A 56,625-nucleotide genomic window follows, 5' to 3' on the forward strand; every position below is an offset into this window, starting at 1 on the left:
TCGACCTCAACCTCTGCAGACGATAAGTGACAAAACTGTTCGCGATGTCCTCGCACACCTGTTCGCGATGTCTCCGGTCCAAACAGGGGGGAGAGGTGGCTCGGCGAAGCCGAGACGGAGTGGGGGAAGTCGGTCCTCAATCGCGCGGCTTTGGTAACGCGATCAGCTATCCATTCAGACGCACACATTACCTGCATGGCACTGCTTGGCTTAGAAAAACGCCTGCATCCCCGTCTGTGCCCGTCCCAGGATCAGCGCGTGCACGTCGTGCGTGCCTTCATAGGTGTTGACGGTCTCCAGGTTCTGCGCGTGGCGCATGACGTGGTAGCCGATCTGGATGCCGTTGCCGCCATGCATGTCGCGGGCCTGGCGCGCGATATCGAGAGCCTTGCCGCAATTGTTGCGCTTGACGATCGAGATCATTTCCGGCGCCATCTTGCCTTCATCCAGCAACCGCCCGACGCGCAAGGACGCCTGCAGCCCAAGCGCGATCTCGGTCTGCATATCCGCCAGCTTCTTCTGGTAAAGCTGCGTTCCGGCCAGCGGCTTGCCGAACTGCCTGCGGTCGAGACCGTATTGGCGGGCGCGGTGCCAGCAATCCTCGGCGGCGCCCATCGAGCCCCAGGAAATGCCGAAGCGAGCCCGGTTGAGGCATCCGAACGGTCCGCCGAGGCCTTTTGCGTTGGGCAGCAGCGCATCTTCGCCGACTTCGACGCCTTCCATCACCACTTCGCCGGTGATCGACGCCCGCAGCGAAAGCTTGCCGCCGATCTTCGGCGCCGAAAGCCCTTTCATGCCCTTTTCCAGCACGAAGCCACGGATCTCGTCCTTGCCGTTCTCGCCCTTCAGCTTCGCCCAGACGACGAACACATCGGCGACGGGCGCGTTGGAAATCCACATCTTCGAACCGGACAGCTTGTAGCCGTTGGCTGTCCTCTCGGCGCGTGTCTTCATGCCGCCCGGGTCGGAGCCGGCATCCGGCTCGGTCAGGCCGAAACAGCCGATCCACTCGCCGCTGGCAAGCTTGGACAGGTACTTCTTGCGCTGTTCGTCCGAGCCATAGGCGTAGATCGGATACATCACCAGCGACGACTGCACTGACATCATCGAGCGATAACCCGAGTCAACACGTTCGACTTCCCGCGCGACCAGCCCATAGGTGACGTAGTTCGCGCCAAGCCCGCCGAATTCCTCGGGGATGTTGATGCCGAGCAGGCCGGCCTCGCCCATTTCGCGAAAGATCGCGGTGTCGAATGTCTCGTTGAGGTAGGCGTCCTCGATCCGCGGCGCCAGTCTGTCGGCGGCGAAGGCCGCCGCACCGTCGCGCACCATGCGCTCGTCTTCCGAAAGCTGGCCCTCGATCAGGAACGGATCTTCCCAGACGAATGCGTTCTTGTCGGCGGCCATCGCGTTTCTCCCAAACAATGCATCTCGCTCAAAATGACGGCATGCATGAAGCAAAATCTTGGCCCGTTCTATCGGCCTGCGCCTCGAAAAAATCAAACGAAATTGATTCACCGATCAATGAGCGTTAGGAATGGATCATGAGTGTCCAGCGCCGCCTTTTGCCCAACATAAGCGCCCTTGCCGCCTTCGAGGCTGTGGCCCGGCTGGGCAGTTTCACCGCTGCCGCCCAGGAGCTCGATCTGACCCAAGGCGCGGTCAGCCGGCAGATCAGATCGCTTGAAGATCAATTCGGCCGCCGGCTGTTCGAACGCGACAGCCGCAATGTCAGGCTGTCGACATCGGGCGAAATCTACGCCGAGGCGGTGCGTTCAGCACTTGGCCAGTTGCGTGACGCAGCCCTTGGATTGATGAGCAATCGGCATAGCGGCATCCTGAACCTTGCCATATTGCCGACCTTCGGCACGCGCTGGCTGATGCCGATGATCCCCGATTTCGTCGAAAACAATCCCGATATCACCATCAATTTCGTCACCCGCGTCGGTCGCTTCGACTTCGCCAGGGAGAGGCTGGATGCCGCCATCCACTATGGCCTGCCGGACTGGCCTGAGGCCGACTCCACACTGCTGGTGCGCGAAACCGTGGCGCCGGTCGTGTCGCCCGAATTCCTCGCCGGCCGCGCCATCGCCTCCCCGGCCGATATCGGCCGCCTGCCGCTGCTGCATATGGCGACGCGTCCTGGCGCCTGGACCGAATGGTTCGAGCGTCAGGGCCTGAGCGCGCCGACCGGGCCCGGCATGCAGTTCGAGCAGTTCGGCACCGCCGCCCAGGCCTGCATGGCGGGGCTCGGCGTGGCGCTGCTGCCGCTGATCCTCATTGCAGGCGAATTGCAGCGCGGCCAGTTGGTGCCGGCGCCAGGCCAGCCCATGCAAAGCCGCAGCGCCTACTATCTCGTCATCCCACACGACAAGCGCGGCCATCCGCCGGTCGCCAGTTTTCGCGACTGGCTGCTGGGCCGGGTCGAGAAAGAGCCGGCCGTTCTGGCGTGGTAGCTACTTTCGCTTCAGCGCATCGGCCAGCGCAGCACCGAATGCGCCTTGCTGTGCCGGCCGCTCCGGCTGACGTTGCTGCGGCGTCGGCGAACGCGGTGCCGGCCTGCCGCCTCCGGTATCGCGCGGCCCACCTTTCGACGCGCCGCCTTCGCCACCATCCTTGCGCATGGATAGCGCGATGCGCTTGCGCTTGATGTCGACGTCGACGACCCGCACCTTGACCACGTCGCCGGCCTTGACCACCTCATGCGCGTCCTTGATGAACCGGTCGGCCAGTTGCGAGACATGCACCAGCCCGTCCTGATGCACTCCGATATCGACAAAGGCGCCGAAGGCGGCCACATTGGTGACCGTGCCTTCAAGCAGCATGCCGGGCTTCAGATCCTTGATGTCGTCGATGCCGTCGGCGAAGGTCGCCGTCTTGAAACCGGGGCGCGGGTCGCGGCCGGGCTTTTCCAGCTCCGCCAGGATGTCGCGCACCGTAGGCAGGCCGAAACGCTCGTCGACGAAGACGCGCGGGTCGAGTGCCTTCAGCGCGGCACTGTCGCCCATCAGCGAGCGGACATCGCGCCCGCAGGCAGCGACGATCTTCTTGGCCACGCCATAGGCTTCGGGATGCACCGACGAGGCATCGAGCGGCTCGCTGCCATTGGCAATGCGCAGGAAGCCGGCGGATTGTTCGAATGCGCGAGGTCCGAGCCGCGGCACCTTGAGCAGGTCTTTGCGGCTGGCGAAGGGGCCGGTCGCATCGCGATGCGCGACGATCGCGTCGGCCAGAGACGCGCCGAGACCTGAAACGCGCGCCAGCAGCGGCGCCGAGGCGGTGTTGAGATCGACGCCAACGGCGTTGACCGCGTCTTCCACCACCGCTTCCAGCGAGCGGCCGAGACGGTACTGGTCGACATCATGCTGGTACTGGCCGACGCCGATCGATTTGGGTTCGATCTTGACCAATTCGGCCAGCGGATCCTGCAGCCGCCGGGCAATCGACACAGCGCCGCGCAACGACACGTCGAGGCCAGGGAATTCCGCCGCCGCCGTCGCCGATGCCGAATAGACCGAGGCGCCGGCCTCGCTGACGATCACCTTCAGCGGCTTCGGCCCACCATCCGCCGGCATGTCGGACAGCATGTCGGCGACCAGCCTTTCCGTCTCGCGGCTACCAGTGCCGTTGCCGATCGAAATCAGCTCGACCTTGTGCAGGCGGATGAGCTTGGCGAGTTCCGCCTGCGTGCCACGCACATCGTTCCTGGGCGGAAATGGATAGACCGTCGTTGTTGTCAGCACCTTGCCGGTGCCGTCGACCACCGCCACCTTGACGCCGGTGCGGATGCCGGGGTCGAGCCCCATCGTCGCGCGCGAACCGGCGGGCGCCGCCAGCAGTAAATCCTTCAAATTGCGGGCGAAGACATGGATCGCCTCTTCCTCGGCCCGCTCGCGCAGGTCGCGCATCAAATCGAGTGTCAGGTGCAGCGACAGTTTTATGCGCCAGGTCCAGCCCGCCACCTCCATCAGCCATCTGTCACCCGGCAGGCTGCCGCCGATGGCATAGGCATTGGCGATCATCCTCTCGACCGGTTTCACCGGCGAGGTGTCATCGGCATCGACCTCGATGTCGAGCGACAGCACTTCCTCGTTGCGGCCGCGCAGCATCGCCAGCGCGCGGTGGCTCGGCACATTTGTCCAGCGCTCGACATGGTGGAAATAATCGGAGAACTTCGCGCCGGCCTCCTGCTTGCCGTCGACCACCCTGGCCCGCATGAAGGCGCGCTCCTTCATGTAGCTGCGCAATTTGCCGACCAGATCGGCATTTTCGGCGAATTGTTCCGACAGGATGTCGCGCGCCCCTTCGAGCGCCGCCTTGGTATCGGCCACCTCTTCGCTGACATAGGCCAGCGCCAGTTCGGCAGGCACCAATGAGCGGTTCGCCAAGATGGCTTCGGCCAGCGGCCCCAGCCCGCGTTCCCTGGCGATCTCCGCCTTGGTCCGGCGCTTGGGCTTGTAGGGCAGGTAGATATCTTCCAGCTCAGCCTTGGTGGTGGCGGCGACGATCTTGCCTTCAAGCTCCTCGGTCAGCTTGCCCTGGTCGCGGATCGAGCCAAGGATGGTGTCGCGGCGCGCGTCGAGCTCGCGCAGATAGGCAAGCCGTTCGGCAAGATCGCGCAATTGCGTGTCGTCCAGCCCGCCGGTGACTTCCTTGCGGTAGCGCGCCACGAACGGCACTGTCGCGCCCTCGTCCAGCAGCCCGATCGCCGCGGCCGCCTGTTCTGGCCGCGCGTTGATCTCGGCCGCGATGATGGCTGCGATGCGCTTGATGTCGGATGCCATGTCGTTCCTGCTCTCATCGAAAAGAGCGGCGACCATAGGCGCAGACGTCCGGCCCGCCAACCGCCGCGCTTTGATCAGCCCGGCGGGTCCACAGGAAAGCGTGCGCTAATGTGGCGGCTCGGGCCCAGTCTAGACCATGCGGCTCAGCGCCTCGAAGAAGGCGACGATCTCGACATCGAGCGGATCGTCGACCGGCTCCGGCTGCGACGACATCTTGGCGATCACCACTTCGGTCCTGGGATCGACATACAGCCACTGACCATGGATGCCGATGCCGCAATAGGCGCCGTTCTCGTGTCCAGTCTGGTACCATTTGTTGCGGTAACGGCCTTTGGGAAACAGTGGCAGCATCGCGCCGCGCTGCCAGGCGTCTGCACTGCCGCCAGTGCTGGTCGTGTCGCGTACCCACACCTCGGGCACGATGCGGCGGCCATTGGCCACCCCGCCTTGCCGCATCATCTCGCCGACACGCGCCAGGTCGCGCGGCGTCACCGAAATGCCGCCGGCAGTGCGCGCCGTGCCCTCCATGTCGACGCCGATCGAGGCTTCGCTGACAGCGCCGAGCGGCAGCCACAGCTTCTCGCGCATCAGGTCGGTGAACCGCTGGCCCGACGCACGCTCGAGCAGCAGGCCGAGCAGGTCGGAATTCGGCGAGCGGTAGCGGAAGGTCTGGCCATGCGGCTCTGCAAGGCGTTGCAGGGTCAGGATGAATTCGCGCAGGCTCTCCGTGCCGCCGCCCGGATTCCACAGCGTGGCGCGACGATAGCGGGCGAAAGCGCTCTCCGGATCAAGATAGGCTTCCTCGAAATCGAGGCTGACGCTCATGTCGAGCACATGCCGCACGCTCGCATCGCCATAGGCAGAGCCGGCGGCTTCAGGGATGTAGGCCGTCACCGGCGCTTCCGGGTCGAACACCCCCTCGCCTTGCAATATGCCGGCGATGATGGCTGTCACCGACTTGCTGATCGAGAAGATGATGTGGCGGGCGCCGAAATCCATATGCGGGGCGAACCAGTCGCCGACGATCTTGCCGCCTTTCATCACCGTCAGTGCGTCGGTGCTCGAACGTGCGAGAAATTCAGCCACCGTCTCCGGTGTGCCGGCGATCACGACCTTTTCGCCGAGTAGGCCGCCCATATCGCGCACGGGGGTTTCGACAACCCCCGACGCCGCCGCCACGCGGGCGGTCGGCACCAGTTCGCCGAGATTCTGGAACGACCACCGGTTGAACGGGTTCTCGCGCCAGTTGGCGAGCACCACCTGGTTGCGCCGGAAGCCATAGCGGGTCTCGAACACGGTCTTGCCGGTCATGGCGTTTCCTTCCGGGTCGTTTCTTCTTTGTGGGGCTCAGCGAAGTGCCGTGGCGATAGCGTGCAGGGCCTTCAGCGTCGCTATGGAATAGGCACCATTGGCGAAATCCGGCCAAGTCGAAAGCTTCACCACGACCATTCCGGTGTTCCAGTCGATATGGATCATCTGACCGAACACGCCGCGGCACATCAGTGCGCGCGAGCGCGGGTCCTCGATCCAGAACTGGTTGCGATAGCTGCCCTCCGGCAGGCTGGGGCTGAAGTCCGGCCCATGCCTGCCGTTGCGCGTCGCCTCGACCCAGCCGGCCGGCACGACGCCGCCACCATTGTCGAGGATCAGCTGGCCGAAGCGGCCATAGTCGCGCAGCGTCGCGTTGAAGCCGCCATCGGCCACCGCATAGCCGGCGCTGTCGACCGTGAAGCAGGCGCTTTCATCAGCGCCGAGCTTTTGCCAGAGTTCTTCCGAAACCAGCTGCGGAAGCCGTTTGCCCGTCACCCGTTCCATGATGAAGGCAAGCACGTCGGTCTCGATCGAGCGGTATTCGAATTGAGCCCCGTGCGGGCGGATCGTTTCCTTCAAGCCCAGGATCAGCTCGAACATGTGCGAGGGCCAGCGAAAGGCCGGATCGCTGCCCGGCGGCACCGGCTTCCAGCCGGTGGCGACATCGACCTGGCCAATGTCCGAATAGCGGTCGGTGTACTCCTCGGAGAAGCGGACGCCGCTGGTCATGTCCAGCACATGCTGCACACTGGCGCCGGCCCAGCCGGTGACGCCGAGCTCCGGCAGGTAGTCGGTTACCGGTCTGGCCGGACCGATCAGGCCGCGCCCAACCAGTATGCCGAACACCGAACCGGTAAGGGACTTCGCCATCGACTGCGACAGGTGCAGCGTGCGCTCATCCATGCCGTTGAAGTAGCGCTCATAGGCAACCTTGCCGTCCTTGAGCACCAGAAAGCCGTCCGTATAGGTCTCGTCGAGCAGGCCGGCGAGCGTTGTCGGCATGCCCTCGCTGTCCTCGACCTGCAGCCCGTCGAGATCGGCCTCGGCGCGCTCGAACCGGTGGCGATGGCCATTGCCGCGCCAGACTTCGGCGGTCGGCAGAATTTCACGGATGTGCTGGAACGCCCAGCGGTTCCACGGCGGCCGGTCCCAGTCGAGCTTCGGCGGTACCATGGCGGGCGGCGAGCCCTGCATGATCGGCGGCCGCGGATCGGAATTGCGATAGGAGTCCATGACGGCCGAGTCCCTTGAACATAAAAACGGACCCGGCGGCGTGTGCCGCCGGGTCCGTCGAACCAAGTTTACTTCTGCAACTCGGTCCAGATCTTGGTGTAAAGTTCCTGGGTTTCCGGCGAGCACATCTGCTGCAGCTCGCCAAGGGGCTTGTCCGCGGCCGGAATTATGACTTCCGGCGCGTCCTTCATGTCGGCAGGCATGTACTTGTCCGAACCGGTGATGCCATTGGCGTAGCGGTGGAAGGCCGAGAGACCTGCCGCGTTTTCCGGATCCATGATGAAGTTCTGGAAAAGTTTGGCGTTCTCGACGTTCTTGGCTTCCTTCAGAACGACGACGTTGTCGCTCCACAGGCCGAAGCCTTCTTTCGGATAGTTGTAGTGGATGGCCGGGTTGGCCAGCCGCTGGCGCAGCGCCGAGCCGTTCCAGTCGCTGGTCGCCTTGAAGTCGCCGGCGCCCATCTTCTCGATGGTGTTGTACTCCATCGCGATCCAGTTCGGCTTGGCCGCCACCAGCAGGTCGCGCACCTTCTTCAGCACCGCCTTGTCGTCGGTGCATTGCTGGCCACCGACATACTTGATCGCGGCGAACATCACATCGCCCATCTCCGGAACGACATTGACCTTGCCCTTGAGTTCGTCAGGCGTGTTGAAGATGATACCCCAGCTATCGGCCGGCCCCTTGTAGGCATCGGTGTTGACGACCACGCCGATCGTGCCCCACGCCCATGGAACACTGTATTTGCGACCCGGATCGAAATCGGGATTGGCCCATTCCGGCGCCACGTTCTTGAAGTTTTCCATCTTGCCAGGATCGGTCTCCTGGATGAGGCCTTCCTTGATCCAGATCGGCACGTAGGTCTGCGACGGCACCGCGATGTCGAAGCCGGTGCCACCCTGGCGAACCTTGGCCAGCGCGGTGTCGTTGGAATCGTAATCGGTGATGGTCACCTTGACGTTGTATTTGGCCTCGAACTTCTTGATCACATCGGGGCTGGTGTAGTTGCCCCAATTGTAGATGTTGAGCACGCCGTCGGCGCGGGCCAGGCCCGTCGAGGCGAGCAACGCCAACCCCATGGCGGTTGCTGTTGTCTTCCAGTTCATGGTTTTAACTCCCATTTTTCGGTTCAGTCTCGTTTCCTGCTGACGAAGAAAAACAACGTGACGATCGCGACCGAAAGCAGCAGGAAGGCGGTCGATATCGCGTTGATCTCGGGTGTGATGCCGCGGCGGATCTGGCCGAGCATGTAGGTGGGCAGCGTGTCCTGGCCGCCTGATTTGACGAACTCGGTGATGACGACGTCGTCGAGCGAGATGACGAAGGCCAGCATCAGCCCGGCCAGGATGCCGGGCCACAGAAGCGGCAGCGTGATGCGCCGGAAAGCCTTCCAGGGCGTCGCGTAGAGGTCGGCTGCGGCACGCTCCAGCGTCAGGTCCATATTCTCAAGCCGCGCCCGGATCGGCAAATAGGCAAAGGGAATGCAGAACGCCGTGTGCGCGGCGACCAGATAGCCGATGCCGGAATAGCCGGTGAAGATCTTGATGCGCGAGAAGAAGATCAGCAGCGCCACGCCGGTGACGATCTCGGGCACCATCAGCGGCTGGTTGATCGCCGCATATTTGAAGGTGAGGCCGGGATAGGACGCGGTGCGGGTGGTGGCGAGCGCCGCCATGGTGGCAAAGATCGTGGAGAGCACCGCCGCGATGGAGCCAATCTGGAAGGAACGCAGCGTGGCATCGACGACCTGCGTGTTCTGCCATGCCGACTGGAACCATTTCAGCGAAAAGCCGCCCCATTCGGAGGTCGAGCTCGCCGCGTTGAAGGCATAGATGACCAGCACGATGATCGGCAGATACAGCACGATAAAGCAGGTCGCGGCGATCGCGGTGAATCCTGGCTGGTGCTTGATGGAAAAGTTCTTAGCCATGACGCACCCCCGATCTTCCGGCATTGCGCACATAGGCAAGCAGCGCCACCATGACGATGATCATGACGGCGATCGACAGCGCCGAGCCGAGTGGCCAGTTGCGGCCCTGCCCGAACTGCAATTCGATCAGGTTGGACAGCATCATGTTCTTGCCGCCGCCAAGAACGCTCGGTGTCACATAGGCGCCAAGTGCTGGAATGAAGACCAGTATGGAGCCGGCGATGACGCCCGGTTTGACCAGCGGAAAGATGATCCGCCGCAGCACCTGGAAGCGCGACGCGTAAAGGTCGTACCCCGCCTCGACCAACCGGAAATCGAGCTTTTCCATGCTGGCATAGATCGGCAGCACCATCAGCGGCAGGTAGACATAGGCCATGCCGATCAGGATCGCCGTGTCGGTGTAAAGTATCTGGATGGGCGCCGAGATGATGCCGAGCTTGAGCAGGATCGTGTTGACGATGCCTTCGTTGCGGATGATCTGCAGCACCGCGAAGGTGCGGATCAAAAGGTTGGTCCAGAACGGAATGGTAATCAGGAACAGCCAGAGATCGCGGGTCTTTTCGCTCCGCGTCGCCATGAAATAGGCGGTCGGGAAACCAAGCACCAAAGTGGCGATCGTCGTCACCACCGAGAGCTTGATCGAGCGCAGGAAGATGGTGACGTGGGCGGCGGCGATCGAAAGCGTGTCGTCGAAGATATCGCGTTCCAGAAACACCGATGTCCAGGCTTCCGGCGAGAACTGCCACTTCACGTCGCCATAGGAGCCTGGCGTCAGGAACGAGTAGACGAGCACGATCAGCAAGGGGCCGGTCGCGGCGAGGAAAATGACCAGCAGCGCTGGCGCTGACAAAAGCCAGCGGTCACGGACATCGCGCCGCTCCGCTGCCTTGGCGACTTCTTCCGCGGTCGCCATCGTCAGTCCTTCAGGACCTGAGCGGCATCGCTGCCGATGAGGATACCGACCGCGTCGCCCTTCTCGAAACCGCAGCCCGCGCTGCGCGTGTTCTGCTGGCGTACGGTGAAGAGTTCGCCGCTGTCGAGATGAACATGGATGTGGGTGTCGGTGCCGAAATAGACGATGTTTTCGACCGTCCCCGACAGTTCGCCCTTGGCCTTGGTCAGCTTGGCGTGTTCGGGCCGAACCACCACCGTGGCGTTGGATTTGGGCTGGAAACCCTGGGCCACGGTCGCCTCGATGGTCGCACCGGATTTGAGCGTGGCGCGCGCCTTGCCGTTGGCCATCTCGCTGATGGCGGCGGTGAGGAAGTTGGTTTCACCGATGAAGTCGGCGACGAAGCGCTCCGCCGGCTTGTCGTAGATATCCCAGGGCGAACCGACCTGCAGGATCTTGCCCGATGACATCACCGCGATGCGGTCTGACATGGTCAGCGCTTCTTCCTGGTCGTGGGTGACGAAGATGAAGGTGATACCGGTCTCGTGCTGCAGCCGTTTCAACTCGATCTGCATCTCCTTGCGCAGCTTGTAGTCAAGCGCCGACAGCGGCTCATCGAGCAAAAGCACCTTCGGCTGCGGCGCCAAAGCGCGGGCCAAAGCCACGCGCTGCTGCTGGCCGCCGGAGATCTGGCTGGTGCGACGACCCGCGAGTGCCTCCATCTTGACCAGCTTCAGCATCTCGGCGACGCGCGCCTTGATCTCCGCCTTCGGCTTGCCCAGCATTTCCAGGCCAAAGCCGATATTGTCGGCGACCGTCATGTGCGGGAACAGCGCATAGGACTGGAAAACGGTGTTGACCGGCCGCTTGAAGGGCGGCAGCGGCGCGATGTCCTGGCCGTAGAGCAGGATTTCACCGGCGGTTGGAAAGTCGAAGCCGGCGATCAGCCTGAGCAACGTCGTCTTGCCGCAGCCGGATGGCCCCAGCAACGTGAAGAATTCGTTCTCGCGGATAGATACCGAGACCGTGTCGAGGGCAGCTACCTGCCCCTCACCTGATCCGAAAATTTTGCTGACGTTTACTACTTCAATCGCATTCCGATCCGGTTTGTCCGGCACGATTACGCCTCACTGTTGACCCCGCTCTTGCTGGCGGAGCTCTTCCCCTGTTCGATGTGACCACATGGCCGGTGGGTTGGCAAGCCCGGCATTGGGTCACAGTTCAATCAGTCATTAAGGCCTGCAAGCCCCATGCCATAGTCAGGCCTGATAGGTGACCTTGCCGCCGCAAATCGTCGTCACCGGCCGCACCTTGTGCAGGTCGGCCGGGGCGGTGTTCTCGATATCCATCGACAAAACCACCAGATCGGCCATGTAGCCTGATTTCAGCGTGCCCTTGCGGTGCTCGGCGAATTCGGCGTAGGCGCCCTCGATCGTGTAACCGGCGATCGCTTCATGCAGTGAGAAACTCTGGTCCGGGTCGCTTTCTGCCCACGGTTTGCGCAACACTGCCGCCTGAATGCCCAGGATCGGATCGATCGGCGACACCGGCCAATCGGATGCGAAGACGACATGCGCGCCGGCATCCTTCAAGGTCCGCCAGGCATAGCTCAGCGGCCAGCGCGCCGGCCCGATGCGCGATACCGTCGGCTCCAGCGGAAAATCCATTGCGCCGGGCGGATGCGGCGGTTGCATGGAGGCAATGACGCCGAGTTCGGCGAAACGCGGCACATCAGCGATGGTGGTGACCTCGATGTGCTCGACGCGGTGACGGCTGTCGCGCTTGCCGTTCGCCTTCTGCGCCGCCTCATAACCGTCGAGCACCGCGCGCACCGCGCCGTCGCCGATCGAGTGCACGGCAATCTGCAACCCGCGTCTGTCGACCGCGACGGCCAGATCGATGAATTGTTGCGGCGTGAACAGCGGCTCGCCAACCCAGTCCGGGCGGTCGGCATAGGGCTCGACCATGACAGCTGTCCAGGAATCGAGAACGCCGTCGTAGAACACCTTGACCATGCCCGACGACAGCCATTCGCTGTTGTAGCGTTCGGCCATATCGGATGCCTTGTCGAGCATGTCGAGCGTCATGAAATTCTTGTAGTGGAACGGGATCTTGACGCGGCAGGGCAAGCCTTCCTCGGCGTCGATCTCGGCCAGCAGCTCAAGCTGATAGAGATTGCCGTCCATGTTCTGGATCGAGGTGATGCCGTGGCGGGCGCACCAGGCGAGCCCGCGCCGCATGATGTCGCGGTCGGCGTCCCGCTCCGCCGCCGTCGGCATCGGGTCCGGCTCGCCGCCGGTCGACAGGCCCAGCCGAACCCGGCCTTCGCCGGCAAGATCGAGCACCGGACCAAAGGCCTCGCCTTCGCGCAATTCGCCGGCGGCCAGTCCATCGTCACCCATGACGATCTCATTGCCAGGGCCGAGCGTGCGCCCCTGCAGGATGCCGGCCATTTCCAGCGCCTTGGTGTTGGCCCACATGGTGTGATGGTCGGGCGCCGCCATGCAGAACGGGCGATCGGGCAAAATGGCGTCGAGGTGATGGCGCGTCACGCGCTCGCTGCCGAGCACGGTGTAGTCGACGCCTTGGCCGACCAGCATCGTCGCGTCGGGCCGGGTCGGCGCATAGTCGCGGATCGCCTTCTGCAGCGCCTCGAAGCCCTGAATACCGGTGAGTTGAAGGTGGGCAAGTTCAGCCCCGCCCGAAAACAAATGCATATGGGCTTCGATGAAACCCGGCACGACAGAACCGCCCTTGGCGTCGATCACCTTGGTGGCCGGTCCCTTGAACTCTTCGATGGAGGCGCGGCTGCCGATGGCGATGATGGCGCCGTCCTTGACGGCGACGGCCTCGGCGGCGGGATTGTCGTCGTCCATGGTCCGTACACGACCGTTGATGACGATCAGATCCGCATTGTGACCCGCACCTGTGACAGACATCGCGACTCCGCGCTTTTGACGACTGACTGGGACCGACAACCCCTCATGTCCAACGACCTGCCACTCCACCGGAGCGGCGCCATGGGACGAAAAAGAATGCCAGCGCGCTGTCTTGGAAATTCCCCTTGTCATCCCAAGAGGCAGCGTGGATAAAGAATGCGACTGATTATTCGCGTTTGTCAACATACCGAATCTGGAATGTATTGTGGACAGCAAGCTCCCACCATGTTGAGACCGGGCGGAGAACGAGGACATCAAGCCGTGAAGCGCAGTCTCGATCGCAAAACCAGGATAGCGCTCGAACCGCGCAAACAGCCGCGGCAACAACGCTCCAGCAAGGTAGTCGACCGGATTCTCGACGCAGCGCTGGTCTTGACGCGCGAGCAAGGAACCAAGACGCCGACGACGCTCGCCATTGCGCAGCGCGCAGGCTTGTCGGTTGGTTCGATCTACCAATACTTTCCCAACAAGGAAGCCATTCTTCTGGACCTCGCCCGGCGCTGGCTGTCATCCTTTCCCGAGGTGATCGCCAGACGTATCAAGGTCGCCCCGCCCACCAACCGTGAAGAGTTTCGGCGCGAAGTGCGCAGGCTCTTCACCGACACGTCCAGGCTCTACCTGGAAAACGCCACCCTGATGCCGGTGATCGAGGCCATTTCAGGCAACGCCGACCTCAGGCCGATCCAGAACGAATATGACGACCAGATCATCGCCCTCTACGCCGCATGGCTGCAGCATGTGAACCCGGCACTTGAAGACAAGATCGCCAGCCGGCTCGGTGTGCTGATGATGGAGGTCGGACACGTTTGCCGGCTTGTGGGGCTGAAAAAGGATCGCAGGACGTTCGACCTCATCGAGGACGATGTGGAAACCATGTGGCTCGCTCTGGTGAGCCCTTATCTCAATCTTGAATCTTGACTGATTTCACACTTCGAGAGGAATTTATGAAGACTGTTTTCTCCCCCCTGCACGCCGGCCATGCCGGCCAAATGGAACTGGTCACATCGGCCATCGTGCCGGGCTTCGAAAAGCCATCGAGGGCCGAATTCATCAAGGCACGGGTCGAAAGCGAGAAACTGGGTCCCATCATCGCGCCGCACGAACATGATCTCGCCGCCGCCAAGCGTATCCACAAATCAGACTATATCGACTTCCTCCCGACGGTCTGGCCGCAATGGCTGGAAGCAGGCCTCACGGGCACGGCGATGCCCTTCACCTGGCCGACGCGCGGCCTGCGCGGCGACGTGCCGCCAAAGCGCGTCGACGCGCTGTTGGGCTATTATTCCTTCGATGCCGGCGCCACCTTCGTCGAAGGTACCTGGGCGGCGATCAAGTCTTCGTACGATGTGGCGCTGACCGCCGCCGGCCTGGTCAAGGATGGCGAGGCTTCCGCCTTCGCGCTCTGCCGTCCGCCCGGCCACCATGCCGGGGCTGGCTTCATGGGCGGCTATTGCTACATCAACAACGCCGCCGTCGCCGCGCAATGGTTCCGCGACCAGGGCGCCAAACGCATCTCGATCCTCGATGTCGACTATCACCACGGCAACGGCACGCAGGAGATATTCTACGACCGTGCCGACGTGCAGGTGCTCAATCTGCATGGCGATCCGATGGTCGAGTACCCGTTCTTCCTCGGCCATGCCGACGAACGCGGCGCCGGCGAAGGCGAAGGCTTCAACATCAACTATCCGATGCCCTTCGGCACCGACTGGGATGCATGGAACGCCTCGCTCGAGGATGCCTGCGCCAGGCTCACCGCTTATGCACCGGATGTCGTCATCGTCTCGCTGGGTGTCGATACGTTCGAGAAGGACCCGATCAGCCAGTTCAAGCTGAAGACATCTGATTATCCCAAGATCGGCCGCCGCATCGCCAAGCTCGGCCTGCCGACGCTGTTCGTCATGGAAGGCGGCTATGCCGTCGAGGAGATCGGCATCAACGCGGTAGGCGTGCTGACCGGGTTCGAGGATCGGTAAATGCCTGTCGTTCAGGAGCATCTAGCGATTTTGGGACAACGACAGGCATAGCAAAGGACCACCGGGACCGGGCGACAACATCGCCCGGTTCCCACTACCGGGCCAAGGCACCAGCCTTCGGCACAGCAACCGGCGCGCCCATCTGTTCAATGCTCCCGAGCCTGACGAAATCGACCGGCCGCCGAAATGGCCGGCGAAGATTTTCGCGTCCCGGTCTTCTGTCCGAGGCGCGAAAACCGACCTCTGAGTCGCACGTGAGTCCATCGGATTCGATTTTGTCAAATCGCGTTTGATGTCAGATTCAACTGCGGGTAGATTAGACCCGAATCAGCCGGTCCTTGGGGGGCGCGGCGACCACCCAAAGTCTCTTGTTCCGGAGCTTTTCCGGCACCAGACGCGGACGGCTTCGCGTTCCCTGAATGGATTCGGATCTGGTTGGCGCAGCCCTGCGCCACGCGTGTGTCTTCGTCAAAGTAATGCGTATTCGGGTTCGGCGGCTGGCTTCCAGCATCCGGACAGCAGAAACGATTCCGGCCAAAAGCAACAAGAATGAGCAGTCCCGCCGCACTTCTTCAATCCGACACATTGGGCTCGCGCCTGACGTCGCGCGGCGATCTCACCAGCTTTTTCATGCAACTGACCGCCGAGATCGGCGCCGACAGCTACATGCTGGTCGCCATTGTCCACGACCAGGACCGCAACGATGCGCGCATCGTCTCCTCCAACTGGATTTTCGATGCCATCGAACTGATCGGCAAGCGGCTGATCGCCGGGCTTGCGCAAGGCGCGCTCACCGTCTCGCCAGGTATCCGCCCACAGCCGCTGATGGCATCCCGGGCACCAGAAGCAGACGGATTGGTCACCGGCGAGGAAGCCCGCCTTCTCGACGTGCTCGGCCATGCCGAAATCTATTCGCTGCGCCTCAATGTCGGTCGCCAGCGCCTGTTCGCCCTGTTCTCTGCGGCGACCGCCGGCAGCATCGACCAGCCGGCGTTGATGCGGGCGCAGCTGAAATGCTGCTACGCGCTCTCGCACATTCCGCAACTCATTGCCGCCGCCGCCATGCAGGATCCGTTGTCGGATCGCGAGCGCGAATGCCTGTTCTGGGTTTCCGAAGGCAAAACCACCGACGAGGTCGCCGTCATCCTTGGCGTCTCCTCCAACACCGTCAACAGCTACATCACCCACGCCATCCAGAAATTCGCGGCCAGCAACCGCGCGATGGCCATCGCCACGGCGATCAGGAGCGGCATCATTTGAAACACGCCGATATCAAGGAAACGGCCGAAGCCCTTTTCAACGAGCAGCGCAACCCGTTCGGAGCCTTCACCCTTGGCTCCGAAACCCATCACGCGGTCACCATTCCCGATGCCGTGCGCCGCTGCCGCTGGATCGCCGTTGACATGAATGCCTCGGCTTTCGGGCTCTTCTTCGTAAGCCCCTCGCCCGAGCGGGCGCGGCTCGTGCCATGCTTTGATTCCGACTATCCCGGCATTGCCGTGGCGACCAAGTTCATCTCAGGCGCCAACGGCGAGGAGATCGTGCGCCACACCCGCATCTCGACCGAACCGCGCTGGTGGACGGATGACGGCGCCCCTGCCATGGCGGAGCTGTTTGGCGATCTCGCCTGGACCGAGCAGATGGCGGCGCTGGTGCCCGGAACCAGCGGCATCGCTTTTCCCGTTCACGCTGACCGCGGCCAATGCGGCCTTGTCGTGTTCCTCGGCTCGGAGATGACCATGCAGCAGGATGCGCTCTACGAAATACACGCCCGCTGCTTTTCGCTGTTCGCCGCCGTCGCCCGCATCCGTCCGGGCGATACCGGCCGCATGCGCGCAATCTCCAAGCGCGAACTCGAATGCCTGAAGCTGACCGCCAACGGCAACACCAGCGAGGAGATCGCGCGGCTCCTGAAACTGTCGGTGCACACCGCCAACCAGTATCTGACCCAGTCGACCCAGAAGCTCAACGCCGTCAATCGCAACCAGGCCGTTGCCAAGGCGCTGCGGCTGGGCTTGATCGAATAGGGGAATTCGACAGCGCTTCGAAAGGCGACCGACGGTCAGCGATAGGCGAGCGGCTCGACCTTGCGGATACGCGCCTGTTCGATCACCGCCTCGAGCAGCGCCGTATTGTGCTCCGGGTCTTCGCCCGGCTTCTCGAACGACACGTAGTTGACCGCCACCGATGCGCCGAGCTCGCTCAGCGTCAGCTGGAAATAGACGGTGACGCCGGGCGGCCTCAGTTCCAGATCGAGCACGATGCGCGGGCTGCCGCTCCAGTCGACATGCGCCTCACCACCATGGCCGAGCCGTAGAGTGCCCGGCATGAAGAACAACTCAACCGCTGAATCGACCAGGTCCGACAGGCACGCGAAATGCTCCAGCCGGATAAAGGCGATGTAGTCGGCGACATCGATCAGCCTGAGTTCCCCCACCACCTGCTCGATGGCGCTGGCGACGATGATCTCGCGGGATTTTGCGTGCGGTTGCCGGTTCATGAAATCTGTCTGCGCTCAGCCTTTTTCGAGTAGACGATCCGCACCAGTTCGGCGACGGCCTGGTAGAATTGTGATGGGATTACACTATCGACCGAAACTTGCTTGTACATGGAGCGGGCGAGCGCCACGTCCTCGAAGACCGGGATGTTGTGTTCCCGCGCGATCTCTCGGATTTTCAGCGCCACCAGATCCTGGCCCTTGGCCAGCACCATGGGTGCCGAGTCCTCGTCGCGCACATATTTCAGCGCGATCGAGAAGTGCGTTGGGTTGGCGATGATCAGCGTTGCGCGCGGCACCGCCGTCATCATCCGCTTGCGCGCCCGGTCGCGCGCCAGCGAGCGCAGCCGCGACTTGACGATCGGGTCGCCCTCGGACTGTTTGAACTCGTCCTTGACCTCCTGCTTGCTCATGCGCAGATCCTGCTTCCAGTGGAAGCGCGACCAGACGATGTCGATTGCCGCGATCAGCCCCATGACGAAGACGATCGCCACCAGGATGTCGACGGCGATGCCGCGGATGACGAGACCGAAGGCGACCGGATTGGTGATCATCCCGGCGAGCAGCTTTCGGTGGTCTTCCGACAGGGTGAAGCTCAGCACGACGATGGCAAACCCGACCTTGCCGAGTGACTTCAGGAACTCGACCCAACCCTGGATGCCGAACAGCCTGTTCCACCCCTTGGCGATCGAAATGCGCGAGAGTTGCGGCCGGACCCGCTCGCCTACGAATTGCGGCATGTTCTGGAACACCGAGGCGCCGACGCCGGCGACGGTCAGCAGCACCATCAGGCTCAGGACGGCGCGGCCAACCTCGAGGAGGACGATTTTGTAGAGCGCGATGACGTCGGTCTCCGTGTCCATCGGCCAGGCTTCCGGCTTCTCCAGGAACATCGACAGGAACATGCCGAGATCGATGATCGCATCCTTGGCGTAGAAGACGGTGAACACCAGTATGGCAACGAACGAGGCAAAGAGCGCTGTCTCCCGCGAATGGGGCAGTTTGCCCTGTTCGATGGTGTCGCGGATCTTCTTTTCCGTCGCCTCTTCGGTTTTCGAATCCTTGTCGACCGCGTCAGCCATGGCGCGGTCTTAGGCGGCGTCTTGGGTCGAGGGTAGTTCGAAGGCACCTTCGCGCGACAGCCGGATCGTCGTCGTAACGATCGTCTTGCGCGCCGCCGTGATGTCGGCGAGAGGGACCCCGTCCGAGCCCTGTCCGAGTTCGGCTTCGATCATGCGCCGCGAGCGGGCGCCGATGGCTGACAGCACCGATTCTGCGAGTGCGGCCGAAGTGCCGCGCAGGGCCAGCGTGACCAACTCCGTCGACAGCCCGTCGAACAGCAGCACCCGCGCTTTCTGGGTGAGCAGCGGCAAATCGTCGAAAGCAAACAGGCGGGCCCTCACACCGTCGAGATCAGGCGTGCCGGCGGCTTCCAGATCCTGCATGACCTCCTCGAGCAGCGGCTTGTCGAGTTCGTTGAGAACGCTGGCGACACGCGCCTGCCCGGCCGAGGTGTCCTTGGTCGAGGTTTCCGCCAGCACGCTGGTACGCAGCCGGTTTTCGACGATCCTGGCGGCAGCGTCGGGAACATTGGCCATCGTCACCATGCGCTTGATGATTTCTCCACGCATCGGCTTGGTCAGTGTCAGCAGCACGTTGGCCGCCACCTGCGGTGCCAGCTTCGACAACACCATGGCCGCCGTCTGCGGATGCTCACCGGCCAGGAAGGCACCAAGCCGCGCCGGCTCGAGCTTTTCGAGCTCGGGCCAGATCGGCGGCGGGCCTTCCGGTGCGACCTCGAATTTCTTGTCGCCCATGATCGCGCTCATCTCTTCGGGCGAGAGCGATTCGTTGAGGATGGTGTCCATCCTGTCGGCGGAATCAAGCAATCCCGCCCCTTCGGTGAACTCGGCCTCGAACTCGGCGACGATACGTTCGAGATCGCTTTGCGGAATCGTCCGCAGCAGGCGGGCGCCCTCGATCAGGGCCTTCAGTTCTTCCTGCTTGAAGAATTTCAGCAGGCGGCTGGCCGACGGCTTGCCCATCGCCACAAGTATGGCGGCCGCCTTCTGCGCGCGGGTCAAGGTCACCGGCGTCGTCATGCCACTCGCCTCCGCTGCCACCGGCAAGCCCCGCAAACCATATCTAGGCGCCCTTCGTGCCGGCGATGATTTCGGTCAGCCTGATGCCGAAACGCGACGGATCGCTTTCCAGCACGGTGATCTCGCCGCGCGCGATCTTGCGGCCGTTGACCACGACGTCGACAGGTTCCCCGATGCGGCGATTGAGCGCCACGGTCGACCCTTTTTGCAGCGCCATCAGATCGGAGACCGGCATCTCCGTGCTGCCGAGGATGATCTGGACATCGACGGGGATGTTCATGATCACGCTCGAATTGGCTGATGAGGCCGCCCTGAACGCCGCATCGGGGCGCTGCTCCTCTTCATGCAGGACACCGCGCAACTCTTCGATGGCACGGTCGAGTTGCTCGTCCGGCTGGTCGAGGTCGGCTTCCGCCTTGGTTTTGGCCATGATCGTCTCCAAATTCTCAGGCGCGTCCGGCGGCTGCCGGCATCAGCCCGTCGATAAAGTCCTGTCCGGCGTCGTAAGGATGCCTGATCCGGACGGTGTAGTTCTGTCCCAGTTTGCCGAACTCGCATACGAACAGCGTCTTGCCCCGTGCGCTGAGACGCGCCTGGGACTGGGCCGTTTCCTCGAATTCGATGACGTCGCCAATTTGGAAACCGGCGAGCTCGCCGAGCGTCAGCCGCGCCAGCGGCATCGTGGCCTCGAGCGCCACGGTGGAGCGCATCACCTCTTCCGAAAAGCGGGCGCGCCAGCTGGGGCCGTGATCGTCGTCGCTGACAGGCACGGCTCCGTCGCGGCTGGCCAGCACGACGCGCTGCGGCATCGTCACCGTGACGGTGCCACTATCGGCCGGTGTCGAGATGCCAAGCACGATACGGATTGCCGCGCCATCGCGCAGCACATACCGCTTCGCCTCGGTGCCGGACATTGCTCGCGGCGCGGGCAGGCGCAGGTCGAGCGAGCGCTTTCCCGATCCGTTGAGGGCCTGCGCGACCTGCTGGAACACCATGGTCGAAACATCGATTTCGATCTGCGACAGATCGCGTTCGATCGGCGATGCCGGCAGATCCGGGTCGCCGCCGAACAGCGTGCAGACCATGATCGCGATCGCCGGAGCATCGATCACCAGGGTCATCGCATCGGAGGACGCCGACGAGCCGATCACGGTCATGGCAAACGTGTCGCCGGCACGCGAACGCGCCTCGGGAACGCGGCTGACCTCGATCGCTTTGAGTTCGACGACGACCGGAACGCCAAGCTCGTTGGTCAGGCTTTTCTGCAGTAGCGGTACGGCGCGTTCGGCCATGGCGCGGCCTGCATCGATGACCTGCGCGGCCTCGCCGCTGTCGCCGACCAGACGCTCGATGATCAGCGAACGCGCTTCCGCTGGACTGCCCAGGCTGGTCATGACAGTGCCGGGACCGATCTGTCGCGCATCGTTCAGGCGGCCTTCTTTTCGATGGTCCCGGTATTCATCGTGCTCTGCTCGACGGCGTCGATCGTCGGCCGTTCATAGGACGAGATGGTCTTGCGGCCGAACTCGATCGCCACCTGCGGCAGCGCGCCGTTCATGTAGGCCAGCAGCGTCTGCTTGACGATGATATAGAGGCGGTTCTTCTTCTCGCGCACTGTCTTGATCTTGGTGGCGACCGGCCCGACCACCGAATAGGACAGGAAGATGCCGAGGAACGTTCCAACAAGTGCGGCACCAATCAAACCGCCGAGGATTTCCGGCGACTGGTCGAGCGCGCCCATCGCCTTGACCACGCCGAGCACGGCGGCGACGATGCCGAGCGCCGGCAAGCCGTCGCCCACCGCCACCAGCGCGTGATAGGCCTTCATCTTGTCGGACTTGATGGTCTGGATTTCTTCGTCCATCAGAGCCTCGATCTCGTGCGAGCGGGCATTGCCGATGATGATGATACGGCAGTAGTCGCAGATGAAATGCGTCAGGTCGTGGTTATGCAGCACGGTTGGGAACGCCTGGAAAATCGCCGACTCTTCCGGATTGTCGATATGCGCCTCGACTTCGCTGCGGGATTTCGAGCGCAGCTCGCGCATCAGCGAGTGCAGCACGCCGAGCGTTTCGAGATAGTCCTGTTCCTTCGGCACCGCCTGCTTGAAGGCTTCGAGGATGCCCTTGCCGGTGTCCTTGACCGTCTTCATCGGATTGGCGACGAGGAAGGTGCCAAAAGCCGCACCACAGATGATCACGGCTTCCCATGGCTGAATCAGCACATGAAGATGGCCGCCCATGGCCATGAAGCCGCCAAGGACGCAGCCGAGCGTTACCACCAGTCCAATCAGAATGCCCACGACAGGTCCTTCCGCATTTCACATCAGGAGCTAGGGATAGTCCCCGTGCCTTGTGTGAGGCTTGAATCGAGGGCTTGGAAGCGATTCAGTTTCGCGCAAGGAAGTAGGGGTATTGTGCCGGCATAGCTTCGGCCGGAGGCACGTCTTTGCTCAATACCTTTACCAGCTACCAGCTCATCACCAAGGACATTTCAAAATCGATCGACAGGATCGAACAGCAGCCCGTGGTTGATCGCGACACCAAATATTATCTCGCGAATATCACCAAGGTGAAATCGATCGACGATTTCGTCAAAAACGATCGTTTGTTCAAGTATGCCATGAAGGCCTACGGGCTGGAGGACATGGACTACGCCAAGGCCTTCATGGTCAAGGCACTCAAGGAAGGCGTCTCCGATCCCGACAGCTTCGCCAACAAGCTGACTGACAAGCGCTACGCCGAATTCGTCAGCGCCTTCAACTTCGCCGCCAACGGCGCCGATGCGACCATCTACAACAAGACACAGCAGTTGGTGACCAAGAACTATGCCACCCAGGCGCAGATCGCCGGCCTCGACCCCAATTCGGCCTATGTGAAGGGCGAAACGACATACTATCTTGCCAACATCACCAAGGTGAAGTCGATCGACGATCTGATGTCGAACAACCGGCTCTATACATACGCGCTGGCGTCATTCGGTCTCGATTCGGCGACGGAAGACAAGGATCTCATCAAGCGGGTTCTGCAGGGCGGCGTCCGCGACCCCGACAGTGTCGCCAACAAGATGACGGACAAGACCTATGCCGCGCTTGCCTCCGCCTTCAACTTCGAAGCCTATGGCGAAAACACCACCACCATCAATCCGGCGCAGCAGCCGACCGTCGACAAATACATGCGCCAGACCCTCGAAGAGGATGCCGGTCAGACCAACCAGGGCGTGCGGCTGGCGCTTTACTTCGATCGCAAGGCCCCAACCATCACCAGCTGGTATGACGTGCTGGCCGACACCGCGCTTGCCAGTGTCGTGCGCACCGTGCTCGGCCTGCCCGATTCCTTCGCCACCGCCGACGTCGACAAGCAGGCGCAGCTGTTCGAGCAAAAACTCGACATCTCGGATTTCGCCGACCCCGAAAAACTCGGCAAGTTCCTGACGCGCTTCACCAGCATGTACGAGATCAACCACCCGACTTCATCGGCCGTCGCCTCGGTCAGCGTGCTGTTTGCCCAGCCACTCACCGTCGGCATCTCCACCGACCTGATGATGGCCATGCAGAAACTGAGGTTCTGAGACCATCATGCGGGACAGCCTGTACGTCGCCCTTTCGTCGCAGATCGCGCTCGAGCGGCGCCTCGACACCATCGCCGACAACGTCGCCAACGCCTCGACGATCGGCTTTCGCGCCACCGGCGTGAAGTTCGAGGACGTCGTCTCCGGTACCGGGCAGAAATCGGTATCCTTCGCCTCCCCGGGCAAGACCTACCTTTCCGGCGCCCACGGTGCCTTGAGCGAGACCGGAAATCCCTTCGATTTCGCCATCCAGGGCGATGCCTGGTTCGCCATAGAGACGCCGGTCGGCACGGTCATGACCCGCGACGGCCGCTTTTCAATGAACGAGAACGGCGAGCTGATGTCGATGGAGGGCCACCCGGTGCTCGATGCCGGCGGCTCGCCGATCCAGCTTGACCCCCGCAACGGCCCGCCCAAGGCCGGGGCCGATGGTTCGTTGCGCCAGAACGATCAGCTTGTCGGCTCGATCGGTCTCTACAATTTCGATCCGGGCGCGAACTTCGTCCGCTACGGCAATTCCGGCATCGTTCCGGCACGCACCCCGGAGCCTGTCACCGATCGCTCGGATATCGGCGTTGCCCAGGGTTTTCTCGAAGAGTCCAATGTCAATCCGGTGCTGGAGATCACCAGGCTGATCATGGTCCAGCGCGCCTTCGAGAACACCGCCGCCCTGATGCGGCAGACAGACTCGTCCACCGACGAGGCGATCAAGACGCTCGGTTCGAAATAATCCATGTCGCTCGACCAGCCATCCCTGCGGGCACTCGAAAGACAACTCCAGCCGGCGCCGGAAGACCGGCTTGCCGCGCTGGAACGGGTCTGGCGGCGTTTCGACGACGCCGAGGCGCTGCTCAAGCGCGGCGGCCGCGTCATCGAAGTCACGCCCACGCACTACAAGGTGCACGGCCTTTCCGGCTTCGCCAGGCTGGGCGACATCGTCGAGCAGCGCGGCCATGCCGGTGCGCGCCGCGGCGAGATCGTCAAGATCGGCCGTGACGAGGCCGTCGTGGCGCCCTTCGAACGCAGCGCCGATTCCGGCATCGGTGATGCCGTGTTCCGCCGCGGTCCGCTCGTGGTGGCGCCGCATGCCTCGTGGCGCGGCCGCACCATCGACGCACTCACCAGGGCGATCGATGGCGGCCCGCCGCTCGCCCGGGGAGACGACACATCGCGCGGCGCCCAGACGACGCCGGGAGCCATGGCGCGGCAACGCGTCGGCACTGCCTTCATGACCGGCGTCAAGGTCATCGATATCTTCACGCCGCTCTGCTTCGGCCAGCGCCTCGGCATCTTTGCCGGCTCCGGCGTCGGCAAGTCGACGCTGCTCGCCATGCTCGCCGGCGCCGACGCATTCGATACCGTCGTGGTGGCGCTCATCGGCGAACGCGGCCGCGAAGTCCGTGAATTCCTCGAGGACACGATCGGCGACAGCATGGCCAAGACCGTCGCCGTCGTCGCCACCAGCGACGAAAGCGCCATGATGCGCCGGCGTGCGCCAGACACCGCCATGCGCGTCGCCGAGCATTTTCGCGACCAGGGTCATCGCGTTTTGCTGGTGCTGGATTCGATCACCCGCTTCGCCCACGCCCTGCGTGAGGTGGCGACGGGAACCGGCGAGCCGCCGGTCGCGCGCGGTTATCCGGCCTCGGTGTTCACCGAACTGCCCAAGCTGCTCGAACGCGCCGGGCCGGGCGGGGAAGGCAAAGGATCGATCACCGCCATCATTTCCGTGCTGGTCGACGGCGACGACCACAACGACCCGGTCGCCGATTCCGTGCGCGGCATCCTCGACGGCCATGTCGTGCTCGATCGCACGATCGCCGAACAGGGTCGCTATCCCCCCGTCAACCCGCTGTCGTCCATATCGCGGTTGGCCGGAAAGGCCTGGAGCGTCGAACAGCGCGCGCTGGTGACAAGGCTGAAGTCGATGATCTCGCGCTTCGAGGACACGCGCGATATCCGGTTGCTTGGGGCCTATCAGGGGGGCGTCGATGCCGAACTCGATATCGCCGTGCGCCAAGTGCCGCTGATCTATGAGGCGCTGACGCAAGCGCCGAAGGATCGCCCGTCGACCGACTCGTTCTCCGATCTCGCCCGCCACCTCAAGAGCAAGCTGAACGCCGATGCCGGAGACTGAACGCGAATATACCGAGCGCATCCTGCGCGACATGATCGCCGAGGCCAATGCCGTGGAGCAAGCCGAGGCTGACGAAACGAGAACCGCCAAGGCAAAGGCTGCCCGTACCATCGCAGCCAAAGCCGAGGCCGTTCTGGCCAGAGCCGTCAAGCCAATCCTGCCACGGGCTGGCAGAGCCGATCCTGATCTGGCAAGGCCCGTCGAACCCGCTCTGCCCCGGGCTCCCCAGGCGGTGGCTGCCGAGATGACGCAGGCCAGCCGCGACTCGCTGATCGACGGGCTGTTCCCGCGCACCGAATGGCCGCAGCCGCCAAAGGCACCGTTTCCCCGACTGAAGAAGAAGTCCGACCGACGCAGCGATTTCGTCATAGCCGCGCTCGGCATCACGCTCGGCCTGATCTGCGCCCTGTTTCCCTGGTACATCTTCTTCAACCAGGACCAGTTTGGCGTCCAGGCGATGAAGTTCGGCGGCACCGGCTCCAATTCCGGGCGAGCGGGCGGCGGCGTGGTCGCCGAACGCAGCGCGCCGCTGACGGCAAAGGATATTCCCGCGGCCAATCTCGATCTTCTTGCCACCGGAACGGTGCGGGATGATGCCAATCCCGCAGCCGCACCCGACGAGCAACCGTTTCCGGCCGACGCGGCGAAATTCCGCATGGTTCATGTCGCCAACGGCCGTGCCATGATCCAGGACGACGCTGGCCTCTGGATCGTCCAGCGCGGCTCGATACTGCCTGACTCCAGCCAGGTGTCCTCCATCGAGCAGCGCAACGGCAAATGGGTCATGGTCACCAGTGCCGACCGGGTAATCGAACTCTCCAGGTAAACGATCTCCGGCTTCCGGCCATCCGCAAGGCCCGCGCAAGACTGGCGGCCTAGTCTCTGGGTACCTGCTCGGAGATTCCCATGGAGCCCGTTTCCCTTTTCGATCTCGCCGCCAAGCAAGCGCAATGGCTGGCCGTGCGCCAGTCGGCAGTCGCCGGCAACATCGCCAATGCCAACACGCCGGGTTATACGGCAAACGACGTCGAGCCATTCGAAAAGGTGCTCGACCGCGCCGCCGTATCGCTGCAGGCCACCCAGGCCGGCCATCTCGGCAATGCAGCGACCAATGCCGGCTTCACCATCAAGCCGCAGGAGGATGACGGCGTCGTCATGCCGTCCAAGAACTCGGTCGTTCTGGAAGACCAGTTGCTGAAAGCCGGCGAGGTGCGCCGCTCCTTCGAACTCAACACGGCGATCGTCAAGGCGTTTCATACGATGATGATGATGGCGGTGAAGAGCTGACCATGGACGCACTGACCGCAGCCCTCAAAGTCGCAGCATCCGGCCTCGGCGCCCAGTCGGAGCGCCTGCGCGTGGTTTCCGAAAACCTCGCCAACGCCCAGTCGACCGGCACCGCGCCCGGCTCCGATCCTTATCGCCGCAAGACCATCAGCTTCGTCTCCGAGCTTGACCGGGCCTCCGGCAGTTCAACGGTTGCAGTGAACTCGATCGATCGAGATCCCAGTGACTTTCCAGTCGAGTTCCAGCCCGGCAACGAGGCCGCCGACGAGAAGGGCTACGTCAAGATGCCCAACGTCAACGTGCTGATCGAAATGGCCGACATGACCGAGGCCAATCGCTCCTACGAGGCCAACCTTCAGGTGGTCAAGCAGGCCCGCGACCTGATTTCCATGACCATCGACCTGATGAGGAACCAGTAATGATCAGCGGTATCGGAGCGCTTCAGTTCAAGCCGTCAATCGGCGGCGATGACACGGCGACAAGCCTGCTCCAGGGCGGCGCGACACCCTCGGCCGGCGGCAATGTCGGCACCTCCTTCGCCGAGGCGCTGAGCCAGGCAGCCTCCAAGACCGTCGACACGATGCAGAATGCCGAGCAGGTATCGATGCAGGCGCTCAAGGGCGACGCCGACACCCGCCAGGTGGTCGACGCCGTGATGAGCGCGCAGCAGGCGCTTCAGACCGCCGTCGCCATCCGCGACAAGGTGGTTTCCGCCTATCTCGAAGTCAGTCGAATGGGCATCTGAGGAATTCCGCCATGAAAGCACTCGCCATCGCCGCCACCGGCATGAATGCCCAGCAGACAAATCTGGAAGTCATCGCCAACAACATCGCCAACATCAACACCACCGGCTACAAGCGTGCCCGTGCCGAATTCTCCGACCTGCTCTATCAGGTCGACCGCACACAAGGCGTGCCCAACCGCTCCAACGCCTCGCTGGTGCCGGAGGGCGTCTCGATCGGCCTCGGCGTCAAGACGACGGCCGTGCGCAACGTGCACACCCAGGGCGAACTGACCAGCACCGGCAACAGTTTCGACCTGGCGCTGACCGGCAGGGGCTGGTTTCAGATCGAGGGTGCCGACGGCGGTACGCTCTACAGCCGCGCCGGAGCTCTCAACACCAACGCCACCGGCCAGTTGGTCACGGTCGACGGCGCTGCCGTCATTCCGGCAATCAATGTTCCCGTGGATGCCGTCGAGGTCATCGTCAACAAGACCGGCCAGGTCTTCGCCCGCATCGACGGCCAGACCGACCTGCAGAACCTCGGTCAGCTTCAGATCGCCAATTTCGCCAACGAGGCCGGCCTGGCGCCGCTCGGCGACAATCTGTTCCAGGAAACCACGGCTTCGGGGCCGGCGAATGTCGGGGTGCCTGGCGATCCCGGCTTTGCCACCATCCAGCAGGGCTATCTCGAAGCCTCCAACGTCGACCCGGTCAAGGAAATCACCGAGCTGATCTCGGCGCAGCGCGCCTATGAGATGAACTCCAAGGTCATCCAGGCCGCCGACGACATGGCCTCCGTGGTCTCCAAGAACATCAGGTAAAGCATGATGTCGACGCCCGGCCTCCTGTCCGCATTCCGCCGCACCGCGCTCGTCCTTGCGCTGGTGACCGGCGGCCTGCCGGCTTTTGCCCAGGAGTCGGCCACCCAGTCGGCCACCCGGATCGCCAGCAATCAAGCTGTCGGCGAGGTGGTGCTTATTCCGAGCCGGGTTATCTATCCCGGCGAGACCATCAACCTAGCTGCCCTGAAACAGGTCACCCTCATCGTCGGCAAGCACAAGCCGGAGGCGGTCGCCACACGGGTCGAGGAACTGGATGGCAAGGTCGCCAAGCGCACGCTGCTGCCGGGTCGCTACATTCCCTCCACCGCCATCCGCGAGGCCTGGCTGGTCGAACAGGGTGCCTCCGTGCAGATCTTCTTCATCGCCGGCGGGCTGACGATCTCGGCCACCGCCGTGACGCTGCAGCCAGGAGCCGCGGGCGACCTCGTCAAGGTTCGCAACATCGACAGCGGCAAAGTCCTGTCCGGCACGGTGATGGCGGATGGAACCATCCAGGTCAGCGCTTCATGATGCGCGGGCTTACCCTGATACTGGCAGCCGTGCTTGGCCTGCAGCCGGCGCTGGCCGACGGCCTGACGCCGAAGGCCAAGCGCGAGCTCGCCGCCAAGAATGGCGGCGTCTACAACGATCCCGAATATGATCCGGCCACCACCAGCCGCATGTTCCGGGTGTCGACCGGGCCGAGTTCGCTGCCGCCGGGCCAGGTCGCCTCGCGCATCAAGGACATCGCCCAGCTGCAGAGTTCGCGCGACAATCAGCTCGTCGGCTACGGCCTGGTCATCGGCCTTGCCGGATCGGGCGACAGCCTGCGCAACTCGCCATTTACCGAACAGTCTATCCGCGCGATGCTCGAAAACCTCGGCATCGCCACCGAAGGCGGCAGTGCACGTGCCAAGAATGTCGCCGCCGTCATCGTCACCGCCAACATGCCGCCCTACGTGCAGTCGGGCGCCCGCATCGACATCGACGTCTCCTCGATGGGCGACGCGACCTCGCTTTCCGGCGGCACGCTGATCATGACGCCGCTGAAGGCGGCGGACGGCGAGATCTATGCCGTCGGCCAGGGCTCGGTCATCGTGTCCGGCTTTACCGCCCAGGGACAGGCCGAGCAGCTGACGCAAGGCGTGCCGACCTCCGGCCGCGTGCCGAACGGCGCCATCGTCGAGCGTGCTGTCCAGGCCGAGTTCGACGATCAGGCGATCCTGACGCTGCAACTGCGCAATCCCGATTTCTCGACCGCTATCCGCATCGCGGACGCCATCAACGATTACACCGGCCAACGCTTCGGCATGCGGGTGGCGGCAGAGCGCGATTCGCGCACCGTTCAGATCAGAAGGCCGAAGGGTGTCTCGGCGGCGCGCTTCTATGCCGAAATCGAGAATTTGGTGGTCGAATCCGACACGCCGGCTCGTGTCGTCATCGACGAGCGCACCGGCACCATCGTCATCGGCAATGACGTCAAGATCTCACGGGTCGCCATCAGCCACGGCACGCTCACCGTGCGCATCACCGAAGCGCCGCGCGTCGTCCAGCCCGAGCCCTTCTCCAAGGGCGAGACCGCCATCGAACCGTTCACCGCCATCGACGCCAGCCGGCCCGACGCCCGCGTTGCCGTGCTTGACGGACCCGATCTCCAGACCCTCGTTTCCGGCCTCAACCGCCTCGGCGTCAAGCCGGACGGCATCATCGCCATTTTGCAGGGCATCAAGTCGGCCGGGGCCCTGCAGGCCGACCTGGTTCTGCAATAGGCGATGCCGATGACGCGCTCCTTCCCACGCCATGACGGCAGACACCGCAAAGCCGCGATCCTGCTCGCGACCGCCATCGTCGCGGCTCTGCCCTTTGCCGGCGACACAGCACGCGGCGAGGAGACGGTCCGCCAGGTCCTGCCGGGAGCACCGGTGGCAGCGCCGCCGCGGCAATTGACACGGGAAAAGGCGCCGGACCAAAGCGAGATCGAGCGCTTCTGCTCAAACATCGCCGACGCCGCCCGCGACCGCCGCTATGTCCTGCAGGCGGAGGAACTGAAGCAGCTCCAGGCCGGCATTGACGAGCGCATGAAAGCTCTCGATGCAAAGAAAGCTGAATACGAGACCTGGCTGAAGCGGCGCGAGGTTTTCCTGGCCCGGGCCGAGGACGGCGTCGTCCAGATCTACGCCGGCATGAAACCCGACGCCGCCGCCGAGCGGCTGGCCATCGTCAACGCCGATCTGGCTGCGGCCATATTGATGAAGCTCGATTCACGCAAGGCGAGCGTCATCCTCAACGAAATGGACCAGAAGGCGGCGGCGACGCTCACCGGCATTATGGCCAGCGCAGCCCGAAGGGTAGATCCGTCATGATCCGGAAAATGCTTGTCCTGTGCGCGGTCACCGTGCTGTCGGGTTGCGGAACCAACCTCAAGGAGGTCGGCAGGGAGCCGGCCCTGTCCCCGGTCGGCTCCGGCATCGATGGCGGCAGCACTGGCTCCCTATATCGCTATCCGCAAACGCCGCCCGCGCCGGTCAAGAAATTCTCGTTGTGGGACGACCGCCAGAGCCGGCTGTTCACCGACCCGAGGGCGCTGTCCCAGGGCGACATCTTGACGGTCAAGATCAAGATCAACGATCGGGCCAACTTCAAGAACCAGAACGACAGGAGCCGCACCGCCAATCGCAAGCTCGGTTACGACCTCAGCGCGCAGTGGGACAAGTGGAGCACCGCCGGCAAGGGCGCTGGGGCTCTCAGCTCCACCACGGACACGACTGCCGACGGCGAGATCAAGCGCTCGGAGACGCTTGAGCTCAATGTCGCGGCGATCGTCACCGATGTGCTGCCCAACGGCAATCTGATGATCACCGGATCGCAGGAAGTGCGCGTCAACGCCGAGCTCAGGGTGCTGACGCTCGCCGGCATCGTGCGGCCGGCCGATATCGGCGCCGAAAACACCATCCCCTACGAACGCATCGCCGAGGCCCGCATCTCCTACGGCGGACGCGGTCGCATCACCGAGGTCCAGCAGCCTGCCTACGGCCAGCAGATTCTCGACCAGGTTCTTCCGTTCTAGGATCGGAGCAGGGCGCCGTGGCAAATATCGAACAGGTTCAGCCACGCAAGGGTCCCTCCCCTGCCATCCAGGCCGGCCTGCTGCTGCTTGTGACGGCGGCCGCCATTGGCATGGGCTGGATGTCCGGCGGTTATCTCAAAGGCGTCGGCGCACCGGCGTCGGTACCGGTCGCGCCTGAGAACGAAGGCAAGATCATGCAGCCCGCCGCGGCCGAGCAGCCAGGCCTCGGCCCGATGCTTGTCGTGCTGGCGCCGATCACCACCAACATCGCCTCGCCTGCCGGCACCTGGATCAGGATGGAGGTGTCCATCGTCTATGACGCGCCGCAGCCACAGGCAATGTCGGATGACATCCACCAGGACCTTCTGGCCCTGGTGCGCACGTTGAAGATGCATCAGATCGAGGGCGCCAGCGGCTACCAGCACCTGAAGGCCGACCTCGAAGACCGCGCCGCGATCCGCAGCCAGGGTCACGCCAAACAGGTACTCATCAGGACATTGCTGCTCGAATGAGAAAACTCCTTCTCGCCACGGCCATGATCGCCGCCGCCACCTCCATCGCGGCGGCCCAGCAGCTTGATCTCGGCGGCATCGGCAAGGCTGACGGCACCACCGTCGGCTACATCATCCAGATGTTCGGCCTGCTGACCGTTCTGTCGGTGGCGCCAGGCCTGCTGATCATGGTGACCAGCTTCACCCGTTTCGTCATCGCCTTCTCGATCCTGCGCGCCGGCATCGGCCTGCAGTCGACACCGGCAAACCTCATCCTGATTTCGCTGTCGCTGTTCATGACCTTCTATGTCATGGCGCCGACCTTCGATCAGGCCTGGAACACCGGCGTGAAGCCGCTGATGGACAACCAGATCACCCAGACCGAAGCCTTCGACAAGATTTCGGACCCGTTCCGCACCTTCATGCTGCACAATGTGCGTGACAAGGATTTCGACCTCTTCGCCGACCTCGCCCGCGAGCGCGGCCAGACCGTTTCGCGTGACACCGTCGACCTGCGCATCCTGGTGCCAGCCTTCATGATCTCGGAGATCCGGCGCGGTTTCGAGATCGGCTTCCTGATCGTGCTGCCATTCCTGGTCATCGACCTGATCGTCGCCACCATCACTATGGCGATGGGCATGATGATGCTGCCGCCGACAGTGGTGTCGCTGCCGTTCAAGATCCTGTTCTTCGTCCTGATCGACGGCTGGAACCTGCTTGTCGGCAGCCTGGTGCGCTCCTTCAACTGACCCTGCCGCGCCGGCTCGAAACCCCAGCAATATATTTTCGATTAACCGTCCGGTTTAGCCCTTTGGTAGGGACTTGCCCGCATATTCGCTCGCAGATGGCGGGTGATCGATTTTGAGAGATCATGGGCATGATGCCGCACCGTCATACCGGTAGAGCCGGTATGTAAAAAATACCTGTAAAATCAAGGTACGAGTACCATGTCCAGCATCATGACGAACAGCGCCGCATTGACGGCTCTGCAGAGCCTCAACGCCACCAACAAATCCCTCACCGACACCCAGGCCCGCATTTCGACCGGCTACAAGGTCTCGCAGGCTTCGGACAACGCCGCCTATTGGTCGATCGCCACCACGATGCGTTCCGACAACAAGGCTCTGTCGACCGTGCAGGATTCGCTCGGCCTCGGCGCCTCGAAGGTCGACACCGCCTACACCGGCATGAACGCCGCGATCGCCACCATCGACTCGATCAAGCAGAAGCTGACCTCTTCCTATGGTCAGACGGATGCCGCCAAGGAAAAGACCCAGGTCGAAATCGCCGCCCTTCAGGCGCAGTTGAAGGGTTACGCCGACGGCGCGACTTTCTCCGGCACCAACATGCTGTCCGTCAACAGCGGCGCGACAGCCACGACGGCGGCCGATGTGAAGATCGTTTCGGCGTTCAACCGCAACTCCGCCGGCGCAGCTTCGATCTCGACGATCGACGTCAACGTGGAAAGCATCAAGCTGTATGAATCCGGTGCCGCGGCGACCAGCAAGGGCATTTTGGACGCCAATCGCCTCGGCACCACCGGTGCTGAGGTTGCCACGGCCTCGGCACCGACGCTGGGCGCTGTCGCAGCGGCCACCGACACCTATTCGGTCGCCACGCTGACGATCTTCTCGGGTGGCACGGCCGCCAGCGATAGCCAGATCGCCCAGCAGATGAACGTCGTCGACGCCGCGCTCAAGGATATGACCAACGCCGCCACCAAGCTCGGCGCCGCCAAGAGCAGTATCGACCTGCAGAAGACCTTCACGCAGGATCTGATGGACTCCATCGATCGCGGTGTCGGCCAGCTCGTCGATGCGGACATGAACAAGGAATCGACCCGTCTCCAGGCCCTGCAGGTCCAGCAGCAGCTCGGCATCCAGGCGCTGTCGATCGCCAACGGTTCGTCGCAGTCGATCCTGTCGCTCTTCCGCGGCTAATCGCCTTCGCCCAACCACAGTTCGCACTAAAAAATTCGGGCCGCGCCAAAAGCGCGGCCCGATTTGCGTTTTGCTCCAGCCCCACGCAACCCTCGATCCTTAACTCTCAAAAGCCAGCTTTTAACAGGCTGTTAACCATGCCGCGCTAGTTATGGTTAACCAATAGCTTACGACAGTTGGCGAATCGGTCCGACCGGCACGATGCCACCCGTTGAACAGGCCCATCCGGCATGTCTGAGCATGTCGGCTTTTGAGAAGGAGCGACTTTCTTGGCGAGCATCATGACCAACGCTTCGGCGTTAACCGCACTTCAAAGCCTCAGCGCCACCAACAAGTCGCTCGAACAGACGCAGGCCCGCATATCGACCGGTTACCGGGTCTCGCAGGCCTCTGACAACGCCGCCTACTGGTCGATCGCCACCACGATGCGCTCCGACAACGCGGCCCTGTCGACCGTGCAGGATGCACTCGGCCTCGGCGCCTCGAAGGTCGACGCCGCTTACACCGGCATGAACAATGTGCTGACAACGATCGGGCAGATCAAGACCAAGGTGCTGTCCATGGTCGGCCAGACGGATGCCGCCAAGGCAAAAACCCAGACCGAGATCAAGGCGCTTCAGACGCAGATGAAGTCTTTCGCCGATGCGGCGACCTTCTCCGGCTCGAATTTCCTGGCGGTGACCTCCAAGCAGACTGCCGCCCCTAATGATGGCGTCCAGCCCGACTCGCAGATCGTGTCCTCATTCAATCGCTCCTCATCCGGCGCAGTGTCGATCGGAACGATCAACATCGATGTCGAGGGCACCAAGCTTTTCGACTACGGCCTCGCCGCCGAGGTCAAGAATTCCGGAACCCTCGATCGCAAAACCTCCATCTATTCCACGGGCGCCGCCCAGACCCTGTACGACAACGCCTATGCGGGCGTGATCGCGGGCGGAGGAACGGATATCGCCGCGAATACCGCCGGCCAGACGGCGGCGGGAGCGGTCGCCAAGGTCGACAATATTTCCGCCTATAACCTCGACATCACGGCCCCAGGGGTAACCGACGACATCATCACGCAGATGGTAACCAGGATGGACAAGGTCATGGCTCAGCTGACCGACTCCGCCACCATCCTCGGCTCGGCCAAGAGCAGCATCGACCTGCAGAAGACCTTCACCCAGAGCTTGATGGACTCCATCGACCGCGGCGTCGGCCAACTCGTCGATGCCGACATGAACAAGGAATCGACCCGTCTCCAGGCCCTGCAGGTGCAGCAGCAACTCGGGATCCAGGCGTTGTCGATCGCCAACGCCGCCTCGCAGTCGATCTTGTCTCTGTTCAAGAGCTGATGACGGGCGCCACCGGCGCCCACCTTCCCATCAGATAATCGGGCCGCGCCGCAAGCGCGGCCCGATTTCATTTTCGCACAAGCTTCGAAGACTAGAGTTCCGGCGGACAATCATGCTGGGAGTCGTTGAACCGTGCCGGAACAGATCCAGAGCATCATCTCGAATCTCCGCGGGTTTGGCGTGAAGCGCCTCGCCATGCTGGCGGGCATCGCCGTTCTGGTGATGGGCGTCATCGGCATCGCCTCGGTCTATCTCAACCGCCCCGCCTACGACACGCTCTATGTGGGACTAGACCGTGCCGACGTGAACCAGATCGGCCTGGTGCTGGGCGAAGCCGGCATCGGTTTCGATGTCGGCGCCGATGGAACCTCGGTTCTGGTGCCGGCCGGCACCACCGCTCAAGCCCGCATGCTGCTTGCCGAAAAGGGTCTGCCGACCAGCGCCAATGCCGGCTACGAATTGTTCGACAATGTCGGCTCGCTCGGCCTCACCTCCTTCATGCAGCAGATCACCCGCGTGCGCGCGCTGGAAGGTGAGATCGCCCGCACCATCCAGTCGATATCGGGCATCAAGGCTGCGCGCGTCCACATCGTCATGTCCGAACGCGCCAATTTCCGCCGCGACGAGCAGCAGCCCTCGGCTTCCGTGGTCATCCGCTACGCCGGCATCGACGCCGAGAAGAGCGCCATGTCGATCCGCCATCTCGTCGCCGCCGCCGTTCCCGGCCTGTCGGCCGACAAGGTGACGGTTCTCGATTCCAGCGGCAATCTGCTGGCCGCTGGCGACGACCCTTCCAACACCAGCGCCGCCCGCACGCTCGGCGTCGAGCAGACCGTCGAGGCGCAGATCGGAGACAACATCCGCCGTGCGCTGACGGCCTATCTCGGCCCCGACAATTTCCGCGCCAGCGTCAAGGCCGAGGTCAACACCGACACCCGCCAGACGGAAGAGACCATCTTCGATCCGAATTCCCGCGTCGAACGCTCGGTGCAGTCGGTGCGGGCCAACGAGAACAACAACCAGAAGCAGGCTTCCACTCCGGCCAGCGTCGAGCAGAACCTGCCCGAGACCCAGGCAACCGCCACCGATGGTCCGCAATCCTCCTCGCAGAACGACCGCAGGGAAGAGATCACCAACTACGAGATCAATTCCAAGAAGATCGCCACCGTCTCCAACGGCTACACCGTTACCAAGATGTCGATTGCCGTGGTCGTCAACCAGCAGCGGCTGACGGCCATCCTCGGCAAGGATGCCACGCCGGAGCAGATCGCCAAGCGCGTCGCCGAGATCCAGAAGATGGTCGCGTCCGCCACCGGCCTGGACGAAAAGCGCGGCGACATCATCGACGTCTCGGCGGTCGAGTTCATCGACGGCCTGGATGGCGAGGCGATCCCGCAGGCGGGAATGCTCGATTCTATCGGCCAGCATGCCGGCACGATGATCAATGCCGGCGCCTTCATCGTCGTGGTGTTCCTGGTCGCCTTCTTCGGCCTGAGGCCGATGGCCGCGGCGCTGACGGCAAAGGCTGCTCCGGCCCTGGCAGGTCCCAGCTTCGACGACGTCCAGCGCTCGCTGCCGACGCCGGAGGCAATGGCGGCCACCGACAGTGCCGCGATCGGGACCTTGCCAGGCACACGCCCAGGCCCCACGCCGCTCGACGATCTTCGCCAGAAGATCCGGCCGGCGCCGCAGGACAGGCTTGCCAGGATGGTCGATCTCAACGAGGAGCGTACCGCGCAGATCCTGCGCAAATGGGCTGCCCAGGAAGTGGCGGTGTAAACCATGCCCTCCGTAGCCCTCTTCGACCTTCTGCCCGATTTCGGGACGCGCGCGCAACGCGCCGGCCAGCCCCGGGCAGCAGTCGATCCCGACCACAAGCCCGAGACGCCGGCGCCACAAGCCGATATCGGCACGCTGATCGCCGAGGCGGTTGCCCAGGCGGAGGCAGCGCTGGAGGTCCGCCTGTCGGCTGCGCATGACGCCGCGCTCGAAGCCGAACGCCAGGCCAGTGCTGAGGAAGCAAGGATATTTCTCGAAAGCCTCGGCGACGATGTCGGCAAGGCTGTCTCGTTGCGCATCGATGCGATGGAGGCGCGCGTGACCGGACTTGTCGCCGCCACGGTCGCCCGCATCATCGGCGGCATCGTCAGCGACGATCTGCAGAAACGTTCGATCGATGCGTTGGCCGGCGCCATCCGCGAAGCGGTTGGCGATGCCGAAGCGGTGCGCATCGTCGTGCGCGGCCCGCTCTCGATGTTCGAAACACTGAAGGCGTCGCTCGGACCCCGCGCCGCCAATCTGGATTTTGTCGAGGCGCCAGGCTTCGACCTGACCGTCGCCATCGACGAGGCGGTGTTCGAGACGCGCATGGCCGAATGGTCGACGACCCTCTCGGAGGTCCTGGCATGAGCGTCGCAGACGCCGACCACGGCCGCCACGAGATCATCATTGTGCGGCGCAGCCATGACGACCATGACGAAGCCCACCATGGCGGCGTCTGGAAGATCGCCTTCGCCGACTTCATGACGGCCATGATGTGCTTCTTCCTGGTCATGTGGCTGATCAACGCCGCCAACGAGCAGACCAAGGCAGCCGTCGCCAGCTACTTCAACCCGGTCAAGCTGGTCGACCGAAATTCGAGCCGCAAGGGCCTGGAGGATCTCGGTGACGGCCCGCGCGCGATGGGGCTGACGGCAGACGATCCGCAAGAGGCGACCAGCAAAGCCGGACAGAATGGCAATGCCGGCGCGGGCGCGTCGGACCGCAAGCAGGACAAGCAGGAGCCGCAACAGGCGGAACGCACCGACGATCATCTCTTCGCCGACCCCTACGCGGTGCTTTCGGAAATCGCCACCGACACCGGAGTCATGCAGAATGTCAGCCAGAAAGGCGACGGCGGCGTGCAGGCTGCCGGCCCGGCTACCGGCGCCTCCGGTGGCGCCTCCTACCGCGATCCCTTCGAGCCGGATTTCTGGTCGCAGCAGGTCGCGGCGCCCGGCGCCGAGGCCAGCGCCGAGCGCACCAAAATCGAGGGCGATCCGGCCAAGCCCGGCGACAAGACCGCCGAAACGCAAGTGCTCAAAGTCAAAGCCGTGCCGCCTGTCGCCGCACCGCTCGAGCCGCTGGCTAAGGACGCGACCGGCAAGCAGGCCGCGAACCCTGCCACGGCAATGGCCGGCGAGACCAAACCGGACGGCGCCACGGTCGCGGGCGGAGCGAAAGCCGAGACGCAAAAGGCCGCCAAGCCCGACATCGGCGAGAAGGCGCCAACCGCGGCTGCCGTGAAGGCAGCGGCCGAAGTCAAGCGGCAGCTGGCCGATGCCTTTAAGCCCGGCGACAAGCTGCACGACGGCGTCTCGGTCGAAGCCACCGACAAGGGGGTCGTCATCTCGATCACCGATCAGCTCGACTTCGGCATGTTCGAGGTCGGCTCGGCATTGCCGCGCCGCGAACTGGTGCTGGCGATGGAGAAGATCGGCCGCATCGTCAACAGCCAGAAGGGCACCATCAGCATCAACGGCCACACCGACGCCCGGCCGTTCCGCGGCGACAGCTATGACAATTGGCGCCTGTCGACGGCGCGCGCGCATTCCGCCTACTACATGCTCGTGCGCGGCGGCGTCGACGAACGCCGCATCACCGAAGTCGCCGGCTTCGCCGACCGCCAGCCGAAAATAGCAGCCGATCCATTGGCGGCCGCGAACCGCCGCATCGAGATCCTGATGGCGACCGGCGGATGAAGCGAGCGGCCGTCACCCGCCGGTTGATTGGCCTGTTGCTGCTGGCCGGCGGACACCCGTCGGCCGGTTTCGCCCAGGATACGCTGCAGCCGTATCAGTTGGTGCGCTCGCTGCAACTCATCCAGGACCGCATAGCCGCCGGCGATCATGCCGCCCTGCCGATGCAAGCCAAGCTGCTGGAGATGGCGGATGCGCGCCTGCGCGCGGCGAATGCCGAGGACTATAAGGATCCCAAGAACTTTCGGGCCCTGCTTGTCTACGGCATGAGCGGCGGCAACCCGGTGACCGTCGAAGCGGCCACGTCGCGCGCCACGACGGACCCGCAAAGCCTTGCCATCGCCAAAGGCGTGATTGATTACCTCAACGGCCGGCCCGGCGAGGCTATCGAAGCCTTGAGGCCGATCGATCCCATGACGCTGCCTCCGGATCTCGGCGCCTTCCTCGCCCTGGTCAAAGGCTCACTGCTTGCCGGCGATCAACCGGCGACCGCACTCGGTCTGCTCGACGAGGCAAGATTGCTCAGCCCCGGCACGCTGGTGGAGGAAGCGGCACTTCGCCGTTCGGTCGGCCTTGCAGTCGCGCAAGGCGACGCGGCACGTTTCGCCCTTGCTTCCACCCAATATGTCGAGCGCTACCTCTATTCGCCCTATGCCAGCCAGTTCGCCGACTCCTTCGTCTCCGGCGTCATCGCGCTGCACATGTCGATCAGCCAGGACAAGCTGGGCGACATCACCTCGATGATGGATCCCGAGCGCGAGAAGGTGATCTATCTGCGCATCGCCCGCCGGGCCGCGATAGACGGCCTGAACGACTTGTCGGCCTTCGCTTCGGCGCGGGCGGAACAGGGCCGCAACGGCAGCACCAATCAGGACGATCCACGCGCCCTGCTCTATGCCAGCCTTTCCACCGTCACCTCGGGCACAATCGAGGACGTTCGCGCCAAGCTCGGCAAGATCGACCGCACCAGGCTGTCGGAGGGCGACCGCGCTTTGCTCGACGCCGCGCAGGCCATTGCCGGCGAGGTCGTCGCGCCGCCCACCGCCCTTCCGGCGGAAAAGCCTGCCCCAGTTCCTGCCGCCGCGGCGCAGCCGGTGCCCGAGATCGCCACGGCGCAAGGCGCCGATGACAGTGGCCTGCCACCGGTCGAAGGCGCCATCTCGGAGCAACCCGCCGTCACCGCGGCCTCCGGCGGACCAGCCGCCAATGCGCCGGACATGGCAGCAGCGGCATCCGCCGACCCTCTGACTGTCATGCCGGCGTCGGCACTGTCGCCCGCAGCCGGTCCAGAGCCCGCCGATCCGACCGACGCCGCCATGACCAGAACACGTCGACAGCTCGACCTGATCGACCAGATGCTTGGAGCCGCCCCAAAATGACCACCAGCCTCGGCTCGGCCTTGCCAGCATTTGCCTCCACGCGCGCGACGTCGGAGCAGCCGGCCGCGAACGGCAGGAACGATGACGCCGGCTTCGGCAAGATGCTGCGCGACGATGCCGGTGCTGCCCGCCCGGAACGGCAGCCGTCAACAGAGGCGGGATCGCGCGACCAGCGCTGGAGCAAGCTCGCTGCCGGCCTTGCCGGGCATGACGCCAAGGCCGAACCGGCATCGGCCGAGCCCCGAAGGACCATCTCGGCCAAAGTGGCAAACGTGAAAACCGGCAAGGACGATTTGGAAGCAAACGCGAAGGCCGACGCTGAAGAGACGACGCCGGATGCCGGGCCGCTTCAGGACGACCTGCCGCTGCTGATGGCGTTTCATGACCTGCGGCATTTCGCGACAACGGCCAAGGCAGCCGGGGGCAATACGGCCACCGGCGAGAATCCGTCGGACCCGGCGCTCGATGGGCAGGCTTCACTGCCAAAGACCTACCGGCCAAAAGCCACGGGCGGACGCGAAGCACTCGAAACCATGTCGAAGCCGGAGCAGGCGTCGATCGTCGACGGACCTTTGACGGCGCTTGACGGTCAGTCGCCGAGCGCTGTCTCCAGCGCGCCAAAACGCGACGCCGCAGCGGCGGCCCAGAAGCTGTCGGACGCGCCGGCTGCCGATGTGCCCGGCGTGCGGTCGAAGCCCGCCGCGAATGCGATGAAGAGCATCGAGGATGTCCAGTCCTCGATGCGTCCAGAAGCGGGAAAACAGTCCCTGTCCACTGCGCGCATCGACGTGGTGTCGGAACGGAGTTTCCCCGCACCGCCGCAGAGTCCCATCAGCCAGGCGGCCCTCAATGTGATCAACGCCATAGCCGCCGACGCCGGGCCGCAAAAAGCGCTTTCAGCCTCACCCACGACCACCCATCTGGCCAGCTCTGTTGCCGTTCCGACACATGTGTTGAAGATCGAACTCCACCCCGCCGAACTCGGCATGGTGACGGCCAATCTTCGCCTCTCCGGGGAACAACTTTCGATTGAGCTGAAGCCTGAAACGCACGACGCCTATCGTCGGCTGTCGGCCGACAGCGAGGCCATCGTCAAGTCGCTGCGCGGGCTCGGCTTCGAAGTTGACAAGGTCACGATACTGCAACCTTCGGTAGCAGTTCCCGCTACAACCCGGACGGATGCAACCGCTCCTTTGGCGGCGGCAACAGGCCGCGATCCAGCATCCTTTCAACCGGGGAATTCGGGCAGCGGCAATGGTGGAGCCGGCGGCCAGCAACCGGGCCGGCAATCCTCAGGGAAACGCAACGATGACGCGCAGGACTACGGCCGCGGCACTTCGCCTGCTCGCGAGCGCGCTGGCGGCGATATCTTTATCTAGCGCGGCAAACGCCGCCGCAGCCGCGGCCAACCCTTGCGAGCCGGAAATCCTGCGCGCCGCAGATCGCTATGGCGTGCCCGCCGGCATCCTCTATGCCGTTGGCTTGACGGAGACCGGAAACAAGGGCAGCCTTCAGCCCAACGCATTGAATATAGAAGGAAAAGCGGTCTTTCCGAGAAGCCGGACCGAGGCCCTTGCCGCCTTCGCCAATGCCCGGCGCGAGGGCAAGACCCTGATAGATCTGGGCTGCATGCAGATCAACCAACACTACCACGCTTCGCATTTTCGCAGCGTCGAGGACATGCTCGACCCACGCCAGAATGTCGACTATGCGGCACGCTTCCTGGCCAGCCTCCATGCCCGCCACGAGACCTGGTCGATGGCCGTCGCCCGCTATCATGCCGGCCCTGACAATGATCCGGCGCAGAAGATCTATGTCTGCCGCGTCATCGCCAACATGGTCGCCACCGGCTTTGGAAAATGGACTGCGAACGCCCGCGGCTTCTGCAACCAATAAGCGTATTTTCCGGTTCTAATAAAGCAACAGCACAACCCGGAATTGTCGGCATCACTTGGCCAAGATTTGCCACCGGCAGCATATCTGGTTGCACGCTAATGCAACCGATACGATTCCAGACTCCCAAGAAACTAGCTACAAGAAATGACGGTTGTTCAGGATTCCCGCCAGCGGATACGCCTCTCTTCACGGGGCAAATGATTTGATTCGGAAGGCGGGGCCGATGATTGTGATCGTTGACGAGCGCGAGCTCGTAACAGAGGGATACAATTCACTTTTCGATCGTGAGGGCATCGCCTGTGCAGGCTTTGCATCCGGCGAATTCGGTGAGTGGGTGAACTCTGCCGCGGACACCGATCTGCGCTCGGTCCGGGCCTTCCTCATCGGCGACTGCCGCGAAGGCTCCATCTCTCCCCGCCAGATCCGCGACCGCACCGGCGCTCCGGTGATTGCGCTCAGTGAACAGCATTCCCTGGAGAACACGCTCCGGTTGTTCGAGAGCGGCGTCGACGACGTCATTCGCAAGCCCGTCCATATCCGCGAGATCCTGGCCCGCATCACCGCCATCCGCCGCCGCGCCCAGGAAGACGTCGCCTACACCGAGATCGGCGCCATGCGCATCTTCATGGACGGCCGCGACCCCGAAATCGACGGTCAGCCTCTCCCCCTGCCGCGCCGTGAACGCCGCATCCTCGAATATCTGGCGAGCAATCGCGGGCGCCGTGTCACCAAGACCCAGGTTTTCAACGCCATCTACGGCATCTTCGACGAAGAGGTCGAAGAGAACGTGGTGGAAAGCCACATCAGCAAACTGCGCAAGAAGCTGCGCGAGAAGCTGGGCACCGACCCGATCGATTCCAAGCGTTTCCTCGGCTACCGGCTCGTCTTCTGATGCAGCGCCGCGCCAGCCTCGCGCAAGAAAACATGCGTAGCCTCGTAGCCAGCAGCATGGACACAGCGGAGACGTTTCGATGAGCCTCTACGGAATGATGCGGACCGGCGTTTCCGGCATGAACGCCCAGGCAAACCGCCTATCGACGGTCGCCGACAACATCGCCAATTCCGACACCACCGGCTACAAGCGCTCCTCCGCCGAATTCTCGACGCTGGTCATGCCGTCGACCGGCGGTGCCTACAATTCCGGCGGCGTCACCACGACGATCCGCCAGGCGGTCAGCGATCCGGGCGTGCTTCAATACACGACCTCGGTCTCCGACCTTGCCGTCAGCGGCGATGGCTTCTTTGTCGTTCAGGATCCGAGCGGCACCCCTTACCTGACCCGAGCCGGCGCCTTCGTTCCCGACGGTCAGGGCAGGCTGGTCAACTCGGCCGGCTTCCAGCTGATGGCCTATAGCTACGAGAATGGCGTGCCGGCAGCGACGGTCAACGGTTTTGAGGGACTGGTTCCGGTTGTCATCTCCGACCAGGGAATGACCGCAACGCCGAGCACCGAGGGTACCTATGCCGGCAACCTGCCGGCGGGCGCGACACCGGTCGCGGCGGGTAATCTGCCCACCACAAATGCCGTCGGCGCGCAGTACACCTCGAAATCCTCGATGGTTGCCTATGACAATCTCGGCAACAAGAAGCTGCTCGACGTCTATTTCACCAACACCGGCGCCGGCACCTGGCAGGTCTCGGTCTTCGATCAGTCTCAGGCCACGGCCGGGACAGCATTCCCCTATACCGGTGGCGCGCTGGGCTCGGCCAACCTGACGTTCGACACCACCACTGGCAAGCTCACCGGCGCCGTCGACAGCGTCTCCCTCACCGTGCCCAACGGCGCCGCCTTTTCGCTCGATCTGTCTGCGCTGACCCAGCTTGGCGCCGGCTTCACGGTTTCCGACGCCCAGGTCAACGGCAACGCGCCGAGCACCATCGACAAGGTCCAGATCAGCAAGGACGGCACCATCTACGCCCAGTACAAGGACGGCTCCACCAAGCCGCTCTACAAGATCCCGCTCGCCGACGTACAGAGCCCGGACCAGCTCAAGGCGCTGCCTGGCAACGTCTATTCGCAGGGCACCGAGTCCGGCGCGGTTCGTGTCGGCTTTGCCAATGAAGGCAAGCTCGGCTCCATCATCTCCGGCGCGCTCGAGAATTCCAACGTCGATATCGCCGAAGAACTGACCAACATGATCGCGGCACAGCGCAGCTACACCGCTAATTCGAAAGTCTTCCAGACCGGTTCCGATCTGATGGACGTCCTTGTCAACCTGAAGAGATAAGACGGGCGTCGCCCGCGAAAGACCCGCATGTCACTGTCTACCGCATTGAGTATCGCCCAGTCGGCGCTTATGAACACCGCGCGACAGACCAGCGTTGTCTCGCGCAACGTCGCCGACGCCTCCAACCCGGACTATTCACGGCGTCAGGCCGTCGTCACCAGCACGGCGCCGGGCGCGCGTTCGGTCGATATCCAGCGCGCAGCCAACGAGCTTTTGTTTCGCCAGAATCTCGGCGCGCTGTCGGCCTGGAGCGGGCAGAACGCCCTCTACAGCGGCATGGATCAGCTGGGCGTTGCGGTCAATGGCGTCGACAATGCGTCCTCGCCCTCGACCGCGATCGCCAACCTGCAGCAGGCGCTGCAGCTCTACGCCACCTCGCCGTCGAACCAGAACCTCGGCGCCTCGGTCATCGACGCCGCCAAACAGGTCGTGCGCTCGCTCAATGAGGGCTCCAAGGCAGTCCAGGATTTCCGCACCCAGACCGACAGCCAGATCGCCACCGCCGTCGATGACCTGAACTCGCTGCTCGGCCAGTTCCAGGATGCCAACACGGCCGTCATGTCCGGAACCCGTTCCGGCACCGATGTTTCCGATGCGCTCGACCAGCGCGACGCGCTTTTGAAGAAGATTTCGAACTATGTCCCGGTGTCGACCTTCACAAGAGGCGACAATGACATGGTCATCACCACCGGCGACGGCACGACTTTGTTCGAGACGATACCGCGCACGGTCACCTTCGCGGCGTCAGCAGGCTATACCGCGGGTGCCGCCGGCAATGCCGTTTACATCGACAACGTGCCGATCTCGGCGGGAGCCGGCGGCAACACCAGCGCCAGCGGCACGCTTGCCGGCCTGCTGCAATTGCGCGACGGCGTCGCCTCGACCATGCAGAGCCAGCTCGACGAGACGGCGCGTGGCCTGATCACCGCTTTTGCCGAGACCGCACCCTCGATGGCCAATGCCGCCGGCCTGTTCACCTGGTCGGGAGCGCCGGCCGTGCCGGCCGCCGGCACGCTGGTCACCGGCCTTGCCGCGTCCATCAGCGTCAATGCAGCGATGGACCCGAGCACCGGCGGCAACCCGACGCTGCTGCGCGACGGCGGTGCCAACGGTGCGGCCTATGTCGCCAACACGGGCGGTGGAGCGTCCTATTCCACCCTTCTGGTTGCCTATGGCGACCGGCTCGACCAGCCGATGACTTTCGACCCCGCCGCCGGGGTTTCTGCAACATCCAGCGTGTCCGACTACGCCGCCAATTCGATCGGCTGGTTCGAGGGCGTGCGCCAGCAGGCTTCGACCGCCTCCGACGCCAAGGAAGCACTGGCATCGCGCAGCGCCGAGGCGCTGTCCAACGCGACCGGGGTCAATGTCGACCAGGAAATGTCACTGCTGCTCGACCTCGAACACACCTACCAGGCATCGGCCCGGATGATGAAAACCGTCGACGACATGATGACGGCCTTGCTCAACGCGGTGGGATAATTCCATGACTTCAGTCTCCTCGGCCGCAATCTCCAATGCCATGCGCTCCCAGCAGATGCGCATGCAGGCTGAACTCGTCAAAGCCACCAAGGAATCCTCGACGGGCCGGGTCGCCGATGTCGGCCTGGCTCTCGGTGGGCGCACCACCCAGGCCGTCACCTTCCAGCGCGACCTTGACCGGCTCAACGTCATCATCGATTCCAACGGCCTTGTCGGCGCCCGGCTTTCCTCGACGCAGACCTCGCTTGGACAGCTCTCCACCGCCGCGCAGACCTTTCTGTCCGCCCTGACCACCGCTTCCTCGAGCGACTCGTCCAACAGCCTCACCCGGGACTCCGGCAAGGCGACCATCCAGCAGCTGACCTCGATCCTCAACACCAGCGTCAATGGTGAATATCTGTTTGCCGGCACCAACACAGACGTCAAGCCGATCAACGATTTCACCGCTGCCGGCTCTCCTGCCAAGGCTGCATTCGATACCGCTTTCCTCACCAATTTCGGTTTCACCCAGGACGACCCGGCAGCGGCCAACATCACGGCTGCCCAGATCGACGATTTCATCACCAATGATGTCGGGCCGCAGTTCACCGGCGCGGGTTGGCAAGGCAACTGGTCGAACGCCACCGACCAGCAGATCGTCAGCCGCATCGCACTCAACGAAACCACACCGACTTCGACCAGCGCCAACAGCGATGGCATTCAAAAACTCGCCATGGCGGCAGCCATGGTCAGCAGCCTGATGTCCAGCAACATCAGCCAGGCGGCGAAGAATACGGTTGTCAGCCGCTCGACCACATTGGTTGGCGAAGCGCTGAGCGGCATTGGCCAGCTTCAATCCGAGACCGGTATCGTCCAGAAGCGGGTTTCCGATGCCAACGATCGGATGAAAACGCAGGTCGATCTTTTCGAACGGCACATTCTCGATCTGGAAGCCGTCGATCCGGCGGCAGCTGCGACACGGGTCGCGGACCTGACACAGCACATCGAAACGTCTTTCGCGTTGACCGCACGCCTGCAGCAGCTCAGCCTGTTGAATTACCTGACCTGACAACGCTTAACGGAACGGTAGAGCCCCAACGATGTACCAATTCTCCTACGCCGACATCCAGAGCAACTCCGTTGCCGACGCGAAGGACCGCGAGCGGGAGCTTCTGACCCGCTCGATCGACATGCTGGCGGCGGCAGCAGCGGCCGGCCACGATTCGATGGAGGCGATCGAGGCGCTTCACTTCACCAACCGCGTCTGGACCGCCTTCGTCGAGGATCTTGGCTCCAGCGACAACGCCCTGCCCAAGGAACTGCGCGCCAACCTCATTTCCATCGGCCTGTGGCTGCTGCGCGAGGCGGAGGACATCCGTCAGGGCCGCACCAACAATTTCGAAGGGTTGATCGAGGTGTCCCAGATCATCAGGGACGGCATTCAATGACCACGCTGAAGATATCGCTGAAGCCGAACGAAAAGATCTACATCAACGGCGCCGTCATCCGGGTCGACCGCAAGGTCACCGTCGAATTGATGAACGACGTCCAGTTCCTGCTCGAAAGCCACGTGATTCAGGCCGACGATGCCTCGACGCCGCTCAAGCAGCTCTATTTCATCCTGCAGGTCATGCTGATGAACCCGGCCGGCGCCGCCGCCGCGCGCGACATGTTCCGCCGTTCGCTGCCGCTGCTTCTGGCAAGCTTCGAGGACAGCCAGATCTGCAGCGCGCTGAAACAGATCGACCGCATGGTCGGCGAGGATCATATCTACGAGGCGCTGAAGGCGATCCGCGCGCTTTATCCGCTCGAACGCCGCGCGCTGGGTGGTAATGACGATGTTTCGGGTGCCGAGCGCCCGTTGGCTGTGGGAGCACGATACTGATGAACGTGGACATGACGACGACGATTCCGACCGGCGCCAATCAGGCGACGGCGTCCACCTCGAAGACAGCGGTCGACTACCAGTCCTTCCTGAAGCTTCTGATCGCCGAGATGAAGAACCAGGATCCGACCAAGCCGATGGATTCGACGCAGTATGTCGCCCAGCTCGCCACCTTCTCTCAGGTCGAGCAATCGGTGCAGACCAACACCAAGCTCAATCAGATCATGCAGTCCTCGGCGCTGTCGCAGGCCGACGCACTGATCGGGCGCTCGATAACCTCCGCCGACGGCCTGACGACGGGCACCGTGGCTTCGGTGCGCCTCGCCAGCAACGGTCTCATCGCCGTGCTGCAGAACGGCACCGAAGTCGCGGTCGGTCCGGGAGTTTCGGTCAAGGCAGCAAGCTGACGCTTTCGGCAGAGAGCCAGTCCCATGAATGAGGCCGACGCTCTCGACATCGTCCAGTATGCGGTGTGGACGGTGCTCGTCGCGTCGGCTCCGGTGGTGCTGGTCGCCATGGTGGTCGGCATCGGCATCGCCCTCATCCAGGCGCTGACGCAGGTGCAGGAGATCACCTTGACCTTCGTGCCGAAGATCGTCGCCATCATGCTGGTGGTGGCGTTGACCGGCCCCTTCATCGGCAGCCAGATATCGGCCTTCACCAACGTCATCTTCGAGCGCATCCAGAACGGGTTCTGAACCTTTTCCAGGAAGGTGTGCCCGCGACATGCCGTTCACCCTGTCTGAAGCCAGACGCCACTGATCCCAGCGGCACCTCCGGATCCACGGCAGACAAGGCCTGGACCGCCTCTATCCCATTGTTGGACCATGAGCTTTTTTGCCCTTTGCGGCGCCATGCCCTACTTTCGGCAAACGGTCTGCGCAAACGGATTGTCTGACGAGCAGGCACGACATGGCAGGAACCCCAAATGATTGACGAAAAGCCGGACAGCGAGAGCGTCTCGGCGCTGGCGCCCTTCCGTCACGGCATTTTCCGAGCCGTGTGGGGCGCAAGTCTCGTCTCGAATTTCGGTGGCTTGATCCAGGGTGTCGGCGCCGCCTGGATGATGACCACGATCGCCACCTCGCCCTATCAGGTGGCCCTGGTCCAGGCTTCGACCACCTTGCCGATCATGCTGTTTGCACTCGTAGCCGGCGCCATCGCCGACAGTTTCGACCGGCGCAAGGTGATGCTGGTCGCCCAGACCTTCATGCTGGTGGTGTCGGTGCTCCTGACCGTGTTCACTTATTCCGGCCTGATCACGCCATGGACGCTGCTTGCCTTCACCTTCCTGATCGACAGCGGCACTGCGCTCAACAGCCCATCATGGCAAGCCTCCGTCGGCGATATCGTACCCCGCAACAAGGTGCCGGCGGCCGTCGCCCTCAATTCGATGGGCTTTAACCTGACGCGCAGCGTCGGTCCGGCGATCGGCGGCATCATTGTCGCCGCGGCCGGTGCGGCGGCCGCCTTCGCGGCGAACGCGGTGAGCTATATCGGCCTGATCGTCGTGCTGGCGCGCTGGAAGCCGGACGTGCCCATGTCGACCTTGCCGCGCGAGTCGCTGGGGGCCGCCATGGGCGCCGGCCTGCGCTATGTCGCCATGTCGCCCAACATCGGCAAGGTGCTGGTCAGAGGTGCTGCGTTCGGCTTCAGTGCAGGCGCTGTGCTTGCGTTGCTGCCTCTGGTGGCGCGCGATGTCGTCAAGGGCGATGCGCTGACCTATGGCGTCATGCTCGGCGCCTTCGGCATCGGCGCGGTCGGCGGCGCCTTGATCAGCGTCAGGCTGCGGCAGCTGCTCTCCAGCGAGACGATGGTGCGCTGTGCTTTCGCCGGCTTCGCTGTCTGCGCCTTCAATGCCGCCGTCAGCCAGCATGCCTGGCAGACGTCGCTCGGCCTGCTTGTCGGCGGCGCCTGCTGGGTGATCGCGCTTTCGCATTTCAACGTCACGGTGCAGATGGCGACGCCGCGCTGGGTGGTCGGCCGGGTGCTGTCGGTCTACCAGACCGCGACCTTCGGCGGCATCGCGCTCGGCAGCTGGATCTGGGGTGTCGTCGCCGACGCGCATGGCGCCGAAACAGCGCTGATTGCCGCCAGCATCGCCATGCTGGCGGGCGGCGCCATCGGTCTTTTGCTCCCGCTGCCGCAACAGCAGGTGCTCAACCTCGACCCGCTCAATCGCTTCAAGGAACCGCACCTTGCGCTTGACCTGAAGCCGCGCAGTGGTCCCATCGCCATCATGATCGAGTATGTGATCCGGCACGAGGACGAACCGGAGTTCCTCGCCATCATGGCCGAACGCGGCCGCATCCGCCGTCGTGACGGCGCCCGCAACTGGACGCTGGCGCGCGATCTCGAGAATCCCACCGTATGGATCGAGCATTACCACACGCCGACCTGGATCGAATATATCAGGCACAATGGACGCATCACCCATGCCGACGCCGTCATCGGCGAACGCGTGCGGGCGCTGCACAGCGGCGACGAGCCGCCCCGCGTGCGGCGTATGATCGAGCGTCCGACCACCGCCGGCACGGCGCTTGTGATGGCCAAGGGACCGATCGAGCATTAGGGCTCCGCAACCGCGCCCCTGTCGCAGGCACCCCGCTTGGCCTCCCGTCACCCCTCGCCCGACAGGTCCCGGCGCGCCTTGTCGAGCTCCTCGGCATAGCGCCGCATCAGATGGCCTTCGGTCAACAGCCCCAGCACGATGTGGTCGGTGAAATCCTCGACGACAGCGAGTTCTTCGGCGCCCGCCCGCTGGAATGTTTCCGCGGCGGCCTGCACGTTCATGCTCGGCACCAGCACCGCGTCCTTGTATTTGGCAAGATCGCGCACCGGCACCTCGCCGCCGGAAGGATCGCTGTGCAGTTCGGCCACGATCAGCACGCCGACATAGTGGTCGCCCGCGTCGACGGCGATGACGCGCTGGGCAGAGCCGAGCGGCACTTGCTTGCGGAAGGCTGCCAGCGTCGTCGAGGCATAGATGGTCTTGATGTCCTTGCGCATCATCGAGCCGACTGTGAGGCTGCGCATCCAGCCGACATCGTGGGCGCTGCGGATGGTCTCGCCGCGCAGATGGAAGCGCCAGGTCGAGAACGAGTAGCCGAAGGTTTCGCGCACCAGGATCGCCGACATGATCGAGGCGGCCAGCACGACGCCGGTCAGCGTCAGGTCGCGGGTCGATTCCAGCGCCAGGAAGGTCATCGTCAGCGGACCGCCGACGACACCGACGGCGAGCGACGTCATGCCGACGACGGCGGCGACGGCAGGGTCGATGCCGGTTGCCGGCGAGACGACGATCATCACATCCGCGAACGCCTTGCCGAGCAGCGCGCCGAGGAACAGCGAGGCAAAGAACAATCCGCCGCGAAAACCCGACCCCAGCGAGACCGCCGACGCCGCCAGCTTGAGCACGAAGACGCTGGCCACCACGGCCAGCCCGTAGTTCATCGAGAATTCGCGATGCAGCGCGCCATGGCCGCTGGACAGGACCTGCGGCGTGATCAGCCCCAACAAGCCAACGATGACGCCGCCGATGACGGGGCGCAGCGACGCATCGATCGACAGCCTGGCAAAACCACGTTCGATCAGCGTCACCAGATGCATGATGGCGATCGAGGCGGCGCCACCGAGCAGCCCGAGCAGCAGGAACGGCACATACTGGCTGGCGGTGAGCGCCGGCAGACCCGAAAGCTCAAGCGGAAACGGCACCCCACCGAACATTTCAGCGGTCAGCGAGGCTGAGATCGCGGCGGTCATGACAGGCGCGACATTGGCGACCGAGTAGATGCCGATGACCAGTTCGAAGCCATAGAAGGCGCCGGTCAGCGGTGCATCGAAGGCGGCGGCGATGGCGCCGGCCGCACCACAGCCGACCAGGATGCGGACATCGTTTCGGCGCAGCCTGAAGATGCCCGCCAGCCGCGAGGCCAGCCCGGAGCCAACCTGCGTATAGCCGGCTTCCAGCCCGACCGAGGCGCCAAAACCGCTGGAGATCATCGTCTGGCCGGCGATGATGAAGGTGTCGGTCAGCGACATGCGCCCGCCATAGAGCGCATTGGCTTCGATCGGGTCGATCGGTGTGCGGAATTTCCGTATCCTGAGCCAGACCACCGTCAGCCCCAGCAGCATGCCGCCGATCGCCGGTATCAACGCCTGCATCGGATTGGCGAGCGAGAACATGCCGGAAAGCCGGCCGCCTGGCTGAACGCCGAACAGCAGCCCGTGCAGGTCCTGCACGATCTGGCTCATCGCCGTGACCAATATGCCAGCCATCACGCCTACGACACCGGCGAGAATGACCACCACGATGCCGCGTGCCTCGAGCAGAGGCAACGACCTGATCAGCACCGCGCGCAGCCGGCGGGCGTAGACTTCGCTGTGGTTTCTGGAAAGCACCGGGGCGGCTCGCCGATATCGAAAGGCAGTGGAAAGCCAGCCTGATACGCCCGGCGGCACGGCATGGCAACCACAATGCCGACAGACACCACATTGGCGACAGCGGGCGCGATATCGATCGGCCGATGGACCGTTCAGGTCGGCATGGGCACGCCGGCTTCATAGAGCACGAGGTTGCGCTCGCCTATGCCAAGCGCCGGCCAGCTCGCACGCCAGTCCGCAATGTGCGGCGAGCGGAAATGCGCGTCAAGCGCTGCCCTGTCACTCCAGACTTCCGTGACCCGGATGAGCCCGGCATCGAAAACATCCTGCGCATAGGAATATTCGAGACAGCCGGGTTCCGCGCGGCTGCCGGAAACCATCCGCTGCATGGCGGGCTTTGCCTCCTCAAGCTTATCGGGCGGCAGGCGGATTGTGCCAATGATCAGCAGCATGCGATTCCTTTCGAAGACGCGGACCAAGGCGCAGTAGCCAGTCTCCCACCCTCGCGCAAGCTTGGCGGGCTACCCTCACAGGGCTGTCGCGCGCGCTCGACAGTCTATGGGGTTTGAGGACGATATGGCGATCAGCGAAAGCAATCAGCCCGGCGCGGTGGCCAAGAACGGCCGCGACGTCTTCTTCGCCATCGGCATCGTCATCATCCTGGCCGTGCTGTTCCTGCCGATTCCGGCCTTTCTCATCGACATCGGCCTCGCCTTCTCGATCGCGCTTTCGGTGCTGATCCTGATGGTGGCGCTGTGGATCCAGCGGCCGCTCGATTTCTCGTCGTTCCCGACCGTGCTGCTGATCGCCACCATGCTGCGGCTGTCGCTCAACATCGCCACCACGCGCATGATCCTGTCGCATGGCAATGAGGGCACGCATGCCGCCGGCTATGTCATCGCCGGCTTCTCCAAGCTGGTGATGGCCAGCGACTTCGTCATCGGCCTGATCGTCTTCATGATCCTGATCGTGGTGAACTTCATCGTCATCACCAAGGGCGCCACGCGTATCGCCGAAGTCGGCGCGCGCTTCACCCTCGATGCCATCCCCGGCAAGCAGATGTCGATCGACGCCGACCTCTCCGCCGGCATGATCGACGACAAGACCGCGCAGCTGCGCCGCCGTGAACTGGAAGAGGAATCTTCTTTCTTCGGCTCAATGGACGGCGCCTCGAAATTCGTGCGCGGCGACGCCATCGCCGGCCTCATCATCACCGCCATCAACATCGTCGGCGGCATTGCCATCGGCTACATCAGGCACGGCATGGGCATGGGCGAAGCCGCCGACGTGTTCATCAAGCTGTCGGTCGGCGACGGCCTCGTCACCCAGATCCCGGCACTGATCGTGTCGCTCGCCGCCGGCCTGCTCGTCTCCAAGGGCGGCACCCGCGGCTCGACCAACCAAGCGGTGTTCGGCCAACTCGGCGCCCACCCGCGCGCCCTCTATGTCGCGGCATCGCTGCTGGTCCTGCTCGGCCTGATGCCCGGCCTGCCGCTGTTCCCGTTCTTTGCGCTGGCCGCCGGCATGGCCGGCCTCGGCTACGTCATCCCGATGCGCGCCAACCGCGCCGTCGCCGAAGCCGAGGCGATCAAGGACCAGGAAAAGGCGACCAAGGTCGAGGAGGAGAAGAACTCGGTCAAGGCCTCGCTCGCCACCGCCGAGATCGAGCTTCTGATAGGCAAGCAGCTGTCGACAAGACTGCTGACGTCGCATCAGGAACTGGTTTTTCGCATGGGCAAGATGCGCAAGAAATTCGCCACCCAGTACGGCTTCGTGGTGCCGGAAGTGCGTGTCGCCGACGATTTCGCCATCCCGCCGAAGAGCTACCAGATCAAGGTGCACGGCACCGTGGTGGCCGAGTATCAGATGCGTGTCGGCGAGATCATGGTGCTGCTCGGCAATCGCGACGTCCCCGAGATACCGGGCGAGGAAATCCGTGAGCCGGCCTTCGGCATGCGCGCCTATTCCGTCGTCGAAGCCTTTGCCGAGGATCTGAAGCGCGAGAACTACACCTTCGCCGACAACATGTCGGTGTTGCTCACCCATCTCTCCGAGGTCATCCGCAACAACCTGCCGCAGCTTCTGTCCTACAAGGACATGAAGGCGCTGCTCGAACGCCAGGACCAGGAGTACCGCAAGCTCGCCGACGAGATCTGCACCACGCACATCTCCTATCCCGGCCTGCAGGCGGTGCTGAAGCTGCTGCTGGCTGAGCGCGTCTCGATCCGCAATCTGCACCTGATCATCGAGGCCATCGCCGAGATCGCGCCGCATGTGCGCCGCACCGAGCAGATCGTCGAGCATGTCCGCATCCGCATGGCCCAGCAGATCTGCGGCGACCTCTCCGAGGGCGGCGTGCTGAAGGTGCTTCGCCTCGGCAACCGCTGGGACCTCGCCTTCCACCAGAGCCTCAAACGCGACGCCAAGGGCGAGGTGCGCGAATTCGACATCGACCCGCGCCAGCTCGAGGAGTTCGGCCAGGACGCCACCAAGGCGATCAAGAAATATCTGGAAGCCGGCGAACGTTTCGTCCTCGTCACCGCGCCCGACGCCCGCCCCTATGTGCGCATGATCATCGAACGCCTGTTCACCACGCTGCCTGTGCTCAGCCATGTTGAAATCGCCAAGGGCGTCGAGATCAAGGTGCTCGGAACCATATCGTGAGCGTGCTGTCGCAAGGCGTGGTCATCGCGGCGTTCCTGGCTTTCTGCCGCATCGGCGCCTGTTTCATGCTGATGCCGGGCCTCTCCAGCGCCCGCGTCCCGGTCCAGGTCAGGCTGTTCGTGGCGGTCGCCGCCACCGGCGGCCTGCTCGCCTTCCTGTGGGACAAGATCTTTCCTTTCGTCGACCCGCGCCCGCAGATCCTGGTGCCGATGATCATCTCGGAACTTCTGGTCGGCGGCCTGATCGGCGCCATGACCAGGCTCTACATGGAAGCCCTGCGCTTCATGGGCTCGGCCATCGCCATGCTGGTCGGTTATGGCGGGACCGGCGGACCGGCGATCGAGGAGCCCGAACCCCAGGCAGCCCTTGCCGCGATCATCTCGTTCTCGGCGCTGTTGATGCTGTTCGTCTTCGATTTCGACCACGAGATAATACGCGCGCTGGTTTCCTCCTACACGGTCGCGCCGGTCAACATCTTCTTCAACCCGCAGGCAGCCCTTGTCGATGTCACCGACACGGTCTCGGACACGTTCTTCCTGGTTATCCGCCTCGGCAGCCCGTTCGTCGCCTATGCCATTCTCGTCAATCTGACGATCGGCTTCGTCAACAAGCTGACCCCGCAGATCCCCATCTATTTCATCTCCCAGCCCTTCATCATCGCCGGCGGCATGATCATTTTCTATTTCGCCGTCGGCACCATGCTGTCGCTGTTCGTCGACGGCTTCGTCGACCTGACATTGGCGAGGTAGAAATGAGCACGCGCAAGGACCGCCTCAAGAAGCTGGTCAAGGTGCAGGAACAGCTGAAGGCGCTGCACGAAACCCGCCACGCCACCTTCCTTGCCGCAGCCGGTGCCGCCGAGGCCGAGGCCAAGGAACTGGTCGGCCATTTCGACCAGGCCGATTCGCTCTCCGCCCTGTTTCCCGATCTCTACCATCGCCGCATTGCCCAAGCGGTCGTGCACCAGGAAGCGAACCTGGCGAGCGCCAGGCAGGAAGCCAACCTCATCGCCGCCGCGACCGCCCGCACCAACATGGTCGAGCGCGCCTACAAGGACGTACGCAACCGCGACGAACGCGAACGCTCCGACCGCGAGCGGCTCGATATCATCGCGCAGAAGCAGGGCGAGGAGTAGCTGGGAGGATTGTGTGGCGCGAAGCGGACCCTCCAAGGTTCGGCCTTCCCGTAAACGCTTTACAGCCCGGTTTGGTAGCGCTACCGTTTGGCCTAGCGTGAGCCTGGGAGGAGCCAGGGCTGTCGCTGGCGGAAGCGTTTGTTCCTTCGACGACGTCGCAGGAATTGTTGGGAGGACCGATGGCGTCTGTCGCAATTGGCGAAGTCTATAAATCATTCGGCGCTGTCGAGATCCTGCACGGGGTCAGCGTGAACATCGAGGACGGCGAGTTCGTCACTCTGGTCGGACCCTCGGGCTGCGGAAAATCAACCCTTCTCAGAATGATCGCCGGCCTGGAAAAGATTTCACGCGGCCAGATCGCGATTGGCGAACGTGTCGTCAACAACGTTGCGCCCAAGGAGCGCGACGTCGCCATGGTCTTCCAGAACTATGCGCTCTATCCACACATGACCGTCGCCGAGAACATGGCGTTCTCGCTGATGCTCAAAGGAGTTTCCAAGCCGGAGAGTGATGCCGGCGTGCGCCGCGCAGCCGAAATCCTTGGGCTGGTGCCGTTGCTGGCGCGCTATCCTCGGCAGCTTTCCGGCGGCCAGCGCCAGCGCGTCGCAATGGGCCGCGCGATCGTGCGTGATCCGGCGGTGTTTCTCTTCGACGAACCGCTGTCCAATCTCGACGCCAAACTCAGAGTGCAGATGCGCGCCGAGATCAAGGAACTGCACCAGCGCCTCAAGACCACGACAGTCTACGTCACCCACGATCAGATCGAAGCCATGACCATGGCTGACAAGATCGTGGTCATGCATGACGGCATCGTCGAGCAGATAG

At 63.5% G+C, this 56,625-nt stretch carries 57 protein-coding genes (1 of these 57 only partly in view); 40 read left to right on the forward strand and 17 right to left on the reverse strand.

Annotated features, from left to right (window positions below; genetic code table 11):
* Positions 1-210: 210 nt before the first annotated feature.
* On the reverse strand, positions 211-1,407 hold the full coding sequence (locus NKH52_RS21715; RefSeq protein ID WP_352733697.1) for an acyl-CoA dehydrogenase: 1,197 nt from the start codon (positions 1,405-1,407) through the stop codon (positions 211-213).
* 137 nt (positions 1,408-1,544) lie between these two features.
* Between NKH52_RS21715 and NKH52_RS21720 the strand changes: the two genes are divergently transcribed.
* Entirely contained in the window at positions 1,545-2,456 is a 912-nt protein-coding gene (locus NKH52_RS21720; RefSeq protein ID WP_352733695.1) for a LysR family transcriptional regulator, read from the forward strand.
* Here NKH52_RS21720 and NKH52_RS21725 read toward each other — a convergent pair whose 3' ends face one another.
* From NKH52_RS21725 to NKH52_RS21760, 8 genes are all read right to left on the reverse strand, one after another.
* Positions 2,457-4,784 carry a Tex family protein gene (locus NKH52_RS21725; protein WP_352733693.1) on the reverse strand — a complete coding sequence of 776 codons (2,328 nt, stop codon included), beginning with the start codon at positions 4,782-4,784 and terminating at the stop codon, positions 2,457-2,459. It abuts the gene before it with no gap.
* A gap of 129 nt (positions 4,785-4,913) precedes the next feature.
* The gene (locus NKH52_RS21730; protein WP_352733691.1) at positions 4,914-6,095 is read right to left on the reverse strand and encodes a serine hydrolase domain-containing protein; all 1,182 of its coding nucleotides are present in this window, start codon (positions 6,093-6,095) and stop codon (positions 4,914-4,916) included.
* A gap of 36 nt (positions 6,096-6,131) precedes the next feature.
* Positions 6,132-7,328, reverse strand: a complete 1,197-nt coding sequence (locus NKH52_RS21735) for a serine hydrolase domain-containing protein (RefSeq protein WP_352733689.1) — start codon at positions 7,326-7,328, stop codon at positions 6,132-6,134.
* Positions 7,329-7,396: 68 nt separating this feature from the next.
* The gene (locus NKH52_RS21740) at positions 7,397-8,431 is read right to left on the reverse strand and encodes an ABC transporter substrate-binding protein (RefSeq protein WP_127290368.1); all 1,035 of its coding nucleotides are present in this window, start codon (positions 8,429-8,431) and stop codon (positions 7,397-7,399) included.
* 23 nt (positions 8,432-8,454) lie between these two features.
* Positions 8,455-9,255 carry an ABC transporter permease gene (locus NKH52_RS21745; RefSeq protein WP_352733686.1) on the reverse strand — a complete coding sequence of 267 codons (801 nt, stop codon included), beginning with the start codon at positions 9,253-9,255 and terminating at the stop codon, positions 8,455-8,457.
* Positions 9,248-10,168 carry an ABC transporter permease gene (locus NKH52_RS21750; RefSeq protein ID WP_352733684.1) on the reverse strand — a complete coding sequence of 307 codons (921 nt, stop codon included), beginning with the start codon at positions 10,166-10,168 and terminating at the stop codon, positions 9,248-9,250. Before NKH52_RS21750 ends, NKH52_RS21745 begins: the two co-directional genes overlap by 8 nt.
* A gap of 2 nt (positions 10,169-10,170) precedes the next feature.
* Positions 10,171-11,265 carry an ABC transporter ATP-binding protein gene (locus tag NKH52_RS21755; RefSeq protein ID WP_352441909.1) on the reverse strand — a complete coding sequence of 365 codons (1,095 nt, stop codon included), beginning with the start codon at positions 11,263-11,265 and terminating at the stop codon, positions 10,171-10,173.
* 141 nt (positions 11,266-11,406) lie between these two features.
* Positions 11,407-13,086, reverse strand: coding sequence for an amidohydrolase (locus NKH52_RS21760; RefSeq protein ID WP_352733682.1), 1,680 nt, complete (start codon positions 13,084-13,086; stop codon positions 11,407-11,409).
* Positions 13,087-13,242: 156 nt separating this feature from the next.
* On the opposite strand from NKH52_RS21760, the gene NKH52_RS21765 reads away from it, so the two are divergent.
* The 4 genes from NKH52_RS21765 (at position 13,243) to NKH52_RS21780 (ending at position 17,089) form a co-directional block, all read left to right on the forward strand.
* Complete coding sequence (locus NKH52_RS21765; protein ID WP_352733680.1) at positions 13,243-14,004, forward strand: TetR/AcrR family transcriptional regulator; 762 nt, start codon at positions 13,243-13,245, stop codon at positions 14,002-14,004.
* A gap of 26 nt (positions 14,005-14,030) precedes the next feature.
* Complete coding sequence (locus tag NKH52_RS21770) at positions 14,031-15,062, forward strand: histone deacetylase family protein (RefSeq protein WP_352733678.1); 1,032 nt, start codon at positions 14,031-14,033, stop codon at positions 15,060-15,062.
* Positions 15,063-15,611: 549 nt separating this feature from the next.
* Positions 15,612-16,322, forward strand: coding sequence for a helix-turn-helix transcriptional regulator (locus NKH52_RS21775; RefSeq protein ID WP_352733676.1), 711 nt, complete (start codon positions 15,612-15,614; stop codon positions 16,320-16,322).
* Positions 16,319-17,089: a helix-turn-helix transcriptional regulator gene (locus NKH52_RS21780; RefSeq protein ID WP_352733674.1), complete on the forward strand. Its 771-nt coding sequence runs from the start codon at positions 16,319-16,321 to the stop codon at positions 17,087-17,089. Before NKH52_RS21775 ends, NKH52_RS21780 begins: the two co-directional genes overlap by 4 nt.
* Before the next feature lie 35 nt (positions 17,090-17,124).
* Here NKH52_RS21780 and NKH52_RS21785 read toward each other — a convergent pair whose 3' ends face one another.
* The 6 genes from NKH52_RS21785 to motA are packed head-to-tail and all read right to left on the reverse strand — an operon-like array spanning position 17,125 to position 21,963.
* Complete coding sequence (locus NKH52_RS21785; RefSeq protein ID WP_127268991.1) at positions 17,125-17,562, reverse strand: BspJ family T4SS effector nucleomodulin; 438 nt, start codon at positions 17,560-17,562, stop codon at positions 17,125-17,127.
* Positions 17,559-18,641: a flagellar biosynthesis protein FlhB gene (gene flhB / locus NKH52_RS21790; RefSeq protein ID WP_127290384.1), complete on the reverse strand. Its 1,083-nt coding sequence runs from the start codon at positions 18,639-18,641 to the stop codon at positions 17,559-17,561. The genes NKH52_RS21785 and flhB overlap by 4 nt, the downstream gene beginning before the upstream one ends.
* 9 nt (positions 18,642-18,650) lie before the next feature.
* Positions 18,651-19,661: a flagellar motor switch protein FliG gene (locus NKH52_RS21795; RefSeq protein ID WP_027038262.1), complete on the reverse strand. Its 1,011-nt coding sequence runs from the start codon at positions 19,659-19,661 to the stop codon at positions 18,651-18,653.
* 43 nt (positions 19,662-19,704) lie between these two features.
* A complete protein-coding gene (fliN, locus tag NKH52_RS21800; protein ID WP_023809994.1) occupies positions 19,705-20,091 on the reverse strand; it encodes a flagellar motor switch protein FliN in 387 nt (128 codons plus the stop codon).
* A 16-nt stretch (positions 20,092-20,107) separates the two neighbouring features.
* Positions 20,108-21,055 (reverse strand): FliM/FliN family flagellar motor switch protein, encoded by a 948-nt coding sequence (locus NKH52_RS21805; RefSeq protein ID WP_352733672.1) that lies wholly within the window; start codon positions 21,053-21,055, stop codon positions 20,108-20,110.
* Between the two features lie 32 nt (positions 21,056-21,087).
* Positions 21,088-21,963 carry a flagellar motor stator protein MotA gene (gene motA, locus NKH52_RS21810; protein WP_352733670.1) on the reverse strand — a complete coding sequence of 292 codons (876 nt, stop codon included), beginning with the start codon at positions 21,961-21,963 and terminating at the stop codon, positions 21,088-21,090.
* 146 nt (positions 21,964-22,109) lie between these two features.
* Here motA and NKH52_RS21815 point away from each other — a divergent pair, with 146 nt between their 5' ends.
* From NKH52_RS21815 to NKH52_RS21965, 31 genes are all read left to right on the forward strand, one after another.
* Positions 22,110-23,231 carry a DUF1217 domain-containing protein gene (locus tag NKH52_RS21815; RefSeq protein WP_352733668.1) on the forward strand — a complete coding sequence of 374 codons (1,122 nt, stop codon included), beginning with the start codon at positions 22,110-22,112 and terminating at the stop codon, positions 23,229-23,231.
* A gap of 7 nt (positions 23,232-23,238) precedes the next feature.
* On the forward strand, positions 23,239-23,961 hold the full coding sequence (gene flgF, locus NKH52_RS21820; protein ID WP_352733666.1) for a flagellar basal-body rod protein FlgF: 723 nt from the start codon (positions 23,239-23,241) through the stop codon (positions 23,959-23,961).
* A 3-nt stretch (positions 23,962-23,964) separates the two neighbouring features.
* On the forward strand, positions 23,965-25,368 hold the full coding sequence (fliI, locus tag NKH52_RS21825; RefSeq protein ID WP_352733664.1) for a flagellar protein export ATPase FliI: 1,404 nt from the start codon (positions 23,965-23,967) through the stop codon (positions 25,366-25,368).
* Positions 25,355-26,194, forward strand: a complete 840-nt coding sequence (locus tag NKH52_RS21830; protein WP_352733662.1) for a hypothetical protein — start codon at positions 25,355-25,357, stop codon at positions 26,192-26,194. The genes fliI and NKH52_RS21830 overlap by 14 nt, the downstream gene beginning before the upstream one ends.
* 80 nt (positions 26,195-26,274) lie before the next feature.
* A complete protein-coding gene (gene flgB / locus NKH52_RS21835) occupies positions 26,275-26,655 on the forward strand; it encodes a flagellar basal body rod protein FlgB (protein WP_127257833.1) in 381 nt (126 codons plus the stop codon).
* A gap of 2 nt (positions 26,656-26,657) precedes the next feature.
* Positions 26,658-27,074, forward strand: coding sequence for a flagellar basal body rod protein FlgC (flgC, locus tag NKH52_RS21840; RefSeq protein ID WP_013529797.1), 417 nt, complete (start codon positions 26,658-26,660; stop codon positions 27,072-27,074).
* On the forward strand, positions 27,074-27,400 hold the full coding sequence (fliE, locus tag NKH52_RS21845; RefSeq protein ID WP_023810002.1) for a flagellar hook-basal body complex protein FliE: 327 nt from the start codon (positions 27,074-27,076) through the stop codon (positions 27,398-27,400). Before flgC ends, fliE begins: the two co-directional genes overlap by 1 nt.
* Before the next feature lie 11 nt (positions 27,401-27,411).
* Positions 27,412-28,200: a flagellar basal-body rod protein FlgG gene (flgG, locus tag NKH52_RS21850; RefSeq protein WP_013529795.1), complete on the forward strand. Its 789-nt coding sequence runs from the start codon at positions 27,412-27,414 to the stop codon at positions 28,198-28,200.
* Between the two features lie 3 nt (positions 28,201-28,203).
* On the forward strand, positions 28,204-28,731 hold the full coding sequence (flgA, locus tag NKH52_RS21855; protein WP_352733660.1) for a flagellar basal body P-ring formation chaperone FlgA: 528 nt from the start codon (positions 28,204-28,206) through the stop codon (positions 28,729-28,731).
* Positions 28,728-29,969: a flagellar basal body P-ring protein FlgI gene (locus tag NKH52_RS21860; RefSeq protein WP_023810004.1), complete on the forward strand. Its 1,242-nt coding sequence runs from the start codon at positions 28,728-28,730 to the stop codon at positions 29,967-29,969. The genes flgA and NKH52_RS21860 overlap by 4 nt, the downstream gene beginning before the upstream one ends.
* Before the next feature lie 9 nt (positions 29,970-29,978).
* A complete protein-coding gene (locus NKH52_RS21865; RefSeq protein ID WP_502908083.1) occupies positions 29,979-30,563 on the forward strand; it encodes a MotE family protein in 585 nt (194 codons plus the stop codon).
* Entirely contained in the window at positions 30,560-31,267 is a 708-nt protein-coding gene (flgH, locus tag NKH52_RS21870) for a flagellar basal body L-ring protein FlgH (protein ID WP_127290408.1), read from the forward strand. The genes NKH52_RS21865 and flgH overlap by 4 nt, the downstream gene beginning before the upstream one ends.
* A 17-nt stretch (positions 31,268-31,284) precedes the next feature.
* Positions 31,285-31,779 carry a flagellar basal body-associated FliL family protein gene (locus NKH52_RS21875; RefSeq protein WP_352733656.1) on the forward strand — a complete coding sequence of 165 codons (495 nt, stop codon included), beginning with the start codon at positions 31,285-31,287 and terminating at the stop codon, positions 31,777-31,779.
* Positions 31,776-32,507, forward strand: a complete 732-nt coding sequence (gene fliP, locus NKH52_RS21880) for a flagellar type III secretion system pore protein FliP (RefSeq protein WP_128304917.1) — start codon at positions 31,776-31,778, stop codon at positions 32,505-32,507. Before NKH52_RS21875 ends, fliP begins: the two co-directional genes overlap by 4 nt.
* A gap of 198 nt (positions 32,508-32,705) precedes the next feature.
* Positions 32,706-33,698, forward strand: coding sequence for a flagellin N-terminal helical domain-containing protein (locus NKH52_RS21885; protein ID WP_127290414.1), 993 nt, complete (start codon positions 32,706-32,708; stop codon positions 33,696-33,698).
* A 269-nt stretch (positions 33,699-33,967) separates the two neighbouring features.
* Positions 33,968-35,032: a flagellin N-terminal helical domain-containing protein gene (locus NKH52_RS21890; protein WP_127290416.1), complete on the forward strand. Its 1,065-nt coding sequence runs from the start codon at positions 33,968-33,970 to the stop codon at positions 35,030-35,032.
* Positions 35,033-35,164: 132 nt separating this feature from the next.
* Positions 35,165-36,811: a flagellar basal-body MS-ring/collar protein FliF gene (gene fliF / locus NKH52_RS21895; protein WP_352733654.1), complete on the forward strand. Its 1,647-nt coding sequence runs from the start codon at positions 35,165-35,167 to the stop codon at positions 36,809-36,811.
* Positions 36,812-36,814: 3 nt separating this feature from the next.
* Entirely contained in the window at positions 36,815-37,441 is a 627-nt protein-coding gene (locus NKH52_RS21900) for a hypothetical protein (RefSeq protein WP_352733652.1), read from the forward strand.
* Complete coding sequence (locus NKH52_RS21905) at positions 37,438-38,772, forward strand: MotB family protein (protein ID WP_352733650.1); 1,335 nt, start codon at positions 37,438-37,440, stop codon at positions 38,770-38,772. Before NKH52_RS21900 ends, NKH52_RS21905 begins: the two co-directional genes overlap by 4 nt.
* On the forward strand, positions 38,769-40,148 hold the full coding sequence (locus NKH52_RS21910) for a MotC family chemotaxis protein (protein WP_352733649.1): 1,380 nt from the start codon (positions 38,769-38,771) through the stop codon (positions 40,146-40,148). The genes NKH52_RS21905 and NKH52_RS21910 overlap by 4 nt, the downstream gene beginning before the upstream one ends.
* Complete coding sequence (fliK, locus tag NKH52_RS21915) at positions 40,145-41,527, forward strand: flagellar hook-length control protein FliK (protein ID WP_352733647.1); 1,383 nt, start codon at positions 40,145-40,147, stop codon at positions 41,525-41,527. Before NKH52_RS21910 ends, fliK begins: the two co-directional genes overlap by 4 nt.
* On the forward strand, positions 41,457-42,044 hold the full coding sequence (locus tag NKH52_RS21920) for a transglycosylase SLT domain-containing protein (RefSeq protein ID WP_352733646.1): 588 nt from the start codon (positions 41,457-41,459) through the stop codon (positions 42,042-42,044). The genes fliK and NKH52_RS21920 overlap by 71 nt, the downstream gene beginning before the upstream one ends.
* Before the next feature lie 223 nt (positions 42,045-42,267).
* On the forward strand, positions 42,268-42,936 hold the full coding sequence (locus NKH52_RS21925; protein WP_013529780.1) for a response regulator transcription factor: 669 nt from the start codon (positions 42,268-42,270) through the stop codon (positions 42,934-42,936).
* 79 nt (positions 42,937-43,015) lie between these two features.
* Positions 43,016-44,272, forward strand: a complete 1,257-nt coding sequence (locus NKH52_RS21930) for a flagellar hook protein FlgE (RefSeq protein ID WP_352733644.1) — start codon at positions 43,016-43,018, stop codon at positions 44,270-44,272.
* Positions 44,273-44,299: 27 nt separating this feature from the next.
* On the forward strand, positions 44,300-45,754 hold the full coding sequence (flgK, locus tag NKH52_RS21935; protein WP_352733642.1) for a flagellar hook-associated protein FlgK: 1,455 nt from the start codon (positions 44,300-44,302) through the stop codon (positions 45,752-45,754).
* A gap of 4 nt (positions 45,755-45,758) precedes the next feature.
* On the forward strand, positions 45,759-46,802 hold the full coding sequence (locus NKH52_RS21940; RefSeq protein ID WP_352733640.1) for a flagellar hook-associated family protein: 1,044 nt from the start codon (positions 45,759-45,761) through the stop codon (positions 46,800-46,802).
* Positions 46,803-46,833: 31 nt separating this feature from the next.
* Positions 46,834-47,181 carry a flagellar biosynthesis regulator FlaF gene (gene flaF, locus NKH52_RS21945; RefSeq protein ID WP_023810018.1) on the forward strand — a complete coding sequence of 116 codons (348 nt, stop codon included), beginning with the start codon at positions 46,834-46,836 and terminating at the stop codon, positions 47,179-47,181.
* Complete coding sequence (gene flbT, locus NKH52_RS21950) at positions 47,178-47,618, forward strand: flagellar biosynthesis repressor FlbT (protein ID WP_352733637.1); 441 nt, start codon at positions 47,178-47,180, stop codon at positions 47,616-47,618. Before flaF ends, flbT begins: the two co-directional genes overlap by 4 nt.
* Entirely contained in the window at positions 47,618-48,025 is a 408-nt protein-coding gene (flgD, locus tag NKH52_RS21955) for a flagellar hook assembly protein FlgD (protein WP_013529774.1), read from the forward strand. Before flbT ends, flgD begins: the two co-directional genes overlap by 1 nt.
* 24 nt (positions 48,026-48,049) lie before the next feature.
* Complete coding sequence (gene fliQ, locus NKH52_RS21960; protein ID WP_013529773.1) at positions 48,050-48,316, forward strand: flagellar biosynthesis protein FliQ; 267 nt, start codon at positions 48,050-48,052, stop codon at positions 48,314-48,316.
* A 230-nt stretch (positions 48,317-48,546) separates the two neighbouring features.
* Positions 48,547-50,190, forward strand: coding sequence for an MFS transporter (locus NKH52_RS21965; protein WP_352733634.1), 1,644 nt, complete (start codon positions 48,547-48,549; stop codon positions 50,188-50,190).
* 47 nt (positions 50,191-50,237) lie between these two features.
* On the opposite strand, the gene NKH52_RS21970 is transcribed toward NKH52_RS21965, so the two are convergent.
* Both NKH52_RS21970 and NKH52_RS21975 read right to left on the reverse strand, forming a co-directional pair.
* Positions 50,238-52,019: a chloride channel protein gene (locus NKH52_RS21970; RefSeq protein ID WP_352733631.1), complete on the reverse strand. Its 1,782-nt coding sequence runs from the start codon at positions 52,017-52,019 to the stop codon at positions 50,238-50,240.
* Positions 52,020-52,153: 134 nt separating this feature from the next.
* Positions 52,154-52,453 carry a putative quinol monooxygenase gene (locus NKH52_RS21975; protein ID WP_127290440.1) on the reverse strand — a complete coding sequence of 100 codons (300 nt, stop codon included), beginning with the start codon at positions 52,451-52,453 and terminating at the stop codon, positions 52,154-52,156.
* 124 nt (positions 52,454-52,577) lie between these two features.
* Here NKH52_RS21975 and flhA point away from each other — a divergent pair, with 124 nt between their 5' ends.
* The 4 genes from flhA to NKH52_RS21995 all read left to right on the forward strand — a co-directional run.
* A complete protein-coding gene (flhA, locus tag NKH52_RS21980) occupies positions 52,578-54,665 on the forward strand; it encodes a flagellar biosynthesis protein FlhA (RefSeq protein WP_352733628.1) in 2,088 nt (695 codons plus the stop codon).
* Complete coding sequence (fliR, locus tag NKH52_RS21985; protein ID WP_013529768.1) at positions 54,662-55,414, forward strand: flagellar biosynthetic protein FliR; 753 nt, start codon at positions 54,662-54,664, stop codon at positions 55,412-55,414. Before flhA ends, fliR begins: the two co-directional genes overlap by 4 nt.
* A gap of 2 nt (positions 55,415-55,416) precedes the next feature.
* Positions 55,417-55,800: a hypothetical protein gene (locus tag NKH52_RS21990; RefSeq protein ID WP_352733625.1), complete on the forward strand. Its 384-nt coding sequence runs from the start codon at positions 55,417-55,419 to the stop codon at positions 55,798-55,800.
* A gap of 179 nt (positions 55,801-55,979) precedes the next feature.
* A protein-coding gene (locus NKH52_RS21995) for an ABC transporter ATP-binding protein (protein ID WP_127290452.1) crosses the window boundary here: on the forward strand, positions 55,980-56,625 show its 5' portion. 440 nt of this gene lie beyond the right edge of the window; 646 of the gene's 1,086 nt are visible here — the first part of the coding sequence; it begins with the start codon at positions 55,980-55,982; the stop codon falls past the right edge of the window.

Origin of the sequence: Mesorhizobium sp. M1066, from assembly GCF_040318635.1 — a bacterium.
In the GTDB taxonomy this organism is placed as follows: Bacteria; Pseudomonadota; Alphaproteobacteria; order Rhizobiales; family Rhizobiaceae; genus Mesorhizobium.

Excerpts from the sequence above, each read along its gene's own strand:
- NKH52_RS21715 (WP_352733697.1), bottom strand. The coding sequence starts at position 1,407 with ATGGCCGCCGACAAGAACGCATTCGTCTGGGAAGATCCGTTCCTGATC.
- NKH52_RS21720 (WP_352733695.1), top strand. The coding sequence starts at position 1,545 with ATGAGTGTCCAGCGCCGCCTTTTGCCCAACATAAGCGCCCTTGCCGCC.
- NKH52_RS21725 (WP_352733693.1), bottom strand. The coding sequence starts at position 4,784 with ATGGCATCCGACATCAAGCGCATCGCAGCCATCATCGCGGCCGAGATC.
- NKH52_RS21730 (WP_352733691.1), bottom strand. The coding sequence starts at position 6,095 with ATGACCGGCAAGACCGTGTTCGAGACCCGCTATGGCTTCCGGCGCAAC.
- NKH52_RS21735 (WP_352733689.1), bottom strand. The coding sequence starts at position 7,328 with ATGGACTCCTATCGCAATTCCGATCCGCGGCCGCCGATCATGCAGGGC.
- NKH52_RS21740 (WP_127290368.1), bottom strand. The coding sequence starts at position 8,431 with ATGAACTGGAAGACAACAGCAACCGCCATGGGGTTGGCGTTGCTCGCC.
- NKH52_RS21745 (WP_352733686.1), bottom strand. The coding sequence starts at position 9,255 with ATGGCTAAGAACTTTTCCATCAAGCACCAGCCAGGATTCACCGCGATC.
- NKH52_RS21750 (WP_352733684.1), bottom strand. The coding sequence starts at position 10,168 with ATGGCGACCGCGGAAGAAGTCGCCAAGGCAGCGGAGCGGCGCGATGTC.
- NKH52_RS21760 (WP_352733682.1), bottom strand. The coding sequence starts at position 13,086 with ATGTCTGTCACAGGTGCGGGTCACAATGCGGATCTGATCGTCATCAAC.
- NKH52_RS21765 (WP_352733680.1), top strand. The coding sequence starts at position 13,243 with ATGCGACTGATTATTCGCGTTTGTCAACATACCGAATCTGGAATGTAT.
- NKH52_RS21770 (WP_352733678.1), top strand. The coding sequence starts at position 14,031 with ATGAAGACTGTTTTCTCCCCCCTGCACGCCGGCCATGCCGGCCAAATG.
- NKH52_RS21775 (WP_352733676.1), top strand. The coding sequence starts at position 15,612 with ATGAGCAGTCCCGCCGCACTTCTTCAATCCGACACATTGGGCTCGCGC.
- NKH52_RS21785 (WP_127268991.1), bottom strand. The coding sequence starts at position 17,562 with ATGAACCGGCAACCGCACGCAAAATCCCGCGAGATCATCGTCGCCAGC.
- flhB (WP_127290384.1), bottom strand. The coding sequence starts at position 18,641 with ATGGCTGACGCGGTCGACAAGGATTCGAAAACCGAAGAGGCGACGGAA.
- NKH52_RS21795 (WP_027038262.1), bottom strand. The coding sequence starts at position 19,661 with ATGACGACGCCGGTGACCTTGACCCGCGCGCAGAAGGCGGCCGCCATA.
- fliN (WP_023809994.1), bottom strand. The coding sequence starts at position 20,091 with ATGGCCAAAACCAAGGCGGAAGCCGACCTCGACCAGCCGGACGAGCAA.
- NKH52_RS21805 (WP_352733672.1), bottom strand. The coding sequence starts at position 21,055 with ATGACCAGCCTGGGCAGTCCAGCGGAAGCGCGTTCGCTGATCATCGAG.
- flgF (WP_352733666.1), top strand. The coding sequence starts at position 23,239 with ATGCGGGACAGCCTGTACGTCGCCCTTTCGTCGCAGATCGCGCTCGAG.
- fliI (WP_352733664.1), top strand. The coding sequence starts at position 23,965 with ATGTCGCTCGACCAGCCATCCCTGCGGGCACTCGAAAGACAACTCCAG.
- NKH52_RS21830 (WP_352733662.1), top strand. The coding sequence starts at position 25,355 with ATGCCGGAGACTGAACGCGAATATACCGAGCGCATCCTGCGCGACATG.
- flgB (WP_127257833.1), top strand. The coding sequence starts at position 26,275 with ATGGAGCCCGTTTCCCTTTTCGATCTCGCCGCCAAGCAAGCGCAATGG.
- flgC (WP_013529797.1), top strand. The coding sequence starts at position 26,658 with ATGGACGCACTGACCGCAGCCCTCAAAGTCGCAGCATCCGGCCTCGGC.
- fliE (WP_023810002.1), top strand. The coding sequence starts at position 27,074 with ATGATCAGCGGTATCGGAGCGCTTCAGTTCAAGCCGTCAATCGGCGGC.
- flgG (WP_013529795.1), top strand. The coding sequence starts at position 27,412 with ATGAAAGCACTCGCCATCGCCGCCACCGGCATGAATGCCCAGCAGACA.
- flgA (WP_352733660.1), top strand. The coding sequence starts at position 28,204 with ATGATGTCGACGCCCGGCCTCCTGTCCGCATTCCGCCGCACCGCGCTC.
- NKH52_RS21860 (WP_023810004.1), top strand. The coding sequence starts at position 28,728 with ATGATGCGCGGGCTTACCCTGATACTGGCAGCCGTGCTTGGCCTGCAG.
- NKH52_RS21865 (WP_502908083.1), top strand. The coding sequence starts at position 29,979 with ATGACGCGCTCCTTCCCACGCCATGACGGCAGACACCGCAAAGCCGCG.
- flgH (WP_127290408.1), top strand. The coding sequence starts at position 30,560 with ATGATCCGGAAAATGCTTGTCCTGTGCGCGGTCACCGTGCTGTCGGGT.
- fliP (WP_128304917.1), top strand. The coding sequence starts at position 31,776 with ATGAGAAAACTCCTTCTCGCCACGGCCATGATCGCCGCCGCCACCTCC.
- NKH52_RS21885 (WP_127290414.1), top strand. The coding sequence starts at position 32,706 with ATGTCCAGCATCATGACGAACAGCGCCGCATTGACGGCTCTGCAGAGC.
- NKH52_RS21900 (WP_352733652.1), top strand. The coding sequence starts at position 36,815 with ATGCCCTCCGTAGCCCTCTTCGACCTTCTGCCCGATTTCGGGACGCGC.
- NKH52_RS21905 (WP_352733650.1), top strand. The coding sequence starts at position 37,438 with ATGAGCGTCGCAGACGCCGACCACGGCCGCCACGAGATCATCATTGTG.
- NKH52_RS21910 (WP_352733649.1), top strand. The coding sequence starts at position 38,769 with ATGAAGCGAGCGGCCGTCACCCGCCGGTTGATTGGCCTGTTGCTGCTG.
- fliK (WP_352733647.1), top strand. The coding sequence starts at position 40,145 with ATGACCACCAGCCTCGGCTCGGCCTTGCCAGCATTTGCCTCCACGCGC.
- NKH52_RS21920 (WP_352733646.1), top strand. The coding sequence starts at position 41,457 with ATGACGCGCAGGACTACGGCCGCGGCACTTCGCCTGCTCGCGAGCGCG.
- NKH52_RS21925 (WP_013529780.1), top strand. The coding sequence starts at position 42,268 with ATGATTGTGATCGTTGACGAGCGCGAGCTCGTAACAGAGGGATACAAT.
- NKH52_RS21930 (WP_352733644.1), top strand. The coding sequence starts at position 43,016 with ATGAGCCTCTACGGAATGATGCGGACCGGCGTTTCCGGCATGAACGCC.
- flgK (WP_352733642.1), top strand. The coding sequence starts at position 44,300 with ATGTCACTGTCTACCGCATTGAGTATCGCCCAGTCGGCGCTTATGAAC.
- NKH52_RS21940 (WP_352733640.1), top strand. The coding sequence starts at position 45,759 with ATGACTTCAGTCTCCTCGGCCGCAATCTCCAATGCCATGCGCTCCCAG.
- flaF (WP_023810018.1), top strand. The coding sequence starts at position 46,834 with ATGTACCAATTCTCCTACGCCGACATCCAGAGCAACTCCGTTGCCGAC.
- flbT (WP_352733637.1), top strand. The coding sequence starts at position 47,178 with ATGACCACGCTGAAGATATCGCTGAAGCCGAACGAAAAGATCTACATC.
- flgD (WP_013529774.1), top strand. The coding sequence starts at position 47,618 with ATGAACGTGGACATGACGACGACGATTCCGACCGGCGCCAATCAGGCG.
- fliQ (WP_013529773.1), top strand. The coding sequence starts at position 48,050 with ATGAATGAGGCCGACGCTCTCGACATCGTCCAGTATGCGGTGTGGACG.
- NKH52_RS21965 (WP_352733634.1), top strand. The coding sequence starts at position 48,547 with ATGATTGACGAAAAGCCGGACAGCGAGAGCGTCTCGGCGCTGGCGCCC.
- NKH52_RS21975 (WP_127290440.1), bottom strand. The coding sequence starts at position 52,453 with ATGCTGCTGATCATTGGCACAATCCGCCTGCCGCCCGATAAGCTTGAG.
- flhA (WP_352733628.1), top strand. The coding sequence starts at position 52,578 with ATGGCGATCAGCGAAAGCAATCAGCCCGGCGCGGTGGCCAAGAACGGC.
- NKH52_RS21990 (WP_352733625.1), top strand. The coding sequence starts at position 55,417 with ATGAGCACGCGCAAGGACCGCCTCAAGAAGCTGGTCAAGGTGCAGGAA.